The 55,906-nt window shown below is 62.3% G+C and carries 54 protein-coding genes (1 of these 54 cut by a window edge); 17 read left to right on the top strand and 37 right to left on the bottom strand.

Annotation, left to right across the window (positions count from 1 at the left end; genetic code table 11):
• The 3 genes from gatA to ACMGE0_RS08140 all read right to left on the bottom strand — a co-directional run.
• A protein-coding gene (gene gatA, locus ACMGE0_RS08150) for an Asp-tRNA(Asn)/Glu-tRNA(Gln) amidotransferase subunit GatA (RefSeq protein ID WP_436815360.1) crosses the window boundary here: on the bottom strand, window positions 1–1,003 show its 5' portion. It extends 479 nt beyond the left edge of the window; 1,003 of the gene's 1,482 nt are visible here — the first part of the coding sequence; it begins with the start codon at window positions 1,001–1,003; its stop codon lies off the left edge, out of view.
• A gap of 58 nt (window positions 1,004–1,061) precedes the next feature.
• Window positions 1,062–1,349 (bottom strand): Asp-tRNA(Asn)/Glu-tRNA(Gln) amidotransferase subunit GatC, encoded by a 288-nt coding sequence (gatC, locus tag ACMGE0_RS08145; RefSeq protein WP_436815359.1) that lies wholly within the window; start codon window positions 1,347–1,349, stop codon window positions 1,062–1,064.
• A 149-nt stretch (window positions 1,350–1,498) separates the two neighbouring features.
• Window positions 1,499–2,200, bottom strand: a complete 702-nt coding sequence (locus ACMGE0_RS08140; RefSeq protein WP_436815358.1) for a metal-dependent hydrolase — start codon at window positions 2,198–2,200, stop codon at window positions 1,499–1,501.
• Between the two features lie 379 nt (window positions 2,201–2,579).
• Here ACMGE0_RS08140 and ruvX point away from each other — a divergent pair, with 379 nt between their 5' ends.
• Window positions 2,580–3,074, top strand: coding sequence for a Holliday junction resolvase RuvX (gene ruvX, locus ACMGE0_RS08135; protein WP_436815357.1), 495 nt, complete (start codon window positions 2,580–2,582; stop codon window positions 3,072–3,074).
• Here ruvX and ACMGE0_RS08130 read toward each other — a convergent pair.
• From ACMGE0_RS08130 to ACMGE0_RS08120, 3 genes are all read right to left on the bottom strand, one after another.
• A complete protein-coding gene (locus ACMGE0_RS08130) occupies window positions 3,011–3,343 on the bottom strand; it encodes a DUF6105 family protein (RefSeq protein ID WP_436815356.1) in 333 nt (110 codons plus the stop codon). The two genes, ruvX and ACMGE0_RS08130, sit on opposite strands and share 64 nt — an antisense overlap.
• Window positions 3,340–3,510, bottom strand: a complete 171-nt coding sequence (locus ACMGE0_RS08125; protein WP_436815355.1) for a hypothetical protein — start codon at window positions 3,508–3,510, stop codon at window positions 3,340–3,342. Before ACMGE0_RS08125 ends, ACMGE0_RS08130 begins: the two co-directional genes overlap by 4 nt.
• 124 nt (window positions 3,511–3,634) lie before the next feature.
• The gene (locus tag ACMGE0_RS08120) at window positions 3,635–4,279 is read right to left on the bottom strand and encodes a TetR/AcrR family transcriptional regulator (protein WP_436815354.1); all 645 of its coding nucleotides are present in this window, start codon (window positions 4,277–4,279) and stop codon (window positions 3,635–3,637) included.
• A gap of 177 nt (window positions 4,280–4,456) precedes the next feature.
• Between ACMGE0_RS08120 and ACMGE0_RS08115 the strand changes: the two genes are divergently transcribed.
• Window positions 4,457–5,392 (top strand): AEC family transporter, encoded by a 936-nt coding sequence (locus tag ACMGE0_RS08115; protein WP_436815353.1) that lies wholly within the window; start codon window positions 4,457–4,459, stop codon window positions 5,390–5,392.
• Here ACMGE0_RS08115 and ACMGE0_RS08110 read toward each other — a convergent pair.
• Window positions 5,374–7,026 (bottom strand): acyl-CoA dehydrogenase family protein, encoded by a 1,653-nt coding sequence (locus tag ACMGE0_RS08110; RefSeq protein ID WP_436815352.1) that lies wholly within the window; start codon window positions 7,024–7,026, stop codon window positions 5,374–5,376. The genes ACMGE0_RS08115 and ACMGE0_RS08110 overlap by 19 nt on opposite strands.
• A gap of 203 nt (window positions 7,027–7,229) precedes the next feature.
• Here ACMGE0_RS08110 and ACMGE0_RS08105 point away from each other — a divergent pair, with 203 nt between their 5' ends.
• From ACMGE0_RS08105 to ACMGE0_RS08085, 5 genes are all read left to right on the top strand, one after another.
• A complete protein-coding gene (locus ACMGE0_RS08105) occupies window positions 7,230–8,171 on the top strand; it encodes an aspartate carbamoyltransferase catalytic subunit (protein ID WP_105386027.1) in 942 nt (313 codons plus the stop codon).
• Entirely contained in the window at window positions 8,168–9,454 is a 1,287-nt protein-coding gene (locus ACMGE0_RS08100) for a dihydroorotase (RefSeq protein WP_436815351.1), read from the top strand. The genes ACMGE0_RS08105 and ACMGE0_RS08100 overlap by 4 nt, the downstream gene beginning before the upstream one ends.
• Window positions 9,455–9,466: 12 nt before the next feature.
• Window positions 9,467–10,084 carry a glycerol-3-phosphate 1-O-acyltransferase PlsY gene (gene plsY / locus ACMGE0_RS08095; RefSeq protein WP_436815350.1) on the top strand — a complete coding sequence of 206 codons (618 nt, stop codon included), beginning with the start codon at window positions 9,467–9,469 and terminating at the stop codon, window positions 10,082–10,084.
• Between the two features lie 13 nt (window positions 10,085–10,097).
• On the top strand, window positions 10,098–11,237 hold the full coding sequence (gene dprA, locus ACMGE0_RS08090) for a DNA-processing protein DprA (protein WP_436815349.1): 1,140 nt from the start codon (window positions 10,098–10,100) through the stop codon (window positions 11,235–11,237).
• 69 nt (window positions 11,238–11,306) lie between these two features.
• Window positions 11,307–11,900 (top strand): SCO family protein, encoded by a 594-nt coding sequence (locus tag ACMGE0_RS08085; RefSeq protein WP_436815348.1) that lies wholly within the window; start codon window positions 11,307–11,309, stop codon window positions 11,898–11,900.
• A 5-nt stretch (window positions 11,901–11,905) separates the two neighbouring features.
• Here the strand turns inward: ACMGE0_RS08085 and ACMGE0_RS08080 are convergent, their stop codons facing one another.
• On the bottom strand, window positions 11,906–12,124 hold the full coding sequence (locus ACMGE0_RS08080) for a hypothetical protein (protein WP_436815347.1): 219 nt from the start codon (window positions 12,122–12,124) through the stop codon (window positions 11,906–11,908).
• Window positions 12,125–12,370: 246 nt separating this feature from the next.
• Between ACMGE0_RS08080 and topA the strand changes: the two genes are divergently transcribed.
• The 6 genes from topA to rpmG all read left to right on the top strand — a co-directional run bounded on the left by topA (window position 12,371) and on the right by rpmG (window position 19,999).
• Complete coding sequence (topA, locus tag ACMGE0_RS08075; RefSeq protein WP_436815346.1) at window positions 12,371–15,040, top strand: type I DNA topoisomerase; 2,670 nt, start codon at window positions 12,371–12,373, stop codon at window positions 15,038–15,040.
• Window positions 15,037–17,400: a ribonuclease R gene (gene rnr, locus ACMGE0_RS08070; protein ID WP_436815345.1), complete on the top strand. Its 2,364-nt coding sequence runs from the start codon at window positions 15,037–15,039 to the stop codon at window positions 17,398–17,400. The genes topA and rnr overlap by 4 nt, the downstream gene beginning before the upstream one ends.
• A 1-nt stretch (window position 17,401) precedes the next feature.
• Window positions 17,402–17,863: a DUF983 domain-containing protein gene (locus ACMGE0_RS08065; RefSeq protein WP_436815344.1), complete on the top strand. Its 462-nt coding sequence runs from the start codon at window positions 17,402–17,404 to the stop codon at window positions 17,861–17,863.
• On the top strand, window positions 17,860–18,546 hold the full coding sequence (locus tag ACMGE0_RS08060) for an NUDIX hydrolase (RefSeq protein WP_436815343.1): 687 nt from the start codon (window positions 17,860–17,862) through the stop codon (window positions 18,544–18,546). Before ACMGE0_RS08065 ends, ACMGE0_RS08060 begins: the two co-directional genes overlap by 4 nt.
• A 10-nt stretch (window positions 18,547–18,556) precedes the next feature.
• Window positions 18,557–19,741, top strand: a complete 1,185-nt coding sequence (locus ACMGE0_RS08055) for an MFS transporter (protein WP_436815342.1) — start codon at window positions 18,557–18,559, stop codon at window positions 19,739–19,741.
• Window positions 19,742–19,831: 90 nt separating this feature from the next.
• Window positions 19,832–19,999, top strand: a complete 168-nt coding sequence (gene rpmG / locus ACMGE0_RS08050; RefSeq protein WP_003587245.1) for a 50S ribosomal protein L33 — start codon at window positions 19,832–19,834, stop codon at window positions 19,997–19,999.
• 777 nt (window positions 20,000–20,776) lie between these two features.
• Here rpmG and ACMGE0_RS08045 read toward each other — a convergent pair.
• Together ACMGE0_RS08045 and ACMGE0_RS08040 are read right to left on the bottom strand one after the other, a co-directional pair.
• A complete protein-coding gene (locus ACMGE0_RS08045) occupies window positions 20,777–22,147 on the bottom strand; it encodes a PleD family two-component system response regulator (RefSeq protein WP_436815512.1) in 1,371 nt (456 codons plus the stop codon).
• A 16-nt stretch (window positions 22,148–22,163) separates the two neighbouring features.
• Complete coding sequence (locus tag ACMGE0_RS08040; protein ID WP_085423079.1) at window positions 22,164–22,535, bottom strand: response regulator; 372 nt, start codon at window positions 22,533–22,535, stop codon at window positions 22,164–22,166.
• A 121-nt stretch (window positions 22,536–22,656) separates the two neighbouring features.
• Between ACMGE0_RS08040 and ACMGE0_RS08035 the strand changes: the two genes are divergently transcribed.
• Together ACMGE0_RS08035 and ACMGE0_RS08030 are read left to right on the top strand one after the other, a co-directional pair.
• A complete protein-coding gene (locus tag ACMGE0_RS08035) occupies window positions 22,657–22,959 on the top strand; it encodes a DUF3572 domain-containing protein (RefSeq protein WP_436815341.1) in 303 nt (100 codons plus the stop codon).
• Between the two features lies 1 nt (window position 22,960).
• Entirely contained in the window at window positions 22,961–23,623 is a 663-nt protein-coding gene (locus ACMGE0_RS08030; RefSeq protein ID WP_436815340.1) for a hypothetical protein, read from the top strand.
• A gap of 2 nt (window positions 23,624–23,625) precedes the next feature.
• Here ACMGE0_RS08030 and ACMGE0_RS08025 read toward each other — a convergent pair whose 3' ends face one another.
• Window positions 23,626–24,204 carry a GNAT family N-acetyltransferase gene (locus ACMGE0_RS08025; protein WP_436815339.1) on the bottom strand — a complete coding sequence of 193 codons (579 nt, stop codon included), beginning with the start codon at window positions 24,202–24,204 and terminating at the stop codon, window positions 23,626–23,628.
• 72 nt (window positions 24,205–24,276) lie between these two features.
• Between ACMGE0_RS08025 and ACMGE0_RS08020 the strand changes: the two genes are divergently transcribed.
• Complete coding sequence (locus tag ACMGE0_RS08020; protein WP_436815338.1) at window positions 24,277–25,569, top strand: DNA polymerase IV; 1,293 nt, start codon at window positions 24,277–24,279, stop codon at window positions 25,567–25,569.
• Window positions 25,570–25,676: 107 nt separating this feature from the next.
• Window positions 25,677–27,032 (top strand): L,D-transpeptidase family protein, encoded by a 1,356-nt coding sequence (locus ACMGE0_RS08015; protein ID WP_436815337.1) that lies wholly within the window; start codon window positions 25,677–25,679, stop codon window positions 27,030–27,032.
• 13 nt (window positions 27,033–27,045) lie between these two features.
• Here ACMGE0_RS08015 and dnaE read toward each other — a convergent pair whose 3' ends face one another.
• From dnaE to ACMGE0_RS07885, 26 genes are all read right to left on the bottom strand, one after another.
• Complete coding sequence (dnaE, locus tag ACMGE0_RS08010) at window positions 27,046–30,543, bottom strand: DNA polymerase III subunit alpha (protein ID WP_436815336.1); 3,498 nt, start codon at window positions 30,541–30,543, stop codon at window positions 27,046–27,048.
• A gap of 328 nt (window positions 30,544–30,871) precedes the next feature.
• Window positions 30,872–31,585, bottom strand: coding sequence for a phosphatase PAP2 family protein (locus tag ACMGE0_RS08005; RefSeq protein ID WP_436815335.1), 714 nt, complete (start codon window positions 31,583–31,585; stop codon window positions 30,872–30,874).
• A 160-nt stretch (window positions 31,586–31,745) separates the two neighbouring features.
• The gene (locus ACMGE0_RS08000) at window positions 31,746–32,429 is read right to left on the bottom strand and encodes an ABC transporter ATP-binding protein (RefSeq protein ID WP_436815334.1); all 684 of its coding nucleotides are present in this window, start codon (window positions 32,427–32,429) and stop codon (window positions 31,746–31,748) included.
• Window positions 32,430–32,444: 15 nt separating this feature from the next.
• Window positions 32,445–33,755: a lipoprotein-releasing ABC transporter permease subunit gene (locus ACMGE0_RS07995; protein WP_436815333.1), complete on the bottom strand. Its 1,311-nt coding sequence runs from the start codon at window positions 33,753–33,755 to the stop codon at window positions 32,445–32,447.
• Between the two features lie 62 nt (window positions 33,756–33,817).
• Window positions 33,818–35,143 carry a proline--tRNA ligase gene (gene proS, locus ACMGE0_RS07990; RefSeq protein ID WP_436815332.1) on the bottom strand — a complete coding sequence of 442 codons (1,326 nt, stop codon included), beginning with the start codon at window positions 35,141–35,143 and terminating at the stop codon, window positions 33,818–33,820.
• 553 nt (window positions 35,144–35,696) lie between these two features.
• Complete coding sequence (locus tag ACMGE0_RS07985; protein ID WP_436815331.1) at window positions 35,697–35,966, bottom strand: DUF1467 family protein; 270 nt, start codon at window positions 35,964–35,966, stop codon at window positions 35,697–35,699.
• Between the two features lie 154 nt (window positions 35,967–36,120).
• Window positions 36,121–36,525, bottom strand: coding sequence for a methylmalonyl-CoA epimerase (mce, locus tag ACMGE0_RS07980; protein WP_436815330.1), 405 nt, complete (start codon window positions 36,523–36,525; stop codon window positions 36,121–36,123).
• A gap of 29 nt (window positions 36,526–36,554) precedes the next feature.
• Complete coding sequence (locus ACMGE0_RS07975; protein ID WP_436815329.1) at window positions 36,555–38,222, bottom strand: ribonuclease J; 1,668 nt, start codon at window positions 38,220–38,222, stop codon at window positions 36,555–36,557.
• A gap of 8 nt (window positions 38,223–38,230) precedes the next feature.
• Window positions 38,231–39,001: a biotin--[acetyl-CoA-carboxylase] ligase gene (locus ACMGE0_RS07970; RefSeq protein ID WP_436815328.1), complete on the bottom strand. Its 771-nt coding sequence runs from the start codon at window positions 38,999–39,001 to the stop codon at window positions 38,231–38,233.
• A gap of 2 nt (window positions 39,002–39,003) precedes the next feature.
• A complete protein-coding gene (nuoN, locus tag ACMGE0_RS07965) occupies window positions 39,004–40,446 on the bottom strand; it encodes an NADH-quinone oxidoreductase subunit NuoN (RefSeq protein WP_436815327.1) in 1,443 nt (480 codons plus the stop codon).
• Between the two features lie 18 nt (window positions 40,447–40,464).
• The gene (locus ACMGE0_RS07960) at window positions 40,465–41,976 is read right to left on the bottom strand and encodes an NADH-quinone oxidoreductase subunit M (RefSeq protein WP_436815326.1); all 1,512 of its coding nucleotides are present in this window, start codon (window positions 41,974–41,976) and stop codon (window positions 40,465–40,467) included.
• Window positions 41,976–43,976, bottom strand: coding sequence for an NADH-quinone oxidoreductase subunit L (gene nuoL / locus ACMGE0_RS07955; protein WP_436815325.1), 2,001 nt, complete (start codon window positions 43,974–43,976; stop codon window positions 41,976–41,978). The genes ACMGE0_RS07960 and nuoL overlap by 1 nt, the downstream gene beginning before the upstream one ends.
• A 7-nt stretch (window positions 43,977–43,983) precedes the next feature.
• Window positions 43,984–44,292, bottom strand: coding sequence for an NADH-quinone oxidoreductase subunit NuoK (nuoK, locus tag ACMGE0_RS07950; protein ID WP_085423062.1), 309 nt, complete (start codon window positions 44,290–44,292; stop codon window positions 43,984–43,986).
• A gap of 22 nt (window positions 44,293–44,314) precedes the next feature.
• Complete coding sequence (locus ACMGE0_RS07945) at window positions 44,315–44,929, bottom strand: NADH-quinone oxidoreductase subunit J (RefSeq protein WP_436815324.1); 615 nt, start codon at window positions 44,927–44,929, stop codon at window positions 44,315–44,317.
• 134 nt (window positions 44,930–45,063) lie between these two features.
• On the bottom strand, window positions 45,064–45,555 hold the full coding sequence (gene nuoI / locus ACMGE0_RS07940) for an NADH-quinone oxidoreductase subunit NuoI (RefSeq protein WP_085423060.1): 492 nt from the start codon (window positions 45,553–45,555) through the stop codon (window positions 45,064–45,066).
• A gap of 52 nt (window positions 45,556–45,607) precedes the next feature.
• On the bottom strand, window positions 45,608–46,651 hold the full coding sequence (gene nuoH, locus ACMGE0_RS07935) for an NADH-quinone oxidoreductase subunit NuoH (protein WP_436815323.1): 1,044 nt from the start codon (window positions 46,649–46,651) through the stop codon (window positions 45,608–45,610).
• 8 nt (window positions 46,652–46,659) lie between these two features.
• Window positions 46,660–48,753: an NADH-quinone oxidoreductase subunit NuoG gene (nuoG, locus tag ACMGE0_RS07930; RefSeq protein ID WP_436815322.1), complete on the bottom strand. Its 2,094-nt coding sequence runs from the start codon at window positions 48,751–48,753 to the stop codon at window positions 46,660–46,662.
• A gap of 58 nt (window positions 48,754–48,811) precedes the next feature.
• Window positions 48,812–49,513 carry a helix-hairpin-helix domain-containing protein gene (locus ACMGE0_RS07925; protein ID WP_436815321.1) on the bottom strand — a complete coding sequence of 234 codons (702 nt, stop codon included), beginning with the start codon at window positions 49,511–49,513 and terminating at the stop codon, window positions 48,812–48,814.
• 4 nt (window positions 49,514–49,517) lie between these two features.
• Window positions 49,518–50,822, bottom strand: coding sequence for an NADH-quinone oxidoreductase subunit NuoF (nuoF, locus tag ACMGE0_RS07920; RefSeq protein WP_436815320.1), 1,305 nt, complete (start codon window positions 50,820–50,822; stop codon window positions 49,518–49,520).
• A 10-nt stretch (window positions 50,823–50,832) separates the two neighbouring features.
• Window positions 50,833–52,032 carry an NADH-quinone oxidoreductase subunit NuoE gene (gene nuoE / locus ACMGE0_RS07915; RefSeq protein WP_436815319.1) on the bottom strand — a complete coding sequence of 400 codons (1,200 nt, stop codon included), beginning with the start codon at window positions 52,030–52,032 and terminating at the stop codon, window positions 50,833–50,835.
• A 16-nt stretch (window positions 52,033–52,048) separates the two neighbouring features.
• Window positions 52,049–52,312 carry a hypothetical protein gene (locus ACMGE0_RS07910; RefSeq protein ID WP_436815318.1) on the bottom strand — a complete coding sequence of 88 codons (264 nt, stop codon included), beginning with the start codon at window positions 52,310–52,312 and terminating at the stop codon, window positions 52,049–52,051.
• A complete protein-coding gene (locus ACMGE0_RS07905) occupies window positions 52,312–53,502 on the bottom strand; it encodes an NADH-quinone oxidoreductase subunit D (protein WP_436815317.1) in 1,191 nt (396 codons plus the stop codon). The genes ACMGE0_RS07910 and ACMGE0_RS07905 overlap by 1 nt, the downstream gene beginning before the upstream one ends.
• A 63-nt stretch (window positions 53,503–53,565) precedes the next feature.
• Window positions 53,566–53,907, bottom strand: a complete 342-nt coding sequence (locus ACMGE0_RS07900) for a four helix bundle protein (RefSeq protein ID WP_436815511.1) — start codon at window positions 53,905–53,907, stop codon at window positions 53,566–53,568.
• A gap of 89 nt (window positions 53,908–53,996) precedes the next feature.
• Window positions 53,997–54,599, bottom strand: a complete 603-nt coding sequence (locus tag ACMGE0_RS07895; RefSeq protein ID WP_436815316.1) for an NADH-quinone oxidoreductase subunit C — start codon at window positions 54,597–54,599, stop codon at window positions 53,997–53,999.
• Between the two features lie 32 nt (window positions 54,600–54,631).
• Window positions 54,632–55,213 (bottom strand): NuoB/complex I 20 kDa subunit family protein, encoded by a 582-nt coding sequence (locus tag ACMGE0_RS07890; RefSeq protein WP_436815315.1) that lies wholly within the window; start codon window positions 55,211–55,213, stop codon window positions 54,632–54,634.
• Window positions 55,204–55,569, bottom strand: coding sequence for an NADH-quinone oxidoreductase subunit A (locus ACMGE0_RS07885; protein WP_436815314.1), 366 nt, complete (start codon window positions 55,567–55,569; stop codon window positions 55,204–55,206). Before ACMGE0_RS07885 ends, ACMGE0_RS07890 begins: the two co-directional genes overlap by 10 nt.
• Between the last annotated feature and the right edge of the window lie 337 nt (window positions 55,570–55,906).

Genomic DNA, 55,906 nt, shown 5'->3' with positions numbered 1-55,906 from the left:
CGTAGCGCACGCCGTCGTAACGGGCGAGGTTCGAGGAGGCTTCCGCAGGCGCCACGATGTAATAGGCCGGCAGAGCGTATTTGGTATGCGGCAGGGTGATGTCGACGATCTCGGCGCCGGCATCCTTCAGCCACGCGATGCCTTGGCTCCAGAGCGCCTCGATCTCCTGCGGCATGCCATCGACGCGATATTCCTTCGGAATGCCGATCTTCATGCCCTTGACCGACTGGCCGAGCGAAGCCTCGTAATCCGGCACCGGCAGATCGACGGAGGTGGTGTCCTTCAGGTCGACGCTCGCCATGGACTTCAGCATGATCGCGGCATCGCGCACGTCGCGGGCGATCGGGCCGGCCTGGTCGAGCGACGAGGCGAAAGCAACCGTGCCCCAGCGCGAGCAGCGGCCATAGGTCGGCTTGATGCCGACGGTGCCGGTGAAGGCGGCCGGCTGACGGATCGAGCCGCCGGTATCGGTTGCCGTCGCGCCGGCGCAGAGATGCGCTGCAACGGCCGCGGCAGAACCGCCCGAGGAGCCGCCCGGCACGAGCTGCTGGTTCGCGCCCTTCGCCTTCCAGGGGTTGATCACCGCACCGTAATGGGAGGTCTCGTTGGAGGAGCCCATGGCGAACTCGTCCATGTTGAGCTTGCCGAGCATGACGGCGCCGTCGTCCCAGAGGTTCTGGGAAACGGTCGATTCGTATTTCGGCTTGAAACCGTCGAGAATATGCGAGCAGGCCTGGGTATGGACGTCGCGAGTAGCGAACAGGTCCTTGATGCCGAGCGGAATGCCTTCCAGCGCGCCCACCTTGCCGGCCGCACGGCGCCCGTCGGAAGCTTTCGCCATGTCGAGCGCCTTTTCCGGCGTCACGGTGACATAGGCGTTCAGCACCCCATTGGCGGCTTCGATCGCATCGAGATAGGCCTTGGTCAGCTCGACGGAGGTGAATTCCTTGGCCTTCAGCTTTTCGCGGGCTTCGGCAATGGTGAGGCTGGTGAGTTCGGTCATGGTCTCTTCAAAACGTTCGAATGCGGTAAAAAGGGCGGAGGCAACGCTACTCAGGCGCTCACTCGACGACCTTCGGCACCAGGAAGAAATTATAGTCGGTGGCCGGCGCATTGGCGACGATATCGGCGGCCTTGTCGCCATCCGTCACATCGTCCTGCCGCTTGCGCATATCCATCGGGGTCACAGAGGTCATCGGTTCGACACCCGTGACATCTACCTCGGAAAGCTGCTCGACGAAGCCGAGGATGCCGTTCAATTCGCCGACCATGCGATTGGCATCTTCCTCGGAAACCGCAATGCGGGCAAGGCGCGCGACGCGCTTGACGGTGGCGAGATCGACGGACATGGCATAACTCCGATAGGAAATTTCCCATCCGCTATAATGAGCATGCCCGCCCTTCGCAACAGGAGCGCACCTCAATTTGTGAAGGCGCGCCACCGAGATCGGTTGCGGATCGGCAAGCTGACCGCCTGCGGATTGGCAAAGCCGACCGCTTAATAGCTGAGGCCGCCGCCCGGAGCCGGCGTCTCGACGCGGGTGCGCGAACCTTCCATGCCTTTCACGAATTTTTCCGCCGTCTGATCGACGCCCGGCAGGCCGTAGTGGCAGGGAATGGCGTGCTTGAAATCGAAGAAGCGCTGGCAGGCGAGTGCCGCCACCGCACCGCCCATGGTGAAGCGGTCGCCAATCGGCACGATGCCGATATCCGGCTGGTGCAGTTCGTTGATCAGGCCCATGTCGGTAAAGATGTCCGTGTCGCCCATATGAAGGATGGAGGGTTCGTCGTCGAAATGCAGCATCAGGCCGTTGGCATTGCCGAGGCAATGGGAAACGCCGTCTTCCGTGATCTGCGCCGACGAATGCAGCGCCTGGGTGAACGTGGCGGTGAAACCGCCGAGATCGATCGTGCCGCCGGTATTGCCCATCTCCAGCTTCTCGACGCCCTTCTTCGCCAGCCAGACGCCGAGATCGTAATTGGCAAGGACGGTGGCGCCGGTTTCCTTGGCGATCTGAACCGCGTCGCCGACATGGTCGCCATGGCCGTGGGTGAGCAGGATATGGGTGAGGCCTTCCGCAGCGGCCTTGGCATCCTGACCTGCAAAAGCGGGATTGTACGTCAGGAACGGGTCGATCAGGATCTTCGCCTTGGCGGTTTCGATGCGGAAGGCGGAGTGGGCGAGCCAGGTGATCTTCATGGAAAAATTTCCTCCAATACGATGTAAGGACGGTAACGACACCAAGTGGAATTTTGATAGAAGGAAACCGTCGAGGCAAATGCTTCGACAAAGGAAAGGAGGTGAGACGATTGAAAATCCGGCTTACGCTGACGATCAGGTTCAGGACTTGGCGGTTCACCCTGATAATCAGCTAAGAAAACGGGGGTCGGGCGAAAGCCCGGCTCCCACCGGAAGGAAAGTCGTCTCACCTCCTGACCCAGACGTATAGCATGAGGCCGTACGATTTAAAAGCTTGGTGCGGTCCACCGGCTTCGGCCAGATAGCCTATGTGGCGAGAAAGGAAAGTGGGACAGGAGATGGACAAGCCGTCCTTTCCACGCAGGGAAATGAAGAATGCATGGCGGTGATGACGATCGAGGAACTGGCTGAAACGCTTCTGCCCGGGCAACCGATTGCCGGGCTTGACCTCGGCACGAAGACGATCGGGCTTGCCATGTCGGATATCGGCCGGCGGTTCGCCTCGCCGCGGCCCGTCATCAAGCGCGTCAAGTTCACCAAGGATGCGGAAGTCCTGCTCGCCTTCGCGGAAAAGGAGAGGGTCGCTGCCTTCGTCATCGGCCTGCCGATAAACATGGACGGCTCGACGGGTCCCCGCGTCCAGGCAACGCGCGCCTTTGTGCGCTCCATGGGCGAAAAGACGGACCTTCCCTTCGTCTTCTGGGACGAGCGGCTTTCGACGGTCGCCGCCGAACGGGCTCTGCTGGAAATGGACGTGTCACGGGCGAAACGGGCCGAGCGGATCGATTCCGCTGCGGCGAGCTTCATTCTTCAGGGCGCGCTCGACAGGCTTTCCTCGCTCGGCAGGGCAAGCTTGCCGGATTTCGACGCCTGACGTCTGCGCCACCAGGCGGCTATCGCCTTTCTCTTGCGGAAGGCGATGATGGCGAACACGATCAGGCTGTCGAAGGCGATCGCACGGGCGACCAGCGGCGGTATGGTTTCCGGCGGAATGCCCAGGATGCGGCCATAGACCTGGAAGACCAGGTCATGCGCATGGCGCGTCAGCATGAAGAAGCCGAAGCTCATGTCGTAATAGGAAAGTCCGTACCAGCTTGTCAGCAGAAGCACAGGGCCTGCCCATAAAATCAGGAACCACTTCATGCGGTCTTCCCCCTCGGTTCCACCGGATAGATCTCCGGCGACACGAGCCATCTCGATAGCGCCATGGCGCTCAGGACCACTGCGGGAACGGTAATGTCGAGCGCCAGCGCTGCAAAGATCGTCGTCATGACGACCAGCAATGCCCCATCCCTGACAGCAGTTCCCATCCCGAGCATGTCCGGCCAATTCGTGGTTAACAATGCGTTAAGACCGACCTTAAACGGCAGAGGATTTCCCGCAACGGAAACCGGCGGGCATGGTTAATGCTGGAGGTGGGGCTGTGGAAAAAGGTCAGCCGTAGATGGCGCGGACAAGGCGGCGGATCGAACCGGCGACCTTCTCCCAGTCCTTTTCGGTGCGAAGCGCCACGCCGGCGAACTGGCCGCTGACGGCGGCGGAGATCACCAGATGCTGGATCGCGGCAAAGAGCAGTGCATTGGTGGTTGCGGCGTCGACGCCCTTCGGCGGCGTCAACGAGCCGCGCATGCGCTCCAGCCATTTGCCGAGCGCCTTGGTGCGCGCCTCGGACAAACGGCGGACCTGCGGCGTATCCTGGGAAACCTCCCAGGCGACGATCTTGCAGACGAGCGGATCGTCGCGCAGCGCTTCCATGAAATAGATCGCGAGCTTCTCCATCAGGTCGCCATAGGTCAGCAGGAACATGCCGCCGGTATCTTCCGGAATGCGGTCCTTGACCCAGGTGCCGAGATCGGCGCCGATCGCCTCGATCAATCCGTCGAGACCACCGTAATAGCGGTAGATGAGCTGTTTGTCGCAACCGGCGCGGCGCGCCACCGCGTTGATGCCGAAACCTTGAAAACCCCGCTCGGCGAGAAGGTCGCGCGCGGCGATGAAGATCGCCCGTTCTGTGCTGGCGCGGTTGCGCACCTTCGCGACCGAACCCTCCTGCGCCGTCAGTTCAGGGATTTGCAGCATCTTTCGCCCGTATCCATTGCGTCCTGCAATCGCGATAGTCCGCAGTTCCCGATGCCGCAAGCGGCTGCCGGAAACGATGCACAGGATAACGCGGCGCCGGGAAGCGGCACTCCTGCATTGCGCAACCGGCCTCAAACGACTAGGAGGAAGCACTTCTCCTCCGTCCGTACCCCCAATATGCTCGCCATTTTCGAAAGCATCCTGCCGATCTTCCTGCTTGTCCTCCTGGGCGTCGCGCTCCGGCGAAGCCCGCTGATCGACGGGACGTTCTGGAACGGGCTGGAGCAATGCGGCTATTACGTGCTCTTCCCGGCGCTTCTCTTTCACACGCTGGCGCGAGCGGATTTTACCAGCATCGACCTGCATGTGGTCGGCATGACCGCTATCGGTGTCGTGCTCCTGATGTGCCTTTTCGTCCTGCTGCTCTGGCCGGTTCTTCGCAGGATCGGGGTCAGGGCGCCCGCCTTCAGCTCGCTTTTCCAGGCCGCCACGCGATGGAATTCCTTCATCGCGCTGGCGATCGCCGACAAGCTCTACGGTGCCACCGGGCTGACCGTCGTCGCTGTCGTCATGGCGGCGATCATCATTCCGCTGAACTTAATCAATGTCTCGGTGCTCTTGTGGTTCTCCGGCGCCCATCGCGGCTATTGGCAGTTCACGCTTCGCATCATCAGCAATCCGCAGATCGTCAGCAGCGCGCTCGGCGTTACGGTAAACCTTCTCGGCATCCCGATCTACGAGCCGCTGATGGTGGCGGTCGGACTCGTCGCCCAGGCGTCGCTCAGCCTTGGCCTCATCGCGGTCGGGGCCGGTCTGAAGGTGAAAGATGCCCTGAAACCGCAGCCGATGGTGCTGATCGGCACCGCCATCAAGCTCATCGTCTTTCCGCTGGTGATGATCGGTATCGCCATGCTCGTCGGCATCGGCGGCCAGCCGCTCGTGCTTCTGGCGCTGAGCGCCGCCGTGCCGACCGCGATGAACGGCTACATCCTCGCAAAGAAGATGGGAGGCGATGCGGAGCTTTATGCCGCGACCGCCACGGTGCAGACAGTCGCCTCCTTCCTCACCATCCCCGCGGTGCTGCTGTTCGCCGGTCAGTTCGCCGCCGGATAGAGAAGATCGATGATGTAGCGGGCATCGAAGCGGGCATCGAGCATGCCATAGGTCGAGCGCCAGCCGCCCGCCAGCCGCGTTTCCAGGAATGCATCGGCGATCTTGCCGGCGCCGAGCCGCACCAGTTCGGAGGCGCCCGCCGCAAGCGCAAGCTGCTCGACCAGAAGCCTTGCCGCCCCTTCGTCCGTTTCGCAAAGCGCCATGGCGGCGCGCAGCACTTCGACCGTCTTCCTGCCGGATGCGCCAAGATCCCGTTCGAAACCTGCCAGCACCGTGTTGAACAAGTCCCTGCCGCGCGACAGCACGCGCAGCACGTCGAGCGCCATCACGTTGCCGGAGCCTTCCCAGATCGCGTTGACGGGCGCTTCGCGATAATGTCGGGCGATCGGCCGTTCCTCGATATAACCGTTGCCGCCGAGGCACTCCATCGCCTCGTAGATCAGCGAGGGAGCGATCTTGCAGTTCCAGTATTTGACCACGGGCGTCATGACCCGCGCGAAGGCGGCATCGGCCGGGTTCGACGCGGCTTTGTCGAAAGCATCGGCCAGGCGGAAGCTGAGCGCGGTCGCCGCCGCCACGTCGAGCGCCATATCGGCCAGCACCCGCGTCATCAGCGGCTGATCGATCAGTTTCTTGCCGAAGACGTTGCGGCCCCGCGTGTGATGAACGGCCTCGGAAAGCGAGGCACGCATGATGCCGGCCGATGCCAGCGCGCAGTCGAGCCGGGTCAGCGTCACCATGTCGAGGATCGTGCGGACGCCGGCGCCGGGATCGCCAAGAAGATAGCCGAAGGCATCGGTGAACTCGACTTCCGACGAAGCGTTCGAGCGGTTGCCGAGCTTGTCCTTGAGGCGCTGGAACTGCAGGCCGTTCGCCGAACCATCCTCCAGGAGCCGCGGCACGAGGAAACAGCCTATCCCCTCATTGGTCTTGGCGAGCATGATGAAACCGTCGCTCATCGGCGCCGACATGAACCACTTGTGGCCGGAAAGGCGATAGATGCCCTCGCCCACCCGCTCGGCCGTGGAACGATTGGCGCGCACATCCGTGCCGCCCTGCTTCTCGGTCATGCCCATGCCGAGCGTCACGGCCGTCTTTTGGAGCGCCGGGCGATTCGTCGAATCGTATTTGCGCGAGAGGATTTTCGGCGCCCATTCCTTCTGGACGCGCGGCGCGGCCATCAGCGCGGCGATAGAGGCGCTGGTCATTGTAAGCGGGCACAGATGTCCGCATTCGAGCTGCGCCGTCATGTAAAAGCGGGTCGCACGCGCCTTGTGCTCGTGGCCCTTGGCTTCCGGAATGCTCTCCCAGACGGAGGAATGCAGGCCCGTCTGCATGGACCGGCGCATCAGCGCATGCCAGGCCGGGTGGAATTCGACCACATCCAGACGCTCGCCGCGGGGACCATGGGTCTTGAGCTTCGGCGGATTCTCGTTCGCCATGCGCGCCAGTTCCTGCGCCTCCGGCGAGGTGACGTAACGGCCGAGCTGGTCGTATTCCTCCCGGATGGTGCGGTTCAGGGTGCTTGTCAGATCGACGACAAGAGGATCGGATCTGTAGGCATTGATGCCGGACCAGGGCTTGGGCTGGTTCAATTCGGCAAATTTTTCTTCGGCGCGCGACATCTGGTTCATGGGAGCGGTTCTAGCGGAAGTTACCGGGCCTGGGAACGGCAGCGAAAGAGGAATTCCGGCATTCTCAACAAAAGGCCGTGCCTGCATCAAAAACCATCGCAGCCGAAGTCCGGCAAAACAAGCGGTGAGATAAAGCCCGCGCCCGCTTGCGGGTCTCTCCGCCAGACCTTATAGACCGCCGAACGCAAGCGGAGACACGACTTATGGTCTTCTTCCCTCATCGCCATCTCCTCGGCATCAAGGGCCTCACGGAACAGGACATCACCTTTCTTCTCGATAAGGCCGACGAGGCCGTGAAGATTTCCCGGCAGCGGGAGAAAAAGACCTCGACCCTCAGAGGTCTCACGCAGATCAACCTGTTCTTCGAAGCTTCCACCCGCACGCAATCCTCCTTCGAGCTCGCCGGCAAGCGTCTGGGCGCCGACGTGATGAACATGTCGGTCGGCAACTCCTCGGTGAAGAAGGGCGAAACGCTGATCGATACGGCAATGACGCTGAACGCGATGCGGCCGGACGTGCTGGTACTCAGGCATTCCTCCGCCGGGGCGGCCGCCTTGCTCGCACAGAAGGTCGCCTGCTCGGTCGTCAATGCCGGCGACGGCCAGCACGAACATCCGACCCAGGCGCTGCTCGACGCGCTGACCATCCGCCGCGCCAAGGGCAAGCTCTCGCGCATCATCGTGGCGATCTGCGGCGACGTGCTGCATTCGCGCGTCGCCCGCTCCAACATCCTGCTGCTTAACGCCATGGGCGCCCGGGTCAGGGTGGTTGCGCCTTCGACGCTGCTTCCTTCCGGCATCCGCGAGATGGGCGTCGAAGTCTTCCACTCCATGGAGGAAGGCCTGAAGGACGCCGACGTGGTGATGATGCTGCGCCTGCAGCGCGAGCGCATGGCCGGCGCCTTCGTGCCGTCGGTGCGCGAATATTTCCGCTTCTACGGCCTCGATGCCGAAAAGCTGAAGGCGGCGAAAGAAGACGCGCTGGTCATGCATCCCGGCCCGATGAACCGCGGCGTCGAGATCGCATCGGAGGTGGCCGACGGACCGCAGAGCGTCATCGAGCAACAGGTGGAAATGGGGGTCGCCGTGCGCATGGCCGTGATGGAGGCGCTGCTCGTCTCGCATAACCAGGGAGAGCGCGCATGACTGCGACCGTCCTGAAAAACCTCCGCATCATCGATCCGTCGCGCAATCTCGACGAGACCGGTACCATCGTCATCGGCGACGACGGCCGTATTCTCGCTGCCGGCAAGGACGCGCAGAACCAGGGAACTCCGGAAGGCGCTAAGGTCAGGGATTGCAAGGGCCTCGTCGCGACGCCGGGCCTCGTCGACGCCCGCGTTTATGTCGGGGAGCCGGGGGCGGAGCACCGCGAGACGATCGAATCGGCCAGTCGCGCGGCAGCAGCCGGCGGCATCACCTCCTTCATCATGATGCCGGACACCGATCCGGTGCTGGACGACATCGCGCTCGTCGAATTCGTGCAGAAGACCGCCCGCGACAAGGCTGTGGTCAACGTCCATCCGGCAGCCGCGCTGACCAAGGGGCTTGCCGGCGAGGAGATGACCGAGATCGGCCTGCTGCAGCAATCCGGCGCGGTCGCCTTCACCAACGGGCGGCGAGGCCTTTCCGACAGCTTGCTCCTGCGCCGCGCCATGACCTATGCCCGCGAATTCGATGCGGTCATTTCGCTGGAACTGCGCGAAAAATATCTCGGCAGCGGCGTGATGAACGAAGGCCTCTTCGCAAGCTGGCTCGGCCTTTCCGGCGTGCCGAAGGAAGCCGAGATCATCCCGCTCGAACGGGATCTCCGGATCGCCGGGCTGACGCGGGCGAAATACCATGCGGCCAAGATTTCCGTGGCGGAATCGGCGGAAGCGATGCGCGTTGCCCGCTCGCGCGGCGCCAACGTCACCTGCGGCGTGTCGATCAACCATCTCTCGCTCAACGAGAACGACATCGGCGAGTACCGCACCTTCTTCAAGCTCTCGCCGCCGCTGCGCTCCGAGGACGACCGCGTGGCAATGGCCGATGCAGTCGCCGACGGCACGATCGACATCATCGTCTCCTCGCATGATCCGCAGGACGTCGACACCAAGCGCCTGCCCTTTGCGGATGCCGCCGACGGTGCGATCGGGCTCGAGACCATGCTTGCCGCGGCACTCCGCCTGCAGCACGACGGCCGCGTGCCGCTGATGCGCCTGATCGACGCCATGTCGACCCGGCCGGCGCAGATATTCGGCCTCGACGCCGGCACGCTGAAGCCAGGCGCGAGGGCGGATATCACGCTCATCGATCTCGACGAGCCTTGGATCGTTTCGAAGGATATGCTTTTGTCCCGCTCAAAGAACACGCCCTTCGAGGATGCGCGTTTTTCGGGCCGAGCCGTCGCCACCTATGTGGCGGGCAAGTGCGTTCATTCGCTTTGATGGGGAAGAAGCGTGAGTGAGCTTTTCAACTGGCAGATCACCCTGCCCATCGCGCTTGCGGCGCTCGTCTTCGGTTACCTGCTCGGCTCTATCCCCTTCGGACTGATCCTCACCCGTGCCGCGGGCCTCGGCGACATCCGCTCGATCGGTTCGGGCAATATCGGCGCGACCAACGTGCTGCGCACCGGCAACAAGAAGCTCGCCGCCGCCACCCTGCTCCTCGATGCGCTGAAAGCCACCGCCGCGGCACTGATCGGCTGGTACTTCCTTGGCGAAGAGGCCGGCCTGATCGCCGGCTTCGCAGCCTTCCTGGGGCACCTGTTCCCAGTGTGGCTCGGCTTCAAGGGCGGCAAGGGCGTCGCCACCTATATCGGCATGCTGCTCGGCGTCGCGCCCTGGATGGTGCTTGTCTTCGCGCTCGTCTGGCTGTCTGTCGCCAAGCTCAGCAAATATTCCTCGCTGTCCGCACTGGTTGCAACGCTTGTCATTCCGGTTGTGCTGTGGTTCATAGGTGAACCGAAGATCGCACTTGTCATGGCAATCATGACCGCGATTTCCTGGTGGAAGCACAAGACCAATATCGAGCGGCTGATCGCCGGAACCGAGAGCAGGATCGGCCAAAAGGGATAAAGGACCAGTCGGCATGCCGGACGGCAGCGCAAGGCGGACGGGAATTGCGCTGACGGAAAGGCAGAGGATCGCCTGGCTGAGGCTGATCCGTTCCGACAATGTCGGTCCCGCCACATTCAGAGACCTCATCAACCATTGCGGCTCGGCCGAAAACGCGCTTGCTATGCTGCCGGAACTTTCCGCCCGCGGCGGCGCCACGCGGGCCATTCGCATCGCAACGGTAGCAGAGGCGGAACGGGAGCTCGAAGCCGCCCATCGCCACGGCGCCCGCTTCGTCGGCATCGGCGAGCCGGACTATCCGCCGGCCCTGCGCCAGATCGAAGGCGCGCCGCCGCTGCTGGCCGTCAAGGGCGATCTCTCCGCCGCCACGCGTCCCTCGGTCGGAATCGTCGGCTCCCGCAACGCGTCGATCGCCGGCGCCAAATTCGCGGCGATGATCGCGCGGGATTGCGGCCGCGCCGGCTATACGGTCACATCCGGCCTTGCCCGCGGCATCGACACCGCCGCCCACCGGGCCAGCCTGGAAACAGGCACGATCGCCGTTCTCGCGGGAGGCCTCGATCAGCCCTACCCTCCGGAAAATGTTCCTCTGCTTGACGAGATCACCGATGGCGCCGGCCTTGCGGTCAGCGAAATGCCCTTCGGATGGGAACCGAGAGCGCGGGATTTCCCCCGCCGCAACCGACTGATATCGGGCATTTCGCTGGGCGTCGTGGTGGTGGAAGCGGCGGAGCGCTCCGGCTCGCTGATCACGGCGCGCATGGCCGCCGATTTCGGCCGGCTGGTCTTCGCTGTTCCCGGCTCGCCGCTCGATCCGCGCTGCCACGGCACCAACGGCCTTCTCAAACAGGGCGCGATCGTCACCACCGGCTCGGCCGACGTCATCGAAGCGCTCGCGCCGCTTTCACAACTCGATCTGTTCGCAGGCCCGGTCGTGGAAGAGCCGGAAAAGACCGGCGACCTGCTGCCGCCCAATGACGACGACCGGGCGAAGATCGTCTCGGCGCTCGGCCCGACACCCGCCGATATCGACGACATCATCCGCCATACCGGGCTTTCCGCCTCTTCCGTCTATCTCATCCTGCTGGAACTCGATCTCGCCGGGCGGCTGCACCGGCATCCGGGCGGCATGGTGTCGCTGGCGATGGGTTGAATTGCCACATTGAGCGGATCGTAGACCATCGCTTAATTGCCTGACACGCAATCAAGCGAGGAAAACCCGATGTTCCGCAATCGTCTCGCCATCATCGCCACCGGCCTTGCCGCGGCCACCCTGCTCTCGCTTTCCGGCCTGATGGGCTGGATCTATGCCAGCGAGCCCCGGACCGGCCCGTTCAGCGCCGAATTCTCGCTCGTCGATCACCTCGGACGCCCGGCGGACCGGAGCGTCTTCCACGGCCAGCCGTCGCTCGTTTATTTCGGCTATACCCACTGCCCGGTCGCCTGCCCGACCACGCTTTATGAAATGGCGGGTTTCTTCGACCAGCTGGGAGAAGAAGGCAAGGCCCTGAAAGGTTATTTCTTCACGATCGATCCGGAGCGGGACAGCCAGGATGCCGTGAACGGTTATGTGACGGCCTTCACCGACCGCATCACCGGCTTCACCGGCGATCCGGCCGAAATGCGCAAGGTCGTCGACGGCTGGCGGGTGCATGCGGAAAAGGTGCCGGACGGCAGCGGCGGATACAGCATGGATCACACGCTGACGCTCTTCCTCGTCGGCGCCGACGGCCGGCTGAAGGGCCTTATTCCCTATGGAACGCAGCAGGAAGAGGCGCTGGAGAAAATCCGCACGGTTCTCCTCAAGCAATCCTGACCGTCTCAGGAATTGATCGGGCCGCGAGGAGAGAGCGAGCGCGGGCGCCTACCCGCCTGCACGTCCCCCGCCTCCACATAAGCCATCTCGATCAGGTAGCAGAGCATGTCCGCCCCCTCGCCCAATGCAACCTGCCGCAGCTCGCCGAGCATTTGCCTTATATAGGCGATGTTTTCCCTGGTATTGTCCTCGCGCCGGCCGTTCATCTCATCCTGAGGGACCATATTCCATTCCTGCCGAAAATTGCGACCGCGAGTCGGATATATGCTTATTGGGGGTATGCGATGAACCATATCGCATTTATTTATGATTGCAACCAATTGCAAATCTTCTTTAGGTTGTATTGCGTTGTGCGCTAGAATTTGGTGGATGCCCCTTGACCGCGGCGCAAACGCCCTCCATGTCGGGAGGTCAGATTTCCGCCTGGACTGCAAAGGTACCGGGCCAAGCCTCTATTTCAGAGAAGCAAGATGAATGTTGTCGTAGTAGAATCTCCAGCCAAGGCCAAGACAATCAACAAATATCTCGGCGCCGGCTACAAGGTTCTCGCCTCGTTCGGCCATGTGCGCGATCTTCCGGCCAAGGATGGGTCGGTACTTCCCGACCAGGATTTTGAAATGTCCTGGGAGGTCGACAGCGCGTCCCAGAAGCGCATCAAGGACATTGCCGATGCCGTGAAGGGCTCGGACGGGCTCTTCCTCGCCACCGACCCGGATCGCGAAGGCGAAGCGATCTCCTGGCACGTGCTCGATCTTTTGAAGAAGCGGCGGGTTCTCGGCGACAAGCCGGTCAAGCGCGTCGTCTTCAACGCCATCACCAAGAAGGCCGTGCTCGACGCCATGGCCAGTCCGCGCGATATCGACGTGCCGCTGGTGGATGCCTATCTTGCCCGCCGCGCGCTCGATTATCTCGTCGGCTTCAACCTGTCGCCGGTGCTCTGGCGCAAGCTGCCGGGCGCCCGCTCCGCCGGCCGCGTGCAGTCGGTTGCGCTCAGGCTCGTCTGCGACCGCGAGTCGGAGATCGAGCGCTTCGTCTCGGAAGAATACTGGAACCTCTCGGCGCTGCTCCGCACGCCGCGCGGCGACGACTTCGAGGCGCGCCTCGTTTCGGCCGACGGCAAGCGCTTGCCGCCCCGAGGCATCAAAACCGGCGACGACGCCAACCGGTTGAAGGCGCTGCTCGACGGCGCGGCCTATGTGGTGGAGTCGGTCGAGGCGAAACCCGTCAAGCGCAATCCCGGCCCGCCCTTCACCACGTCCACCCTGCAGCAGGCCGCGTCCTCCAATCTCGGCTTCAACGCGTCGCGCACCATGCAGGTGGCGCAGAAGCTCTACGAAGGCGTCGATATCGGCGGCGAGACGGTCGGCCTCATCACCTATATGCGTACGGACGGCGTGCAGATGGCCCCGGAAGCGATCGAGGCCGCCCGCCACGCCATTGCCGACCAGTTCGGCGAACGCTACCTGCCGGAAAAGGCGCGCTTCTACTCCACCAAGGCGAAGAATGCCCAGGAGGCCCACGAAGCGATCCGGCCGACCGACTTCAATCGGTCGCCTGACAAGGTGCGCCGCTATCTCGACGCCGATCAGGCTCGCCTCTACGAGATCATCTGGAAGCGCGGCATCGCGAGCCAGATGGCGTCGGCCGAGATCGAACGCACCACGGTCGACATCCTCGCCGACAATAACGGCCAGAAGGCGGGCCTCCGCGCCGTCGGTTCCGTCATCCGCTTCGACGGCTTCCTCGGCGCTTATGTCGACAGCCGCGAGGATGCCGACAAAACCGAGGATGACGAGGAGGATGGCCGCCTTCCCGAGATCAACGCGCGCGAAAAGCTCGACAAGCGCAAGGTGGATGCGAGCCAGCATTTCACCGAACCGCCGCCGCGTTATTCGGAAGCCTCGCTGATCAAGAAGATGGAAGAACTCGGCATCGGCCGCCCCTCCACCTATGCCGCGACGCTCACGACGCTGCGCGACCGCGAATACGTGACGATCGACAAGCGCAAGCTCGTGCCGGAAGCCAAGGGCCGGCTGGTGACCGCCTTCCTCGAAAGCTTCTTCACGAAATACGTGGAATACGATTTCACCGCCGATCTCGAAGAAAAGCTCGACAAAATCTCCGCCGGCGAGCTCGACTGGAAGCAGGTGCTTCGAGAGTTCTGGCAGGATTTCTTCAGCCAGATCGAGGATACCAAGGAGCTGCGCGTCACCAATGTGCTCGATGCGCTGAACGAGGCGCTGGCCCCGCTCGTCTTCCCGAAACGGGACGACGGCAGCGATCCGCGCATCTGCCAGGTCTGCGGCACCGGCCAGCTTTCGCTGAAGCTCGGCAAATACGGCGCCTTCGTCGGCTGCTCGAACTATCCGGAGTGCAACTACACCCGCCAGCTTTCCTCCGAAGGCGGCACGGAGGCGGAAGCGAATGGCCTCAACGAACCGAAGGCGCTCGGCAACGATCCGCATACCGGCGAGCCGCTGACCCTGCGCTCGGGGCGTTTCGGGCCCTATATCCAGCGCGGCGACGGCAAGGATGCCAAGCGCGCCTCGCTGCCGAAGGGCTGGAAGCCCGAAGATATCGACTACGAGAAGGCGCTGGCGCTGATCAGCCTGCCGCGCGACGTGGGCAAGCATCCGGAAACCGGCAAGATGATCTCGACCGGCATCGGCCGCTACGGCCCGTTCGTGCTGCATGACGGGACCTATGCGAACCTGGAATCGGTCGAGGACGTATTCACGATCGGCCTCAACCGCGCCGTCACCGTGCTTGCCGAAAAGCAGAGCAAGAACGGCGCGAACGGCCGGACCCGCGGCACGCCCGCGGCGCTGAAGGAACTGGGCGATCATCCGGACGGCGGCACCGTCACCGTGCGCGACGGCCGTTACGGGCCTTACGTCAACTGGGGGAAGGTCAATGCGACGCTGCCGAAAGGCATGGATCCACAATCGGTGACGATGGAACAGGCGATCGCGCTCATCGTCGAGAAGGGCGGCAAGGCCTCCTCCGGCAAGGCGAAGCCAAAGAAAGCAGCGGCCAAAGCCAGCGGCGACACAAAAAAGGCCGCTCCCAAGGCCAAGACGGCAGTCAAGGCTACGGCAAAGAAGACAGCCGCACCAAGGGCGAAGAAGACGGGCACGTGAGAGAACCGCGCGACAGATCGAGGCCTTCGGGCAGACGCCCGGACAGAACCGTCCGCGGGAAAGCCTCTTCGACGGGCGAGACACCGGTCATCATCCACGGTGCCGTGCCGCCGCGCGAGGTCCTGCTCGAATTCATTGCCGACAATCCCGACCGCGCCTCGAAGCGGGAGATCGCCAAGGCCTTCGGGCTCAAAGGCGAGACCCGCGTCGAGCTCAAGGACCTGCTGAGGACGCTGGAGGAGGAAGGTCTCCTCACCAAGAGCCGCAAGTCGCTGACGCGCCCCGGCGCCCTGCCGCCGGTCACCGTGCTCGACATCACCACCCGCGACAAGGACGGCGACCTCATCGGCCGCCCGGCGGAATGGCCGGACGAACAGGGCGTTGCACCGGCCGTGCTCATCCGCCAGCCGTCGGAAAACCGCGGTAAGGGCAAGACGCCGGCTGCGGGTTTGAACGACCGGGTGCTTGCAAAAATCTTCCCGAACAAGGACCGGGCCGGCCCCGCCTATACGGCTCGGGTCATCAAGCTCCTCGACCGCCGCAGCAATGCCTCGCTCGGCGTCGTCAAAAAGCTTGCGGACGGCGAAATCCGCCTGCTGCCGGTTGATCGGCGCGGCGAGGAAATGGTCATCGAGCGCGAGGATCTCGGCGAGGCGAAGGACGGCGACCTGGTCGAGACGGAAGTCGCCCGCCCCAGCCGTTTCGGCCTGTCGCGTGCCCGCGTTCTCTCGGTCATCGGATCGGTCGCCTCGGAAAAGGCGATCTCGATGATCGCCATCTATGCCCATGGCATTCCGCACATTTTTCCGAAACCCGTGCTCGACGAGGCAGAAGCGGCCAAGCCCGCCACCATGTCGAAACGCGAAGACTGGCGCGACCTGCCGCTCATCACCATCGACCCGGCCGACGCCAAGGATCACGACGACGCCGTCTATGCCGAGCCCGACCCCTCGCCAGACAATCCGGACGGCGTGATCGTCACCGTGGCGATCGCCGACGTCTCCTGGTACGTACGGGCCGGCTCGCCTCTCGACCGCGAGGCGTTGAAACGCGGCAACTCCGTCTATTTTCCCGACCGCGTCGTGCCGATGCTGCCGGAGCGCATCTCCAACGACCTCTGCTCGCTGCGCGAAGGCGAGGACCGGCCGGCGATCGCCGTGCGCATGGTGTTCTCGAAGGAAGGCCGCAAAGCGGGCCACACCTTCCATCGCATCATGATGAAGAGCGCCGCCAAGCTCTCCTATCAACAAGCCCAGGCCGCGATCGACGGCAAGTCGGACGACAAGACCGGCCCGCTCCTCGAACCGATCCTGAAACCGCTCTGGCATGCCTATTCCGTGCTGAAGCGCGGTCGCGACCGCCGCCAGCCGCTCGAACTCGACATGCCGGAGCGCAAGATCGTCTTGAAACCAGACGGCACGGTCGATCGCGTCTTCGTGCCGGAACGGCTCGACGCCCACAAGCTCATCGAAGAGATGATGATCCAGGCGAATGTCGCCGCCGCCGAAACACTGGAGAAGAAGCGCCAGCCGCTCGTCTACCGCATCCACGACGCCCCCTCGCTCGCCAAGCAGGAGAGCCTGCGCGAATTCCTGGCGACGCTCGGCATCTCCATGGCCAAGGGCGGCCAGGTGCGCGCCAATTCCTTCAACGGCATCCTCGCCAGGGCCGAGGACACGCCGCATCAGACGATGGTCAACGAAATGGTGCTGCGCTCGCAGAGCCAGGCGATCTACAGTCCCGAGAATATCGGTCATTTCGGCCTCAACCTGATGAAATACGCGCATTTCACCTCGCCGATCCGCCGCTATGCGGACCTGATCGTGCATCGCGCGCTCGTCGGCTCGCTGGGGCTCGGCGAAGGCGGCATCAGCGCGGAAGAAGAGGCGCAGCTCGATGATATCGCCGCGGAAATCTCCACCTTCGAGCGGCGCGCCATGGCGGCCGAGCGCGATACGATAAACCGCCTCATCGCTCACCATCTTTCGGCGCGAATCGGCGAAGAATTCGAGGGCCGCGTCTCCGGCGTCACCAAGGCAGGACTATTTGTTTCGCTTCCGACCTATGGCGCGGACGGTTTCGTCCCTATATCCACGCTCGGCAACGACTACTTCATCTACGACGAGGCGCATCAGGCGCTCTCCGGAGAGAAGACCGGCCTCGGCTATCAGCTCGGCGATACGGTCGACGTGCGGCTTGCGGAAGCGATCCCGCTTGCAGGCGCGCTGCGATTCGAGATGCTGAGCGAAGGCAAGAAGCTGCCGACGGCGATCCGCTCCTTCCATAAGTCCGGGAGGCGCGACCGATCCACCGGCCGGGCAAAGCCCGGCACACGGCCGCCGCGCGGGCGAAGGAGATAGGATGCAGAAGAGCGAACAGGCGGTCCGGTATGGCGGTGCCCAGGAGGCCGAACGGCCGCTCGGGCGCTCCATTCAGCGGGGGATGCTCGGCCGCTGCCCCAATTGCGGCACGGGCCATCTGTTCCGGGCCTTCCTGAAGCCGGTCGACGCCTGCTCCGTTTGCGGCGAGGACATGTTTCACCATCGAGCCGACGACCTGCCGGCCTATCTCGTCATCGTCGTCGTCGGCCACGTGCTTATGACCGGCTATATGCTGACCGACATGGTCTTGCGCGTTTCCCCCTGGGTGCACCTTGCCATCTGGGTGCCGCTTGCGATTCTCGCCGCGCTTCTGACCATCCAGCCGATCAAGGGCGGCGTCATCGGCCTGCAATGGGCGCTGAAGATGCACGGCTTCGGCGGTCACGACGACGAGACGGTCGATCCCGGCACTGATTCCCGCAGGGGCGGGCCGTCCGCATGATTTCCTCCACCGAGGAACATGTGCCGTCCGCCATGGACGCGCCAAAACACGCGCGGATTGCGGGCGTGAAGCCCAAGGATGCGGCATCGCTGATCCTGATCGACCGCTCTACGAAAAGCCCCCGCGTGCTGATGGGCCGGCGCGGCAGCGGCCATGTCTTCATGCCTGACGTCTACGTCTTTCCTGGCGGGCGGCGCGATGCCCGCGACCACGCTCTCCCCTTCGGGGCCGATCTCGATCCGCTGGTCCTTGAAAAGCTGCTTTCCGGTGCCTCGTCCCGCATGACGCCAAGCCGCGCACGTGCGCTTGCGCTCGCGGCACTCAGGGAACTCCGCGAAGAGACCGGGCTTGCCGGCGCTACCTCCGCCGATCTTTCCCGGCTGCGCTATGTCGCCCGCGCGATCACGCCGCCGGGCAACGTGCGGCGCTACGATACCCGCTTCTTCCTCGCCTTTTCGGATGAAACACCTTTCGACATGACGCATTTGGGCGATTCCAGCGAGCTTCAGGACGTGCGCTGGCTTGACATTGCCGAGCTTTCCGGTCTGAAACTCCCGCGCATCACGCAGGCGGTATTGGAGGACGTGCAAAACCTGATGTCAGCCGATCCGTCTTTACCGTTCGGAACTCCGGTATCCTTCTACTTCATGCGTCACGGACGCTTCGTCCGCAGCCGACTGTAAGGAACACTGAATGCCACAGCCGACGACCGACGCCAACGGCCATGTCGAGGAGATCCACTGGCCATCGCTGATCGCCGCCATCTCCGCCATCAGCGCGGTCGGCATCGCTATCGGCCTCGGCCTGCCTCTCCTTAGCATTATCCTGGAAAAGCGCGGCATCCCCTCCACCCTGATCGGCCTGAACGCGGCCATGGCCGGCATCGCCTCCATGCTCGCGGCGCCCGTCACCACCAAGCTTGCGCATGACTACGGCGTGGCGAAAACCATGATGTTCGCCGTGCTGGTCGCGGCCCTGAGCGCCATCGGCTTTTACTATGCGGACGCCTTCTGGATGTGGTTTCCGCTGCGCTTCACCTTCCATGGCGCGACGACGACGCTCTTCATCCTATCGGAGTTCTGGATCAACGAAGCAGCGCCGCCACGGCGCCGCGGCCTCGTACTCGGCATCTATGCCACCGTTCTGGCGATCGGCTTCGCCATCGGGCCCCTGCTTTTTTCAGCCCTCGGCAGCGAGGGCATCCTGCCCTTCCTGGTCGGGGCCGGCATCATCCTGCTCGCGGTTATCCCGATCTTCATCGCGCGGCACGAAAGCCCCGTGCTCGACACCAAGCCGGAACGGCATTTCTTCCATTACATCTTCCTGGTGCCGACCGCGACGGCGGCGGTCTTCGCCTTCGGCGCGGTGTCGGCGGGCGGCCTTTCCCTCTTCCCGATCTATGCGCTTCGCGAGCAGCTCAGCGAAGCTCAGGCAGCCGTGCTGCTCACGGTGATGGGCATCGGCAACATGGCTTTCCAGATCCCGCTCGGCCTCTACTCTGACCGGCTGCGCGACCGGCGGCCGCTCCTGACCGCCATGGCGGTCCTCGGCGTCCTGGGCTCGCTGGCGCTGCCCCTTCTCATCCAGAACTGGATGATGATGGCGGTGGTCCTGTTCTTCTGGGGCGGATGCGTCTCCGGCCTCTACACGGTGGGCCTGGCCCATCTCGGATCGCGCCTCAGCGGTCCGGATCTGGTTGCCGCCAATGCCGCCTTCATCTTCTGTTATGCCGTCGGCACGGTGGCCGGCCCGCAGGGCATCGGTGCCGCGATCGACATCGCCGGCAATGACGGTTTTGCCTGGGCGCTAGCCGCATTCTTCGGCTTTTACGTGCTGGTTTCCGTCTGCCGTTTGCTTTTCCAGTCAAAACGGAGTTGACTTTTCGGGCGCGATTTGTAATTTCGCGCCAGATTTCGCCGTGGACCTACCCGCGTCCACGGCTTCATTTTTCTCAGAGGCAGAACGACCATGGCGAAAGCTACGACCATCAAGATCAAGCTGCTGTCGACGGCTGACACCGGTTTCTTCTACGTCACGACGAAGAACAGCCGCACGATGACGGACAAGATGACGAAGACCAAGTACGACCCGATTGCCAAGAAGCACGTCGAGTTCAAGGAAACCAAGATCAAGTAAGCCTTGATCCCGAGGTTATCGAAGGGCGCCTATCGACCAGGTCGGGCGCCTTTTCTTTTTGCCTTTTTCCCGGAATCGTGTGATCTAAAATAACGCTGGCCGCCCGGAACGAAAAAAGCGCCGCTCCTTCTCAGGATGCGGCGCCTTTGAAACGGGGGTCGACCAGCCTGCAATCACGGCACGAGGAACCGCTTTGGCATGCCTGCCGGTCGACCGACCCCACGACCCAGGAGATGCGGCGGACCTGAGCATCATGGGGTATGGCTGCCCTTTTCAGGACCTACACCTTCGTTGGCCTCAAAATTGCGCAAAACAAAAAGAAAATCAACAGATTCTTAATCCGGCTGCGATCTATTTTGGTTGTTGGTTAAAATTCGCAACGGGAAATCGCGCCCCTCCCGCTTTCTCCATACAGGCCGAAAGTTACCCCAAGAATATCATATTTTTACATTTGCTTAAATTCTTGGAACATTTCGCTGTATTCAAGAATAACTTGCGAGACGACTGCCTTTCGCCTTCCGCCATGCGAAAAGTTGAATGCTGATCGGCTCAGCTATTCTCCAGCAGATGATCTAAAGCGCCGCAGGATACATTTGAAATTTCTTGAATGCACTGCAGCAGCAGAATTTTCCGACCACTGTTCATAAAAGTTCTTTCACTAATTCGCACCTGCAAAAAATGAGCGCCGGCAGCCAGTAATCAAGGATCGGAAACTTTTTTCCACAGCGCTTCTCCGCCTCGAGTGACCGGACGCTATCCCGCGGCTGCGAGCGCCTCTCAGGCCGCGGCTGCGACGACCCTGTTGCGCCCGCCGTTCTTGGCTTCGTAGAGCGCGCGATCGGCCTGCTTCAGCAGTTGCTCCGGGGTTTCGGCACCGTAAGTATTGCAAGCGATGCCGAGCGAGGCTGTGATGTTGAGCATGAGACCCGCCGCCTTCAGCGCGAAGGGCTGGCTCTCGATGATGCCGCGCAGGCGTTCGGCGATCGCGGCGGCCGCAGCGGCATCCGTATCGGGCATGACGACGACGAATTCCTCGCCGCCATAGCGGCAGGCGAGGTCCGCCCCCCTTACCGTCGAGCGGATGCGGGCCGCGAACTCCTTCAGCACTTCGTCGCCCGCATCATGCCCGTAGGTATCGTTGACCGACTTGAAGCGATCGATATCGGTGATACAGACCGACAAAGGCCGGGAGCGTGCGGCGGCGCGGTTGAACAGCACCTTGAGGTGATTGTCGAGATAACGCCGGTTGTTGAGGCCGGTCAAGCCGTCGGTCACGGCAAGCTCGATCGTCTGTTGGACGCTTGTCCTCAGACGGTCGTTATAGCGCTTGCGCTTGATCTGGGTGAGCACGCGGGCGACAAGCTCGTTCGGATCAATCGGCCGGATGATGTAGTCGTTGACGCCGAGTTCGAGCGCCCGGACGATGACGTCGTCGGCCCCGAGATCGGTCACCAGAAGCAACGGCAGGAAGCGCGTGCGTTCCAGCGAGCGAAGCTGCGAGCAGAGGCGCAAGGGATCGTATTCGTCGAAATTGGCATTGACGATCACCAGGTCGACCGGATTTTCGGCCGCCTCGAAAAGTGCGGCCTGCGGGTCCGACATGGCGATCACCTCGGCGATCGGCTTCAGCGCCTTGATGATGCGCTCCTGCGAACTCGCGCGCCCGTCGACGAGCAGGACCTGGGCCGCCTCGTCGCGCCCATCCGTCCCTTTCAGCATGTCTTCGAGCGCGATATTGTTCGCGGTATCGGCGCGGATGCGCAGTTCGTCGCTCAGCGCCTTCAGCCGCACAAGGCTCTTCACCCGCGAGATGAGTTGCAGGTCGTTGACCGGCTTGGTGAGGAAATCGTCGGCACCGGCTTTCAGACCGCGCACGCGATCGGAAGGCTGATCGAGCGCGGTGACGATGACGACCGGGATGTGGGCGGTGCGGGGATTGGCCTTCAGCCTTTCGCAGACCTCGAACCCGTCGAGTCCCGGCATCATGATGTCGAGCAGGATCAGGTCCACATGGGTGCTGTCGCAGATCGCAAGTGCCTTGTAACCGTCATCGGCCGTCAGCACGTCGAAATATTCCGCGAGAAGCCGGGCTTCGAGCAGCTTCACATTCGCCGGAATATCGTCGACCACCAATATGCGCGCCGTCATGACGTCCGCCCCGATCTCATGCGTCACCCAGATAGGTCTTGATCGTCTCGATGAACTTCGGCACCGAGATGGGCTTGGAGACATAGGCTTCGCAACCGCCCTGGCGGATGCGCTCCTCGTCTCCCTTCATGGCGAAGGCGGTTACTGCGATCACCGGAATGATGTGCAGCTCGTCGTCTTCCTTGAGCCATTTGGTGACTTCGAGGCCGGAAACTTCCGGAAGCTGGATATCCATGAGGATGAGGTCGGGGCGATGCTTGCGGGCAAGATCGAGCGCTTCCATCCCGTTGCGGGTCTGGATCGTGTCGTAACCGGATGCTTCGATCAGGTCGCGGAAGAGCTTCATGTTCAGCTCATTGTCCTCGACAATCATCACCCGTTTGGGCATGGCTATCCGTTCCTTGCAAGTGTGCCTTAGGTATATAAGCTCTCGGAACGGTCGTTTCCACAGAGCCCCCGTTTAGCCACGGTAAGGCCATTTAGTTGAAAAATAGGTAACTTGACAGACAATGCCGCGAGAACCTGAATACAATCGACGCAATTCGGCCGATGCAGAAGAAACGGCAGCCGCCATTCTCGGCTGGCTTGCCAACGAACCGGATATGCTTGGCCGTTTCCTGGCGCTGTCCGGCCTGCAGGCAAACCAGTTGCGCGGCGCGGTGAACGATCCGGGTTTTCTCGCCGGAATGATCGACTTCCTGATGGGGCACGAGCCGACGCTGCTTGCCTTCTGCGAGGCGACCGGCACCAAGCCGGAAGCCTTGGCCGCCGCCTGGCTCCACTACTCCGGCCCCGTTTCCGGCGAGTTTTGACATGACCGACATCCTCGCGCTCTCCACCGATCTCTCCCATATCCGCCTCGGCGACCGGCCGCTCGTCGTCTGCGACGTCGACGACGTGGTGCTGCATTTCGTAGCGCCCTTCCAGGACTTCCTGCGCGGAGAAGGCCACGAGCTCCTGCCCCGCTCCTTCCGCCTCACCGGCAATATCGTTTCCATCGAGACTCAGGTTGCGCTTGAACCGATGGACGTCCGGCGGTTGATCGAGACCTTTTTCGAATTGCAGGAGAACTGGCAGCTTCCGTTCGATCTCGTCGTCCAGACCCTCGAGCGTCTTTCCGGCGAAGCTGATGTCGTCTTCCTCACCGCGATGCCGCCGCGTTATCGGGAGCAGCGCCGCCGTCTGCTGGACCGGCTGGGGCTGCCCTTCCCGCTGATTGCCAGCGAAGAACCGAAAGGACCGATCATGCACCGTCTGCATGCGGGCCGCCCTCTGCCTTCGGTCTTCATCGACGATATGGCGCATAATCTCCATTCGGTAAGGGATCATGTTTCTCGCTCCCTGCTCCTGCATATGATGCCCGACTCGCCCTTGCACCTGCTTGCGCCGAAACCCGCCGACGACATCGCGCGGGCGACCGACTGGCCGCATGCCGCCGAACTGATCCGCGCGCATATCCGGCAACAAGCCGCCTGAGGTCAGAGCGTCAGCCGCATCAGAGGCCGGCCCTCTTTCCGCCGCGCGACTTCGGCAAAACCGGCTGCCTCGAACACTCTCATCGAGCCGACATAAAGGCCGAGCGATTTCGACGTCTTCGCCTGCTCCATGGGACAGCTTTCGAGGATGCGCGCGCCGCTCTCCCGGGCAAAACGGACTGCAGCGTCCAGGATCCGATGACTGTTGCCCTTCCCGCGATAATGGCTGCCGATGAAGAAGCAGCTCACGGCCCAGACCGACGGGTCCTCCGCATCGGCCGGGTCCAGCGGTCGCGACACGGTGCGCGGCGAATTCCACCGCGGAACGTCGGCGCGCGGCCCCACCTGCACCCAGGCGGCCGGCTGCTCACCGATATAGCCCAGCACGCCGGGCGGCGGCCCATGCTCGATCCGCGTGTGAATGAATTCCTTCTTCGCCGCTCCATCGAGAACCTTCCGCTCCGGGGCCGGCATCCGGAAATAGGTGCACCAACAGCCGTAACAGGCGCCGTTCGGCCCGAAGAGCGTCACGAAATCGTCCCATCTGTCGGGCGTCAGTGGATAGGCTGAGAAGACGTCCATACCGGCTCGCTTATCTCTTGAGACTCGCAAGCTTACGGCCTATTGTTGCGATGTTCAACCTTTGTTCCCACCATGACACCCGTGCCTGACAAGACACCCGGCTTCTGTCGCGACTGCCTTGCGGAGCAGAAGGCGGAAACACGCCGGTGCCGCGCCTGCGGCAGCCCCCGCCTCGTCTATCACAGGGAACTTTACGATCTCACGCTGGCGCATATCGACTGCGACGCCTTCTACGCCATGATCGAAAAGCGCGACAATCCGGACCTCGCCGACAGGCCGGTGATCATCGGCGGCGGAAAACGCGGCGTCGTCTCGACCGCCTGCTACATCGCCCGAATCAACGGCGTGCGCTCGGCCATGCCCATGTTCAAGGCGCTGGAGCTCTGCCCCGAGGCCGTCGTCATTCCGCCGAACATGGAAAAATACGTGACTGTCGGCCGCCAGGTGCGGCAGATGATGATGGATCTCACGCCGCTCGTGCAGCCGCTTTCCATCGACGAAGCCTTCCTCGAACTCGCCGGCACGGAAAGACTGCATCACGACCCGCCGGCGCGCATCCTCGCCAGGCTTGCCACGCGCGTTCAAAATGAACTCGGCATCACCATCTCCATCGGTCTCTCGTACTGCAAGTTCCTCGCCAAGGTCGCTTCCGACCTCCAGAAGCCGCGCGGCTTTTCGGTGGTCGGCCGGCAGGAGGCGCTGGAATTTCTGGCGGCCCGCCCCGTCACCACCATCTGGGGCGTCGGCAAGGCCTTCAACGCGGCGCTGGAGGCCGATGGCATCCGCACCATCGGTCAGTTCCAGGCCATGGACGAAGCCGATCTGATGCGCCGCTACGGCACGATGGGTCAGCGGCTCTACCGGCTCGCGCGGGGCATCGACGACCGGGAGGTGCATCCGAACGAGGCGGCGAAAAGCGTCTCGGCGGAAACCACGTTCTTCGACGACATTTCCCGTCACGACGAACTCGTGCCGATCCTGCGCCGGCTTTCAGAGAAGGTCTCGACGCGGTTGAAGAAGCACGGCATCGCCGGCCAGACCGTCGTGCTCAAGATGAAGACGGCCGATTTCAAGAGCCGCACCCGCAACAGGCGGCTGGAGGACCCGACGCAGCTTGCCGACCGCATTTTCCGGACCGGGCTCTCGCTGATGGAACGCGAGACCGACGGCACCAAATTCCGCCTCATCGGCATCGGCGTCACCGATCTCGTCGATCCGGCGCTCGCTGATCCGCCGGACCTCGTCGACAGGCAGGCGGGGCGCCGCGCTGCCGCGGAAGCGGCCATGGACAAGCTGCGCGACAAGTTCGGCAAGGCGGCGGTGGAGACCGGATACACGTTCGGAAACCGCCGGCGGGATGCGTGAAAGGTGACCCGTTTTTAACCATGAACCTAAGATTATCGGCGCTGTCGAAAATCTTCCTTAACCTGATGCGCTAATATGCGGCTCGTGTATTGCGTATGGGGTCTTGTATGTTGCGTCACCTGGTTTTCGGGTTTGGTCTCCTGTCTGCGACGATGCTGTCGCATGCGGCTTTCGCGGGAACGGCCGGCACGCTGCAGATCATCATTTCCAAGGACAAACAATCGCTTACCGTCTATGACGGCGATACCGTCGTGACTACCTCGAAGGTTTCCACCGGCAAGGCCGGCCACACGACGCCGAGCGGCATCTTCTCGATCCTCGAAAAGCGCAAATATCACGAATCGAACATCTATTCGAACGCGCCCATGCCGTGGATGCAGCGGCTGACATGGTCCGGCATCGCGCTTCATGAGGGCGTGGTACCGAACTATCCCGCATCGCACGGCTGCATCCGCATGCCGGGCGCATTCGCCAAGTCGCTCTACCAGATGACCGAGCGCGGCGCGCATGTTCTCGTCACCGACGCCCCGGTCGCGCCGGAGCGCGTCCAGAGCGCCAATCTCTTCCTGCCGCGCAAGCCGCTGCCGAGCGGACCGCTCTTCCCGGATGTCGAGCTCAGAACCTCCTCGATCCAGGGAGCTTCCAAGCCGGTCGAAGTGGCGATGAACGTCGTTCCGAACAATCCCGCCCATCCGGGCGTCGTGACGGATGCGGCGACGGCGACCGGCGCGGCCGAGGAACAAAAGGCAGCACCGTTGCGCATCCTCATCACCCGGCGCGGCGAGCGCGAAACTCTGATGGATGCCCAGGTGCTGCTGCAGGACCTGGGTTTCGAGACCGGCGGCGCCGACGGTTTCGCCGGTCCCCTGACCCGCAGCGCGATCGCAGGCTTCAAGCGCTGGAAGAACCTCTCCCTCAAAGGGCCGCTCGTGACGCCGGAATTCCTTGCCGCGCTCTACGAGTCGGCCGGCAAGCCGCAACCGCCGGCCGGCCAGATCATGGTGCGGCAGAATTTCGAGCCGCTGTTCGAGGCGCCGGTCGGCATCAAGGATCCGGAAATCGCGCTCGGCACGCATTTCTTCACCGTCGACGAGCTGGACCGCCGGGCCGAAACCGCCGAATGGCACGGCGTGACACTGCCGAACGAGCTCAGCGCCGCGACGATGCGGCGGCTCGGGATCACCGTCACCGACGGTCCCGATACCCTTGGTGCCGCCCGGGCGATTGATCGAATCGAAATTCCGGCCGACCTTCGGGACCGGATCGAAACGCTGATGACGGATGGCACTTCGATCACGATCAATGATGAAGGCCTCGGACCCGAAACTGGAAAAGGCACCGACTTCGTGACCGTCACGCGATCCCAGCCCAAGGCCACCGAGGTCGAGGCATCCATTGTCAAACGTCGCCCGGTGCGCCAACCGCAAGCCGCGCAGAGCCGCCGCATGATCGGCCTTTATTGAGAAATACCGGCGATCAAACCAGCTCGACATCGAGGACGCCGGGTGCTGCGCGCAGCGCCGCGGCGATCTCCGGAGAGATGCGATATTTTTCCGTCAGCTCCACCTCGATCTCGCGCTTGCCGTCATCCTTGATGACGACGAAGGAGACGAGGCCGTCGCCCCTGGCGTTCAAATGCCGCGCAACCGTCTTCAGCGGGCCGGAATCGCGGACATAGACACGCAGCGCCTTCTGCATCTGCACGGATTTCTCTTCCAGCGACTGCGCCGTCTGGATGCGAAGCCCGATGCCTTCCGGCCGCTCTTCCGCCTGTACCGTGATGAGCAGCGACTTGCCGGGTTCCAAGAGGTCGCGATATTGCGCCAGGCCTTCCGAGAACAGCACCGCCTCGAACTGGCCGGACGAATCCGAAAAGGCGACGATGCCCATCTTGTTGCCGGTGCGGGTCTTGCGCTCCTGGCGGCTCGTCACCGTGCCCGCGAGCTTCCCGAAGCTTGCTCCTCCCTTCACCGAGACGGAGAATTCGGCAAAGGTCTGCACCCGCATCTTGGACAGGATGGCCGCATAGGAATCCAGCGGATGGGCCGAGAGATAGAAGCCGAGCACCTGGTATTCGCGCATCAGCTTCTCGGACGGCGTCCAGGGATTGAAAGGCGGCAGGATCAGTTTTTCCGGCCCGGCGCCGGCGGACGAACCGAAGAAATCCGACTGGCCGCTGACCTTCTCCTCCTGGGCGCGCTGCGCATAACCGATGATCCGGTCGAGGCCGCCGATGAGTTCGGCGCGGTCCATGCCGAAGCAGTCGAAGGCGCCGGCCGAGATCAGGCTTTCCATGACCCGGCGGTTGATCTGCTTCGGATCGATCCTGAGGCAGAAATCCTCGATGCTCTTGAACGGCCGGTCGCCGCGCACCTCGGTGATATGGTCGACGGCCGATTCACCGACGCCCTTGATGGCTGCGAGCGCGTAATAGATCCTGTTCTCACCCGTCTCGAAATGCCGGTAGGACGTCTGAACCGACGGAGGAATGACGGCGATGCCGAGACGCCCCGCATCCTGCCGGAAGTCGTTCAGCTTCTCGCTGTTCGACATATCGTAGGTCATCGACGCAGCCAGGAATTCGACGGGATAATGCGCCTTCATATAGGCGGTCTGGTAGGAAACGATGGCGTAGGCGGCGGCGTGCGACTTGTTGAAGCCGTAGTTCGCGAACTTGGCGAGCAGGTCGAAGATCAGGTCGGCCTGCGGCTTGGAGACGCCGTTCTTCACTGCGCCCTCGACGAAACGGGCGCGCTGCTTGTCCATCTCCTCCTTGATCTTCTTGCCCATCGCGCGGCGGAGCAGGTCGGCCTCGCCGAGCGAATAGCCCGAGAGAACCTGCGCGATCTGCATGACCTGTTCCTGATAGACGATAACCCCTTGAGTCTCCTTCAAGAGATGATCGATCATCGGATGGATCGACTCGATCTCCTCCTCGCCGTGCTTGCGGGCATTGTAGACCGGAATGTTCTCCATCGGGCCCGGACGGTAGAGCGCGACCAGCGCGATGATGTCCTCGATGCAGTCCGGCCGCATGCCGATCAGCGCCTTGCGCATGCCGGCACTTTCCACCTGGAACACGCCGACCGTCTCACCGCGCGAGAGCATTTCATAGGTCTTCGGATCGTCCAGCGGGATCGTCGGGAGATCGATCTCGATGCCGCGCTTCTTGCAGAAGTCAACGGCGGTCTTCAGCACTGTCAGCGTCTTCAAACCGAGGAAGTCGAACTTCACAAGGCCGGCCTGTTCCACCCATTTCATGTTGAACTGGGTGACCGGCATGTCAGAACGCGGGTCCCGGTACATCGGCACGAGCTTCGACAGCGGCCGGTCGCCGATGACGATGCCGGCGGCGTGGGTCGAGGCGTGGCGGTAAAGGCCCTCGATCTTCTGGGCGATGTCGAGGAGGCGCGCGACGACCGGCTCCTTCTCGGCCTCTTCCTGCAGCTTCGGCTCCTCTTCGATCGCCTTCGAAAGCGGCGTCGGATTGGCCGGGTTGTTCGGCACCAGCTTGCAGATCTTGTCGACCTGGCCATAGGGCATTTCGAGCACGCGGCCGACGTCGCGCAATGCGGCGCGCGCCTGCAGCGAACCGAAGGTGATGATCTGCGCCACCTGTTCGCGGCCGTATTTCTGCTGAACGTAGCGGATCACCTCTTCGCGGCGGTCCTGGCAGAAGTCGATGTCGAAATCCGGCATCGAGACGCGTTCCGGGTTGAGGAAACGTTCGAAGAGCAGCGAGAAACGCAGCGGATCGACGTCGGTAATGGTCAGCGCGTAAGCCACCAGAGAGCCCGCACCCGATCCGCGGCCCGGTCCGACCGGAATGTTATGGACCTTCGCCCATTTGATGAAGTCCGAGACGATCAGGAAGTAACCCGGAAACTTCATGCGCTCGATGATGCCGAGCTCGTAATCCAGCCTCTCGCGATAATCCTGTTCCGTATAACCCGGCGTCATGCCCAGAGTGGCGATGCGGCTCTCCAGCCCCTCGACCGCCTGGCGACGCAGCTCGTCCGCCTCCGCCCGCTCGGCTTCCTCCGGGTCGCCGGTCGCGCCGGTGAAACGGGGCAGGATCGGATTGCGCGTCTTCAATACGAAGGAGCAGCGCCGGGCGATCTCGACCGTGTTCTCCAGCGCTTCCGGCAGGTCGGAAAACAGCGCCGCCATTTCCTTCCGGCTTTTCAGATAGTGGTCCGGCGTCAGGCGGAAGCGGTTGTCGTCCGAGACGATCGCGTTGTGGGCGACCGCCATCAGCGCGTCATGGGCATCATAATCCGCCTTGGACGGAAAGAAGGCCTCGTTCGTCGCGACCAGCGGCAGGTCGTGGTCGTAGGCCAACGCCACCATCTTCTGCTCGTGCCGCCGGTCATAGGCCCCGTGGCGCTGCAGCTCCACATACAGCCTGTCGCCAAAGACCTCTCTCAGCTTCAACAGGCGCGCTTCGGCGAGCGCGGCATTGCCGTCCTTCAAAGCCATGTCGACTGGCCCGCTCGAAGCGCCGGTCAGCGCGATCAGCCCTTCCGTGCCGCCCTCCTCCAGCCAGGAGCGGCAGATATGCACGGTGCCGTGTCCTTCGCCGCCCAGATAGGCTCGGCTGATGAGATCGACGAGCCTTTCGTAGCCCGCAGCGGTCGCCGCGAGCACGACGATCGCCGGCAGCTTGGCAAGCTGCTGCTGGCCGCTTCGCCGCTCGTCCGCCTGATCTTCCATGTCGATCGAAAGCTGGCAGCCGATGATCGGCTGCAGCCCGTCACCGATCGCCTTCTGGGCGAATTCCAGCGCGACGAAGAGATTGTTGGTATCGGTAATCGCGACCGCGGGCTGATGGTCCGCGACCGCCTTCGACAGGATTTTCTTGAGCGGCAGCGCGCCTTCAAGAAGCGAATAGGCGGAATGAACGCGCAGGTGGACGAATTGCGGGGTTGCTCCGAGCTCTTCCGGTCCCGATTTTACGTCCGCCGTGTCTGCCATGCCCGCATCCTACCATTCTCATGAATCAGGCCATTCTCAGGTGCGGCTGGCGGAGAGTCCAGTTCGGATTTCCTCGCTCAACCTCTTTCGAACGACGAGCCCGAGCGAAGAACCCGCTCACATGGCCATGGCGATCATGGACAGGCTTGCCACGAAGGTGGCGATGGAAGCGAATGCGGCAATGTCACGAAGAATGTCAGTCATCGTCGTCTCCCGTGTTCCTTTATGTTTTTACTTTGTTCTCATTTTGTTTGAGAGTCAACAAGAGAACAAAACAAGAAACACGGAATCGCGATTATGGTTAAAATCGAGGGCGCGCCGGCATCCCTCACGCATTGGAGGGTTTTGCAGAGATGAAGCGTCTTGCGATCATCCAGCAGCCAAGCGCCCAGGTCGCTCCGGCGCACCAGCCTCCGAGCACGTCGGTCGGATAGTGAACGCCGAGATAGACGCGGCTAAGTCCGATGAGCAGCGTCAGGAAGATCGCCGCGAAGATCAGGAAAATTCGTGTCGACCGGTAGGGCTGCGCCCGCGAGAGCAGCGCCCCAAGGGTGAGGTAGGTGACGGCGGAAAGCATCGCATGGCCGCTCGGAAAACTGAGGTCATAGACTTCCACCAGATGCGGAACGATGTCCGGCCGCGGCCGCGCCACGCCGAGCTTCAAGGCGTTGCTCACAAGCCAGCCGCCCAGGATCGACAGGAACATGAAGGCGGCAATGGCTTTCTGCCGCGCCAGCAGAAGATAGGTGGTCCCCATGACCGTCATCAACGACAGCACCGTCGTTCCGCCGAGCGCGGTGATGTCGCCCATGGCATGGTTCAGCCAATAGGGGCCGACCGGTGCGGACAGGTCGCTGGCGCTGCGCAAGGCAAGCAGGATGCGCTCGTCGAAGGCATGCGTCTCGCCCTCCAGAACCTCGCCGGTCAGGCTAAAGAACAGGAACAGGCCGCCGGCCAGCAATGCGAACATCATCAGGCCGATCGGCTCGAACGTCATGAATCTCTCGACGATCTTTTGTCTGACGCGGGAGTGGAAGGCCATATTCCCCTTTCCTGCCATGTCTGCCGAATGTGCTGTCGGGCCGGACCCGCGCCGATCACGGCAAGGCCCATCATTTCCAACAGATAGGGACCGAAGGGCCGCCGCATCAACCGCACCGCCGGACTTTTTGCCCGCCGGACTATGCCGACGCGAGCAGGCTCTACATCTCCACGACCTTGCCGCCTTCGATCGTGACGCGGCGGTCCATGCGCCCGGCGAGCTCGTGGTTGTGGGTGGCGATCAGCGCCGCAAGGCCGGACTGGCGCACCAGCGCCTCCAGCGCGTCGAAGACATAGGATGCCGTCTTCGGGTCGAGATTGCCGGTCGGCTCGTCGGCCAGGAGCACGCGCGGCGCATTGGCGACCGCACGCGCGATCGCCACACGCTGCTGCTCGCCGCCGGAAAGCTCGGCCGGACGATGATCGGCGCGGTGGCCGATGCGCATGTAGTCGAGAAGCTGGGCCGCCCGCTCCTTCGCCTCTGTCTTCGAAAGACCGGCGATCAGCTGCGGCATCATGATGTTCTCGAGCGCCGAGAATTCCGGCAGGAGATGATGGAACTGGTAGACGAAGCCGATCTCCGAACGGCGGATCGCGGTGCGCTCGCTGTCCGGCAGACCATTGCAGGGCTGGCCGCCGATGAAGACCTCGCCGCCGTCGGGATGTTCGAGCAGTCCGGCGAGATGTAGCAGCGTCGATTTGCCCGTGCCGGAGGGCGCCACCAGCGCGACGATCTCGCCGCTCTTGAGCTCGAAGTCGGCGCCCTTCAGGATCGAAAGCGTGGTCTCGCCCTGGCCGTAGTGACGTTCGACGCCCGAGAGCTGCAAGACGGGTTTGCGTGCCATGAAAAACTGCGGATCCTATTCGTAGCGGAGGGCCTGGACGGGATCGAGCTTCGAGGCCCGCCATGCCGGGAAGATGGTGGCCATGAAGGAGAGCGCCAGCGCCATGATGACCACCGACAGCGTCTCGCGGAAACTCATCTCGGCCGGCAACTGGCTCAGGAAGTAGAGTTCCGGATCGAAGAGAACCGTGCCCGAGAGCCAGGAAAAGAACTGGCGGATGGATTCGATGTTGAGGCAGACGACCACGCCCAGAAGCACGCCGGCGATCGTGCCGACGATGCCGATCGCCGCCCCGGTCATGAAGAAGATGCGCATGATCGCGCCGGAACCGGCGCCCATGGTGCGCAGGATCGCGATATCGCTGCCCTTGTCCTTCACCAGCATGATGAGGCCTGAGATGATGTTGAGCGCGGCCACGAGCACGATCAGCGTCAGGATCATGAACATGACGTTGCGCTCCACCTGCAGGGCGGAGAAGAAGGTCTGGTTGCGCTGGCGCCAGTCGGTGATGAAGATCTGCCGGCCGGCAGCGGCTTCGACGAGCGGGCGGATGCCGTCGACATTGTCGGGATTGTCGATGAAGAGTTCGATCGACTGCACGATGCCGTCGGCATTGAAGTAGAGCTGCGATTCCTCGAGCGGCATGTAGATGATCGTCGCGTCGTATTCCGACATGCCGATCTCGAATATCCCGGAGACCGTATAGGACTTGACGCGCGGATTGACGCCCATCGGCGTCACGTCGCCTTCCGGCGAGATCAGCGTGATCTGGTCGCCGGCGTTCAGCCCGAGCTGGGCCGCGAGCCGCGAGCCGACCAGCACGCCCTCTCCCGAGGCGAAGCCGACCAGATCGCCCGACTTGACGTTGCCGGCGACCTCGGTGAGCTTTTCGATATCCTCCGGGCGGACACCACGCACCAGCGCGCCGGAGCCCGCACCGCCGCGGCCGGAAGCGAGCGTCTGGCCCTCCACCAGCGGCAGCGCCATCTTGACGCCCGGCACCGCGGCGAATTTCTGCGTGAGCTCGGCGTAATCGGTGAGCGGTCCGTCGATCGGCTGGACGATCATATGGCCGTTGATGCCGAGGATACGGGAGATCAGTTCGGTGCGGAACCCGTTCATCACCGCCATGACGATGATGAGCGTGGCGACCCCGAGCATGATACCGATGAAGGAAAAACCGGCAATGACGGAGATGAAGGCCTCGCGACGGCGCGAACGCAGGTAGCGCCAGGCGACCATGCGCTCGAAGGCCGAGAAGGGGCCGGCCGAAGGCGAATGCTGCCCTGCCTTTTCCGCTTCACCATTCGTTGCGACGCTCGCCATGCCGTTTCCTCAACCTGCCGGCGGGGAATTCCGCCCTGTCTTTTTGAAACCGGCCTCGCCGGTTATCGGCCGGCGAGCCTGTTCATGGCCGCCTCGACGGTCAGCGTCTCGCGCTCTCCGGTCTTGCGGTCCTTGACCTCCACCTCGCCGGAAGCGGCGGAACGGGGTCCGACGATCACCTGGACCGGCACGCCGATCAGGTCGGCGGTCGCGAACTTGGTACCGGCGCGCTCGTCCGTGTCGTCGTAGAGTACATCCTTGCCGACCGTCGAAAGGCCGCCATAGAGGGTCTCGCAGAGGCGGTCGCAGGCATCGTCGCCGGGTTTCATGTTGATGACCACGACGTCGAAGGGCGCGACGGAAGCCGGCCAGATGATTCCGTTCTCGTCATGCGATGCTTCGATGATGGCGGGAACAAGGCGTGTCGGACCGATGCCGTAGGAACCCATGTGGACAAGGTGCTCCTTGCCGTCCGGACCCTGCACCTTGGCGCCCATCGGCTCGGAATACTTGGTGCCGAAATAGAAGATATGGCCAACCTCGATGCCGCGGGCGGAGAGCCGCTCCGCTTCGGGAATGGCGTCAAAGGCCGCCTCGTCGTGCATTTCCGAGGTCGCCGCATAAACCGAAGTCCATTTGTCGAAGATCGCCTTCATCGCGTCGACATCGTCGAAATTTGTGTCGACGCCGGGGATGTCGAAATTGACGAAGTCCTTGTGGCTGAAGACTTCCGACTCGCCGGTGTCGGCGAGGATGATGAATTCGTGCGACAGGTTGCCGCCGATCGGGCCGGTATCGGCGCGCATCGGGATCGCCCTGAGCCCGAGCCGGGAGAAGGTGCGCAGATAGGCGGTGAACATCTTCCGATAGGAATGCTCGGCCCCCTCCTTCGTCAGGTCGAAGGAATAGGCATCCTTCATCAGGAATTCGCGCGAGCGCATGGTGCCGAAACGGGGGCGGATCTCGTCGCGGAACTTCAGCTGGATATGGTAGAGGTTGAGCGGCAGGTTCTTATAGGATTTGACGTATGACCGGAAAATGTCCGTGATCATCTCCTCATTGGTGGGGCCGTAGAGCATCGGCCGGTCCTGCCGGTCCTTGATGCGCAGCATCTCCTTGCCATAGGCGTCGTAGCGGCCGCTCTCCTGCCAGAGCTCGGCGGACTGCAGCGTCGGCATGAGGAGTTCGATGGCGCCGGAGCGGTTCTGCTCCTCGCGGATGATAGCGTTGACTTTGTCGAGTACCCGCTTGCCGAGCGGCAGCCAGGAATAAATGCCCTGGCTCTGCTGGCGAATCATGCCGGTACGCAGCATCAGCCGGTGGGACACGATTTCCGCTTCCTTGGGGTTTTCCTTCAGGATGGGCATAAAATAGCGGGATAGGCGCATCGAGATTTCCGAGGGTTGCCGGGCCTATCCTCGCGACGTCGGGAATCGGCCATTCCTTGAGTAATATTGCGAGCGGTACATAGCCGTTCCAGCCCCTCAAGGGAACCCGCTCCCGGAGGAATCACGCGATGTTCACGATCTTGGCGCCACCCTGGCGCAATTTTGGGCGAATAACGGCAGACCGGCAAAAAGTGGAGATTTCGTGGCAAGCATGCGACATTTTTGTCAACTGAAAAATTTTATCCGAGTGTAGCAAAAATACAAAAAAATCGAGTGACAAAGCCCAACCTTTGAGCTAGGTTCAGCTCACAAAAGAGGCAAGGAGTTCAAATTCTTGCCATTTCGCGGTCAAGTCTTGGGAGGATCAGATCTTAGGCGCGTTTATTCGCTGCCCCGGCAACGGTGAAGGATCACGCGAAACTAGAAAACAAGGCTTCACCGCCTTGTTTTTTTTTGCTTTCTCGACAACCGCCCATCCGAGCGGATTATGTCGCCATTGCCTCCTATGCCTGCAATTGATGACAAGCAGATGACAGCTCTTCCCCAGACCGGTCTATTCGAAATCCGGCACGATGACCGGGATGTCGGCGATGCCGAATCCGAAATAGGTCGAGGCGACGTGATAGGCGGCGTAAAGCACGGCCGAGATCACCGTCGTCAGAAGCACCACGCGGCCGCCGCGGAATTTCGCGGGCGCGCTTTCGACGGTGCCGGCAGTCACCTCGCCATCCTCCTGCTGGCTGCGATAGCCGAGCGGCAGGACGATGAAGAGCACGGTCCACCAGAGGATGAAGTAGATGGCGGCGACCGTCAGCAGCGACATGGATGGGTTCCGGTTTCTGTTCAGAGAGCGGCGTTATAGGCCGAAAGCCGAAGAAGCTCAAACGGAGCCGAGGGGACGCGATGCCGCAGGTGATGGGACGCCGGAGCAGCCCAGCATCTCAGGATAGGGCTTGGAGGTAACAGCCCGGCAGGCCTCACACCTCTTCGAGTTCGACCAGCGTACCGCAAAAATCCTTGGGATGCAGGAAGAGCACCGGCTTGCCATGGGCGCCGATCTTCGGCTCGCCGTCACCGAGCACGCGGGCCCCCGCCGCCTTCAGGCGGTCGCGGACGGCGATGATATCGTCCACCTCGTAGCAGATATGGTGCATGCCACCCGCCGGTTTTTTTTCCAGAAAGGCGGCGATCGGGGAGCCGGCGCCAAGGGGTTCCAGAAGTTCCACCTTGGTATTGGAAAGCTCCACGAAAACCACCGTTACGCCGTGTTCCGGCAAGGCCTGAGCCTGCGACACGCGCGCACCAAGCGTATCGCGATAGGTCGCGGTGGCGGCTGCCAGATCCGGCACGGCAATGGCGATATGGTTGACGCGTCCGAGCATGGTCCCTCTCTTTCGCTCGATGCCGATCACTATAATCGGGTTACGAACACCGTCACGACAGGCTTCTTGCCCCAGGCCTCGTTGGCGGCGGCGCGAACCGCCCGGCGAACGGCCTCGCGCAACGTGTCGAGATCCTTGCGGCGGGCGCGCGGGATGCTTTCGATCGCGCCGAGCACCGCATCATAGAGCGTGTCCTCCATGTCCTCGCCTTCGTCGTCGAATTCCGGCAGGCCGAAGGCGAGGACGTCTGGATCGATCAGGAAGTCATAGCGGTTGTCGAGCAGGACGTTTACCGAAACGTGTCCGACGAAGGAGAGCTTGCGGCGGTCGCCGATGCCCATCTCGTCGAAATCGCCGATCAGCTTGCCGTCCTTGAAGATGCGGCCGTGCGGCGCCTCGTCGATCACCTCAGCGGGGCCGGGTGCAAGCCGCAGAATATCGCCATTGCGAACGCGCGGAATGGTCTTGATGCCGGCGGACGCGCCAAGCTCCGCCTGCGCCGTCAGATGCGCCGCCTCGCCATGCACCGGCACGAGGATCTGCGGCCGGGTCCATTCGTACATCTTCAGGAGCTCGTTGCGGCGCGGATGGCCGGAGACATGCACCAGGGCATCCGAGTCCGTCACCACCTTGACGCCCTGCTCGATCAAGCCGTTCTTGATCTCGATAATCGCCTTCTCGTTGCCCGGAATGGTGCGCGACGAGAACACGACCGTATCGCCCGCCGCCAGCGCCACGTTGCGCATTTCGTCACGGGCGATCTTGGCAAGGGCGGCACGCGGCTCGCCCTGGCTGCCGGTCAGGATGACGACGACCTTGTCGCGCGGGATATAACCGTATTCGTCCTCGGCAATGAAAGGCTTCAGCCCCTCCATGATGCCGATGTCGCGGGCGACATCGACGACGCGTTTCAGCGAACTGCCGAGCAGCAGCACTTCGCGGCCTGCGGCTTCGGCAGCCTGGGCCACCGAGCGGATGCGGCCGACATTGGAGGAAAAGGTGGTGATCGCCACCCTGCCCTCGGCTTCCTCGATGATCTTGCGCAGACCCTCGGACACCTCCTCCTCCGAGGGCGAGATGCCTTCGCGCAGCGCATTGGTGCTGTCGCACATCAGCGCAAGAACGCCCTCGTCGCCCAGTGCCCGGAAGCGGGCCTCGTCCGTGATCGGCCCGAGCGAAGGGGCATGATCGATCTTCCAGTCGCCGGTATGGACGACGTTGCCGAGCGGCGTGCGGATGACCAGCGACATGGGCTCGGGGATCGAGTGGTTGACGCCGACCGCTTCGATCTCGAACGGCCCGACCGTGATGCGGTCGCCGGCCTTGAAGATCGTCACCGGGATATCGGCGCGCGAACCTTCGTAGTCGCGTTTCGCCTCCAGCATGCCGGCGGTGAAGGGCGAGGCATAAACCGGCACGTTGAGGCCCGGCCAGAGGTCGTTCATCGCGCCGTAATGATCCTCGTGCGCATGGGTGATGATCATCGCCTTGAGGTTCTGGCGCTGGCTCGCGAGATAACGGATATCCGGCAGAACCAGATCGACGCCCGGCAGTTCCGGTCCGGGAAAGGTGACGCCGCAATCCACCATGATCCACTGGCGATTTCCCGGCGTACCATAGCCGTAGAGGGCGAGGTTCATGCCGATCTCGCCCACGCCGCCAAGCGGCAGAAACACCAATTCTTCTTGGTTTGCCATTTCTTCTCTTAATCCGTTCTTTCAAAAAATACATCACCGGCGGCGATCGGCACTGGAGGCCCCTCGTCGGTGTCGAGCATCAGAAATCCCTTATCATCGATACCCGCGAATGTTCCAACAAGCGAGCGGTCCGTCAGGTTCACGGTGATTTTTTCACCGATGCCGCAGGCGACCTTGCGCCAGCGTCGGCTGATCTCCGCCGTCCCCCGCCCTTTATCCCATGCTTCCAGAACATCCGCCATCTCTCTGAAAAGATGCGCGAAAAGCTCCTCCGGCGAAGCGCCAACGCCGTGATCGGCAAGCCGCGTGACGCCATAGGGGGCGTTATCCGGCATGTGGCGTATATTGATGCCGATGCCGATCACCAGCGCGCGGCGGCCATCCGGCAGCATCTCGCCTTCCAGAAGGATACCGCAGGTCTTCTTGCGGCCGATCAGGATATCGTTCGGCCATTTCACCTCGACCGGCTCACCCCCAGGCGGCATGACGGCCCGCACCGCCGCATGGACCGCAACGGCCACCGCAAGCGGAAGAGAACCCAAACGCTCGGGAGGCGCCGGATCGATCAGCAGCAGGGAGGCATAGAGATTGCCGGGTTCCGAGGTCCAGGCCCTGCCGCGCCGGCCGCGGCCTGAAAGCTGCCGGCCCGCGGTGATCCATAACAAACCGGAATCGCCCGCGCGGGCGCGGGCGAGGCATTCGCTGTTGGTGGAGCCAATCTCGCTCAGCGCTTCGTGGCGAAAGGCATCGAGCGAGAAGCTTCCCCTTGGATCCGTCATTCTCAGAAGAAGGACTTGGCGGCTGCGCTCGCGGCCGTGCCGATCGGGCCGCCGAACAGCACATAGGCCGTGACGAAGAGACCCGAGAGACCGAAGACCAGGCGCAGCTCGCCGGAGATGCGGGCGAACTCGCCCTTGGCCTCATCGAACCACATCAGCTTGACGATGCGCAGGTAATAATAGGCGCCGATAACCGAAGCGATCACACCGATGATTGCCAGGGCATAAAGCTTCGCCTCGATCGCCGCCACGAAGACGAAATACTTGGCGAAAAAGCCCGCAAGCGGCGGAATGCCAGCCATGGAGAACATCAGCGCCGTCAGCACGACCGCCATGAAAGGCTTGGTCGAGGAAAGGCCGGCGAGATCGTCGACATTCTCGACATTGCCGCCTTCCTTGCGGCGCATCGCCATGATGCAGGCAAACGTGCCTAATGTCATGACCATGTAGATGGCCATGTAAAGCGCCACGCCGGAAACGCCGGTCTCGGTGCCCGCCGCAAGGCCGACCAGGGCATAGCCCATATGGCCGATCGAGGAATAGGCCATCAGGCGCTTGATGTTGCGCTGGCCGATCGCGGCGAACGAGCCGAGCAGCATGGAGGCGATCGACACGAAGACGATGATCTGGCGCCAGTCGGCGACGATCGGCAGGAAAGCCTCCGATACGATGCGGACGAGGATCGCCATGGCCGCGACCTTCGGACCGGCAGCGAAAAAGGCGGTAACAGGGGTCGGGGCGCCCTCGTAGACGTCCGGCGTCCACATGTGGAACGGCACGGCCGAAATCTTGAAGCAGGCGCCGGCGAGCACGAAGACCATGCCGAAGACGAGGCCCATATGGCGGGTCTCGGAGGAGAGGACGCCGGCGATCTCGTCGAAGCCGGTATTGCCGGTAAATCCATAGACCAGCGACATGCCGTAGAGCATCATGCCCGAGGAGAGCGCGCCGAGGACGAAATATTTCAGGCCCGCTTCCGTCGAGCGCACACTGTCGCGGTTGAAGGCAGCGACGACATAGAGCGCCAGCGACATCAATTCGAGCGCGAGATAGAACGCGATCAGATCGTTCGCCGAAATCAGCAGCAGCATGCCGAGGGTCGAGAGAACCAGGAGAACCGGAAACTCGAAACGGTCGAGCTGGTCGGACCGGCCGCTGCCGACCGACATCACCATGGCGACGATCGAGCCGATCAGCGCCAGGACCTTCATGAAGCGGGCGAAGGGATCGAGCAGGAAGGCCCCGGCATAGGCCTCGCCCTCGCCCGGCATGAAGATCAGCCAGAGACCGGCGACGGCCAGCAGCGCCACCGCAAGCCCCGTCACCAGCGGCCCGGACTTCTCGCCGGAGAAGACGCCGATCATCAAGAGAGCGAGCGCGCCCACGGCCAGGATAATCTCCGGCATGGAGAGCTGCAGGCTGAGGGAAAGTAGTTCAGCGGTCATGTCCAGTCGTGTCCCGTCTCAGTGCACGTTGAGTGCAAGGTCTTTTGCCGCCTGCAGGGCTGCGGAATAATTGTTCACCATCAGGTCCACCGAGGCTGCCGTCGCGTCGAAGATCGGCGCCGGATAGAAGCCGTAGAAGATGGTGATCGCGACCAGCGGATAGAGGATGAGCTTTTCGCGAGTGGAAAGATCGAGCAGCGCCTTGAGGCTTTCCTTCTCCAGCGCGCCGAAGATCACCCGGCGGTAGAGCCAGAGCGCATAGGAGGCCGAAAGGATGACGCCGGTCGCCGCGAAGAGCGCCACCCAGGTGTTGACCCTGAAGACGCCGATGATCGTCAGGAATTCGCCGATGAAGCCGGACGTGCCCGGCAGGCCGACATTCGCCATCGTGAAGATCATGAAGGCGACGGCATATTTCGGCATGTTGTTGACGAGGCCGCCATAGGCCGCAATCTCGCGGGTATGCAGCCGGTCATAGACAACGCCGACACAGAGGAAGAGCGCACCGGAGACGATACCGTGCGACAGCATCTGGAAGAGCGCGCCCTGCAGGCCTTGAACGTTCGCCGCGAAAATGCCCATGGTGACGTAGCCCATATGCGCCACCGACGAATAGGCGATCAGCTTCTTGATGTCGTCCTGCATCATCGCCACCAGCGAGGTGTAGATGATGGCGAGCACCGACAGCGTGAAGACGAAGGGTGCGAAGTAATCCGAAGCCAGCGGGAACATGGCGAGCGAAAAGCGCACGAAACCATAACCGCCGAGCTTCAGCATGACACCGGCCAGAATGACCGAACCGGCGGTCGGAGCCTGCACGTGCGCGTCCGGAAGCCAGGTATGGACCGGCCACATCGGCATCTTGACCGAGAAGGCCGCGAAGCAGGCAAGCCATAACCAAGTCTGCATGCCGGCCGGAAAACCGTATTTCAGGAGCTCGGTAATGTCGGTCGTGCCGGCCTGCCAGTACATGGCCATGATGGCGAGCATCATCAGTACCGAGCCGAGCAGCGTATAGAGGAAGAACTTGTAGGAAGCGTAGACGCGATCCTTGCCGCCCCAGACACCGATGATGACGAACATCGGGATCAGCGTCGCTTCGAAGAAGACGTAGAAGAGGACAACGTCGAGCGAGACGAAGACGCCGACCATGACCACTTCCAGAAGCAGGAAGGCGATCATGTATTCCTTCAGGCGCTTCTCGACCGACTCCCAGCTCGCCAGCACGCAGAAGGGCATCAGGAAGGTCGTCAGGATGACGAACAGCATGGAGATGCCGTCGACGCCGAGATGATATGAAATGCCGGTGCCGAGCCAGGCATGCTTCTCAACCATCTGGAAGCCCGGGTTCGAATTGTCGAAGCCGATCCAGATGAACAGCGAAACGATGAAGGTGAAGACCGTCGTGAACAGCGAGACGTTCAGGATGTTGCGGCGGCCAAAGGGACTGTCCTCCCGCGTCAGAAGCAGGAGTACGACGCCGACCAGCGGCAGGAAGGTGACCGTCGAGAGAATTGGCCAGTCGGTCATTAGATTGAGCTCCCGAGCATCATCCAGGTGACGAGGGCGGCGATGCCGATCAGCATCGCGAACGCATAGTGATAAAGGTAACCGGACTGCAGCTTGACCACCCGGCTGGTGACGTCGACCACACGGGCGGCAATGCCGTTCGGGCCGTAGGTATCAATGACGCCGATATCACCCTTCTGCCAGAGGAACCGGCCAAGCGCCTTGGCGGAACGGACGAAGAGGAAATCGTAGATCTCGTCGAAATACCACTTGTTGAGCAGGAATTCGTAGAGAACCTTCTGCGAGGCGGCGAGACGGCGGGGCGTTTCCGGCGACTTGATGTAGAAATACCATGCGGTGGCGAAGCCGATCGCCATGGCGATGAACGGGCTCCACTTCACCAGCAGCGGCACGTGGTGGAACTCTTCGAGGATATGGTTGTCCGGCAGCGTGAAGAGCGCACCCTTCCAGAACTCGGCATACTCATGACCGAAGAAATAGCCTTCGAAGATCACGCCGGCGAGAACCGCACCTATGCCAAGAATGTAGAGCGGCACCAGCATGACCGCCGGCGATTCATGCACGTGGTGCATGACGTCGGCGGAAGCGCGCGGCTTGCCGAAGAAAGTCAGGAAGGCGAGACGCCAGGAATAAAAGCTCGTGAAAAGAGCCGCGACGACCAGCAATGTGAAGGCGAAGCCCGAAGCCACGGAGTGTGAGGCAAACGCGCTCTCGATGATCACGTCCTTGGAGAAGAAGCCGGCGAAGCCGATCATCGTGCCGGGAATGCCGACGCCGGTCAGCGCCAGCGTGCCGATCGTCATCATCCAGAAGGTGATCGGGATGTGCTTTCTGAGCCCGCCCATGTAGCGCATGTCCTGCTCGCCATCGACGGCGTGGATGACCGAGCCTGCGCCAAGGAACAGCAGCGCCTTGAAGAAGGCGTGCGTGAAGAGGTGGAAGATCGCCGCGCCGTAGGCTCCCACTCCGAGCGCGACGAACATATAGCCGAGCTGCGAGCAGGTGGAATAGGCGATGACGCGCTTGATGTCGTTCTGGACGAGGCCGACGGTCGCCGCGAAGAAGGCGGTGATCGCGCCGATGATCGTCACCACGAGCAGCGCATCATGCGACAGTTCGAAGAGCGGCGACATGCGGGCGACCAGGAACACGCCGGCAGTGACCATCGTCGCGGCATGGATGAGGGCCGAGACCGGCGTAGGGCCTTCCATGGCGTCCGGCAGCCAGGTGTGCAGCAGGAACTGCGCCGATTTGCCCATCGCACCCATGAAGAGCAGCAGGCAGACGACGGTCATCGCGCCCGCCTTGTCGAGCTGCAGGCCGAAGATGTTGACGATGACCTGAGAGGCTTCCGGCGAACCCTCGGCCGGCAGGTAGGTGGCCGCGGCGGCGAAGATCGTCTCGAAGCTGATCGAGCCGAAGAGCACGAAGACGCAGGCAATGCCGAGCACGAAACCGAAATCGCCGACACGGTTGACGATGAAGGCCTTCATCGCGGCGGCGGAGGCCGACGGCTTCTTGTACCAGAAGCCGATGAGCAGGTAGGACGCCAGGCCGACGCCTTCCCAGCCGAAGAACATCTGGGCAAGGTTGTCGGAGGTCACCAGCATCAGCATGGCGAAGGTGAAGAGCGACAGATAGGCGAAGAAGCGCGGTCGGTGCGGGTCGTGGTGCATGTAGCCGATCGAATAGATATGCACCAGCGACGAGACCGTGTTGACGACCACGAACATGACCGCCGTCAGCGTATCGACGCGGAAAGCCCATTCGACGTCGATGCCGCCGGACTGGATCCAGCGCATCACCGGAACCTTGATGACCTCGCCGGCTTCGCCATGAGCGAGCGCGACGTTGAAGAAGACGATCCAGGACAGAACGGCTGCGACGACCATCAGGCCGGAGGTCACGTATTCGGAGGCCTTGGCGCCGATCGAGCGGCCGAACAGCCCGGCGATGAGGAAGCCGATCAGGGGAAGGAAGACGATTGCCTGATAGATCATGACCCGATCAACCCTTCATCATATTGACGTCTTCCACGGCGATCGAGCCGCGGTTGCGGTAGAAGACGACGAGAATTGCAAGACCGATGGCGGCTTCCGCGGCCGCGACGGTCAGAATGAACAATGCGAAGACCTGGCCGACGATGTCGTTCAGGAAGGAGGAGAAAGCCACCATGTTGAGGTTGACCGAAAGCAGGATGAGCTCCACCGACATCAGGATGATGATGACGTTCTTGCGGTTCAGGAAAATGCCGAAAACGCCGAGGATGAAGAGGATGGCGCTGACCGTGAGATAATGGGAAAGTCCGATTTCCATTTTTCTGTTCCTGTTCCCTGTCTCAGACGCCCTGGCCCGGCTTGACCTTGACCACCTCGACGGCGGTCGCGGGCGTACGGGCCACCTGCCTGGAAATATCCTGCCGCTTGATGTTGGTGCGGTGACGCAGCGTCAATACGATCGCGCCGATCATCGCCACCAGGAGCACCAGGCCGGCGATCTGGAAGAAGTAGACGTAATTCGTATAGAGCACGTCGCCGAGCGCGGCCGTATTGGTGCGTTCCGCCGGGTTGGGGATCGGCATGGTGATCGCCTGCGCCGCGTCCGTGGTGAGAACGCTGCCGCCGATGACGACGATGAGCTCGGCTGCGACGATGAGGCCGATCAGGATACCGATCGGCGCATATTGCAGCACGCCGGAGCGCAATTCCGCAAAGTCGATGTCGAGCATCATCACGACGAAGAGGAAGAGGACCGCGACCGCGCCGATATAGACGACCAGCAGGATCATCGCCAGGAATTCGGCGCCCGTCAGCAGGAAGAGACCCGCCGCATTGAAGAAGACCAGGATGAGAAAGAGCACCGAGTGGACCGGGTTCTTGGCCGAGATGACCATGAACGCCGACGCCACCGCGACGAACGCAAAGAGATAGAAGAAGATAGCCTGCAGACCCATCGTGGTGCCTTTTCGTCCTCACCGGGATCAGGGCGGACGCCCCTTCCCGTCGAAACCCGGCGCCGTCATTTCCGCACCGGGCATTTCATCCAATGTGACCAGCGCCGGGGTGGCACCGGAAGACGCATCCCGCCTCAGCGGTAGGGCGCATCCAAAGCGATATTGCGGGCGATCTCCCGCTCCCAGCGATCGCCGTTCTCAAGCAGCCGCGCCTTGTCGAAGTAAAGCTCCTCGCGCGTTTCCGTCGAGAACTCGAAGTTCGGACCCTCGACGATCGCGTCGACCGGGCAGGCCTCCTGGCAGAAGCCGCAATAGATGCACTTCACCATGTCGATGTCGTAACGAACCGTGCGGCGGGTGCCGTCGTTGCGGCGCGGGCCCGCTTCGATGGTGATCGCCTGGGCAGGACAGATCGCCTCGCAGAGCTTGCAGGCGATGCAGCGCTCCTCGCCGTTCGGATAGCGGCGCAGCGCATGCTCGCCGCGGAAGCGCGGGGAAACCGGCCCCTTCTCGAACGGGTAGTTGATCGTCGCCTTCTGCTTGAAGAAGTAGCGCATCGACAGGAAGAAGGCGCCGACGAACTCCTTCAGGAACAGCGAATTCACGGCCTGGCCGAGACTTGCCATCTTTATTCTCCAATGATGCCAGAAGCTTGGGTGAATATCTTAACAGGCATCTTTAAGCCCATCCCATCAGCTTCAGCACGAATGCGGTAATGACGACCATGGCGAGCGACAGCGGCAGGAAGACCTTCCAGCCGAGGCGCATGAGCTGGTCGTAGCGGTAGCGCGGCACGAAGGCCTTCACCATGGCGAACATGAAGAAGACGAAGCCCGCCTTCAGCAGGAACCAGATGATGCCCGGCACCCAGTTGAGGATCGCGATGTCGACCGGCGGCAGCCAGCCGCCCAGGAACAGGATGGTCGTCAGCGAGCACATCAGCACGACGGCCGCATATTCGCCGAGCATGAACATCATGTATGGGGTCGAGCCGTATTCGACCATGAAGCCGGCGACGAGTTCCGATTCCGCTTCCGGCAGGTCGAAGGGCGGGCGATTGGTTTCCGCGAGCGCCGAGATGAAGAAGACGACGAACATCGGGAAGAGCGCCAGCCAGTGCCAGTCGAGGAAGGAGGCCGGCAGGCCGAGCATCGTTCCGAGGCCGTCATGCTGCGCGTTGACGATGTCGGTCAGGTTCAGGGAGCCGACGCAGAGCAGCACGGTGACGATGACGAAGCCGATCGAGACTTCGTAGGACACCATTTGCGCCGCCGAACGGAGCGCGCCGAGGAACGGATATTTCGAGTTCGAAGCCCAGCCGCCCATGATGATGCCATAGACTTCGAGCGAGGAGATGGCGAAGACGTAGAGGATGCCGACATTGATGTTGGCGATCACCCAACCTTCGTTCAACGGGATGACTGCCCAGGTAGCGAGCGCCAGCGTCACGGCAACGAGCGGCGCGAGCAGGAAGACGCTCTTGTTTGCACCGGCCGGAATGACCGGCTCCTTGAAGACGAACTTCAGCAAGTCCGCGAAGGACTGAAAGAGGCCGAAGGGGCCGACGACGTTCGGGCCGCGGCGAAGCTGCACGGCCGCCCAGATCTTGCGGTCGGCGAGGAGGATATAGGCGATGAAGACAAGCAGGCAGACCAGCAGCAGGAGCGACTGTGCGACCATGACGATGCCTGGCCAGACGTAGATGGAAAAGAACGAATCCATGTTCAAAATTACTCCGCCGCAGCCTGGAAATTGTTGCGGGCCAATGCCGAGCATTCGGCCATGACGGCAGAAGCGCGGGCGATCGGGTTCGTCAAATAGAAGTCTTTGATCGGCGACGCAAACCCGGACTTCGTCATTTCACTCTTTTGGCCACCGGCTTTTTGGCCAAGTGCGGCAATTTCGTTGACAGAGCCGGCCGCGATCTCGTCGGCGGCGGCGAAATGCGGATAGGCTTCATAGAGCTTCAAACGCAATTGAGCGAGAGAATCGAAGGGCAGCTTGCTTCCGAGCACATCCGACAGCGCACGCAGGATCGCCCAGTCCTCGCGGGCCTCGCCCGGTGCGAAACCGGCGCGGTTGCCCACCTGGACGCGGCCTTCGGTATTGACCCAGGTGCCGGACTTTTCCGTATAGGTAGCGCCCGGCAGGATGACGTCGGCATTATGCGCACCGGCATCGCCGTGGCTGCCGATATAGACGGTGAATCTGGCGCCCTTTTTCGAGAAGTCGAGCTCATCGGCGCCGAGCAGGAAAAGGACGTCCATGCCGGCCAGCATCCGAGCGGTGTTGGCGCCCTTGGCGCCCGGCACGAAGCCGAGGTCGAGGCCGCCGACGCGGGAAGCGGCGGTGTGCAGCACGGCAAAACCGTTCCAGTCTTCCGTCAGCGCGCCGACGGAGCCCGCGAGCTGAGCGGCGGCGGCGAGAACCGCAGCACCATCCGGGCGGGCAAGAGCCCCCTGCCCCACGATGATCATCGGATTCTTGGCATTGCGCAGCTTGTCGACGAAGCTGCTTGCCCCGGAGGAAAGATCCGAAAGCGTTTCCGGGCCGGCGCCGAGATAGTCGTAGACGTAACGCAGCTCGCTGACTTCGCCGATCACGCCGATCGGGAAGTTGCCGCGGCGGAAACGCTTGCGGATGCGAGCGTTGAGGACGGCAGCTTCGAGGCGCGGATTGGCACCGACGAGGAGCAAGGCACCCGCCTGTTCGATGCCTTCGATGGTCGGGTTGAAGAGATAGCTCGCGCGGCCGAGCGACGGATCAAGCGCCGTCCCGTCCTGGCGACAGTCGAGGTTCTCCGATCCGAGCGAGCGGATCAGTTCCTTGAGCGCGTACATCTCCTCGACCGAGGCAAGGTCACCGGCGATCGCACCGATCTTCTCGGCGGAGGTTGCCGAAACCGCGGCCCTGATGGCGCCGAAGGCCTCTCCCCAGGACGCGGCCTGCAGACGGCCGTTCCTGCGGACGTAAGGCCGGTCGAGGCGCTGGGTCTTCAGGCCGTCCCAGATGAAGCGGGTCTTGTCGGAGATCCACTCCTCGTTCACCTGTTCGTTGACGCGCGGCATGATGCGCATGACTTCGCGGCCGCGGGTATCGACGCGGATCGCCGAACCGACCGCATCCATCACGTCGATCGATTCGGTCTTGTTGAGCTCCCACGGGCGGGCGGTGAAGGCGAAGGGCCGCGAGGTCAGTGCGCCGACCGGGCAAAGGTCGATGACATTGCCTTGCAGCTCGGAGGTCATGGCATGTTCGAGATAGGTGGTGATCTCGGCGTCCTCACCGCGGCCGATGAGGCCGAGCTCGGAAATGCCGCCGACCTCCGTCGTGAAGCGGACGCAGCGCGTGCAGTGGATGCAGCGGTTCATCACGGTCTTGACCAGAGGGCCGATATACTTGTCTTCGACGGCGCGCTTGTTTTCCGTGTAGCGCGAGCTATCGATGCCGAAGGCCATGGCCTGGTCCTGCAGGTCGCACTCGCCGCCCTGGTCGCAGATCGGGCAATCGAGCGGATGGTTGATCAGCAGGAATTCCATCACGCCTTCGCGGGCCTTCTTGACCATGGGCGTGTTGGTGAAGACTTCCGGCAGCTCGCCGTTCGGGCCGCCGCGGATGTCGCGCACACCCATGGCGCAGGAAGCCGCCGGCTTCGGCGGCCCGCCCTTCACCTCGATCAGGCACATGCGGCAATTGCCCGCGACCGAAAGACGCTCGTGAAAACAAAAGCGCGGGACCTCGGCGCCGGCTTCCTCGCACGCCTGGAGCAGCGTGAAATGATCCGGAACCTCGATTTCCTTGCCGTCTACCTTCAGCTTAACCATCGTCTCACTAACGTCCTTAGTTCCATCCCTTGAGCGCGGACGCCCGGGACATGATCTCTTATTTCAACAGAGCTTTCGCCTGGCCGACCCAATCGTCCCGCCTGATGCGCCCCTCGAAACCCAATTCCTTGTCGAAGCGGGCGATATCGGCATCGCCCCAGGCGGCGATCTCCGCCAGGCCGGTGACGCCCATGCCCTTCAGAACCCCTTCCAGCTTCGGGCCGATGCCCGAAATCCGCTTCAGATCGCCTGCGCCGGCTGCGGCGGATGCCCTGGCAGCCCGTTTTGCCCTGACCGGTTTTTGGACCGAAGCTGCCGCGGCGGCCTCCGGCGCAGGCTTGATCCTGGCAGCAGCCTTCACGGAAACCACCTTCGAAGCCGGCTTCTTCGCTGCAGGCGCAGACGCGGCCGCCTTGCGGACGGGCTTTGCTTTCACGGCGACCGGAGCCGGCTCTGCCAGAACAGCGTCAACCGGCTTCACAGGCTTCTCGATCGGAGCCGAAGCCTCGGCTTCCTGGGTACCGGCATTCTGACGGTTGGCAACTTCCATTGCCCCCTGCAGCGCGCCGAAGAAAGCGCTCGCCATCTGGTTCGCAAACCCGAAACCGATCGCGGTCGCGGTCGCCATGGCGGCGGCCGGATGCGCCAGCAGCGGATTGAGCGACAGCGCTTCGGAAAAATAAGGCAAGCGCGCGGGATCGAACGCCGGATGCCGATCCGCCGCCTCCATATCCCGCCGATCCTCACCTTTCTTCGTCAAATCCTTACTCCGCAGCTTCCAGAACGGCGCCATGGTCCATGGCGTTGTAGGTATACTGGTCGATGCGAGCCTCGATCTCCGCACGGAAGTTGCGGATGAGGCCCTGAACCGGCCAGGCGGCCGCATCACCGAGCGCGCAGATCGTGTGGCCTTCGATCTGCTTGGAGACCTGGAAGAGCATGTCGATCTCGCGCTTCTGCGCGTTGCCCTTCACCATGCGCTCCATGACGCGCCACATCCAGCCCGTGCCTTCGCGGCAGGGCGTGCATTGCCCGCAGCTCTCATGCTTGAAGAAGGCCGAGAGGCGCGCGATCGCCTTGATGACGTCGGTCGACTTGTCCATGACGATGATGGCTGCCGTGCCGAACGACGACTTCTTGTCGCGCATGCCGTCGAAGTCCATGATGGCGTCGTCCATGTCCTCGCCGCGAATGATCGGGCAGGATGCGCCGCCCGGAATGACGCCGAGGAGATTGTCCCAACCACCGCGGATGCCGCCGGCATGCTTCTCGATCAGCTCGCGGAAGGGAATGCTCATGGCTTCCTCGACCGTGCAGGGCTTGTTCACGTGGCCCGAGATCATGAAGAGTTTGGTGCCGACATTGTTCGGGCGGCCGATAGACGAGAACCAGCCGGCGCCGCGGCGCAGGATGGTTGGCGCGACCGCGATCGATTCGACGTTGTTGACCGTCGTCGGGCAGCCGTAGAGACCCATATTCGCCGGGAACGGCGGCTTCAGGCGCGGCTGACCCTTCTTGCCTTCGAGGCTTTCGAGCAGCGCCGTCTCTTCGCCGCAGATGTAAGCGCCGGCGCCGTGATGGATGTAGATGTCGAAATCCCAGCCGAGCTTGCTGTTCTTGCCGAGCAGGCCGAAATCATAGCACTCGTCGATCGCCGCCTGCAGTGCCTCGCGCTCGCGCATGTATTCGCCGCGGACATAGATGTAAGCCGTATGGGCGCCCATGGCGAAACCGGCGATGACGCAGCCTTCGATCAGCGTGTGCGGATCGTGGCGCATGATTTCGCGGTCCTTGCAGGTGCCGGGCTCAGATTCGTCGGCATTGACCACGAGGTAATGCGGGCGACCATCCGATTCCTTCGGCATGAACGACCACTTGAGGCCGGTCGGGAAGCCTGCACCGCCGCGGCCGCGAAGGCCGGAGGCCTTCATCTCGTTGATGATCCAGTCACGGCCCTTTTCGAGGATCTGTTTGGTGCCGTCCCAGTGGCCGCGGCTCATCGCGCCTTTGAGCGACTTGTCCTTGAGGCCGTAGATATTGGTGAAGATGCGATCCTGATCCTTAAGCATGTCTCACCCCTTACCGCGGCTTCTTGCCGAAGACTTTAATGTATTCGGCCTCGCCGCCCTTGGCGAGCGCCTTCGCCTGCTTCACCCAGTCGTCGCGCTCGATGCGGCCCTTGAAATTCAGATATCCGTCGATCCATTCGCGCTCCGCCTTCTTCCATGCGGCGACTTGCGCGAAAGTGAAGATGCCGAGCTCGTGCAGAATGCCCTCGATCTTCGGACCGACGCCGGAGATCATCTTGAGATCGTCGGGCACAGCCGGACGCTCGATCCCTTTCGGACGGTTCTTGTCCTCCAGCGACGGCTTCTCTACCTTGGCAGCGGTCGGCTTGGCCGGCGCCGTTGCGGCACCGGGCTCTGCGGGCGCGCCTTCGGCGGTGCTGCCGACGGCTTTCGGGTCCGGTTCGCTCTTGGCAGTGCCCGAAAGCGGCTGGGCCTCGGCAGCTTTGGCGTTCTTCGCAGCGGCCTTCGGCGCGGTGGCGGGCGTCTTGAGCTTCGGATCGGTTTCCGGCGCCGTATCCTTCGGACGGGCGGCATCGGCCGGCGGAACCGGCGCCGCATCGGCAGCCGGCTGCGGTTCGAGATTGGTGCGGACGGGCTTCACGTCCTCGAGAAGGGTCAGCGGGCCCCCTTCCGGTGCGGCGAAATGCCTATCGATCTGCGGGCCGGGCTTGATCTCGTGGCCCCTGCCCGCTTCGAAAGCGTCGATGATCTCTTCCAGGCGCTCCGGCGTCAGGTCCTCATAGGCATCCTTGAAGATGATGACCATGGGGGCGTTGACGCAGGCGCCCTGACATTCGACCTCTTCCCAGGAGAGCGTGCCGTCGGCATTGAGCTCGAAGGGATCGTGATGGATCTTCTTCTGACAGACCTTCATCAGGTCTTCCGCGCCGCGCAGCATGCACGGCGTCGTGCCGCAGACCTGGATATGGGCGCGGGTGCCGACCGGCTTCAACTGGAACTGGGTGTAGAAGGTCGCGACCTCCAGCACCCGGATGAGCGGCATGTCCAGCTTGTTCGCGACATATTCGATCGCCGCACGGGTGACCCAGCCATCCTGCTCCTGCGCCCGCATCAGAAGCGGAATGACGGCGGACTGCTGCCGGCCTTCCGGATACTTCCTGATCGTTGCCTCGGCCCAGACGGCATTCTCGTCATTGAAGGCGAATACTGCCGGCTGCACCTTGTCTTCGGCTAATCGACGAACGGACATTCTTTTCCACGCCTTATCAGTTTATGGTTCCACACCGCGAGCGCGTCAGCGACACGAATTCGCAGGCATAGGCAGACTTCTCTTTCTGCATGAACACTATGAACTTTGTTCCGCTGGGTGCGGACGCTTTGATCTCATATCCTTCCGACAGGAGATCGCCCATGGATTTCGACCCGCCGCTTTCCGTCGATCCGCCGAACTGCCCAGCCGACTGACCCTGCTGCGCGAGCGCAGACGGAGCAGCCAGGAGCAGACTTGCGAAAACGACGGCGCGGATCATCAGCGGTCCACCTCACCGAACACGATGTCGAGCGAGCCGAGGACAGCCGAAACGTCCGCCAACTGATGCCCGCGACAGATGAAATCCATCGCCTGCAGATGGGCGTAACCCGGAGCGCGGATCTTGCAGCGATAGGGCTTGTTGGTGCCGTCGGCGACGAGGAAGACGCCGAACTCGCCCTTCGGGGCTTCGACCGCGGCATAAACCTCGCCGGCCGGCACGTGATAGCCTTCCGTATAGAGCTTGAAGTGATGGATCAGCGCTTCCATGGAACGCTTCATCTCGCCGCGCTTCGGCGGGACGACCTTGCCGTCCGTGGACGAGAACGGGCCGGTCTTGGCATCGCCCAGCAGGCGGTTGACGCACTGCTTCATGATCTTCACCGATTCGCGCATCTCGATCATGCGGATGAGGTAACGGTCGTAGCAATCGCCGTTCTTGCCGATCGGAATGTCGAAATCGAGCTCGGAATAGCATTCGTAGGGCTGCGCGCGACGCAGGTCCCAGGCCGCGCCCGAACCGCGCACCATGACGCCCGAGAACCCCCAGGCCCAGGCATCCTCCAGCTTCACGACACCGATATCGACGTTGCGCTGCTTGAAGATGCGGTTGCCGGTCAGGAGATCATCGATGTCGTCGAGCTTTGCCGGGAATTCGTCGCACCACTTGCCGATATCCTCGACCAGTTCATGCGGCAGGTCCTGATGCACGCCGCCCGGGCGGAAATAAGCAGCATGCATGCGGGCGCCCGAAGCACGCTCGTAGAAGACCATCAGCTTCTCACGCTCTTCGAAGCCCCAGAGCGGCGGCGTCAGCGCTCCGACGTCCATCGCCTGCGTCGTGACGTTCAGGAGATGGGACAGGATACGGCCGATTTCCGAATAGAGGACGCGGATCAACTGGCCGCGGATCGGGATATCGATGCCGACCAACCGTTCGACCGCGAGCGCGAAGGCATGTTCCTGGTTCATCGGCGCGACGTAGTCGAGGCGGTCGAAATAGGGAACGGCCTGCAGATAGGTCTTGGTCTCGATCAGCTTTTCGGTGCCGCGGTGCAGCAGGCCGATATGCGGATCGACGCGCTCGACAATTTCGCCGTCCAGTTCCAGGACGAGGCGAAGGACACCGTGCGCCGCCGGATGCTGCGGTCCGAAATTGATGTTGAAGTTGCGAACGTTGTGTTCAGTCATGTGCGCGCTCCGCGCTTGTAGGAATTAGCGAATAGCGAATAACGAATAGTTCATGCATTGCAGTCATGCCTTTTCCTGCAGACTTCTGATCAGCGCGCGGATCATTCGACCAATTTCATCGTATTGTTCCATCAGACTTTGAAACTGCGATGCCAGGAGAATTTCCACTTTGCGCGCTATGATCATGTGCGTCTCCAACTCCTTCAAAGAACCCTGGGCGATCCTGAGAAACTGAATGAAGCTTCCGGTGTTTTCCCGTCCATGACCTTCCGCGATATTTGCTGCCACCGAAGCTGCAGCCCTGCGAATCTGAGCCGTCAAACCGTATACTTCACTCTTCGGGAACCCATCAGTCGCACGATAGCAATGAACCGCAAGTTCTATTGCTTGCTGCCAAACTTTCAGATCCTTGTAGGAGTTGATCGTCTGCGTCTTCCTTTCTTTTGGCGATAACTATTCGCTATTCGCTACTCGCTATTCGCCTATCTACTAAATCAAGCTTTCGCTTTTTCGTCTCCGGGCAGGACATAATCAGTACCTTCCCAGGGACTCAAGAAATCAAAATTACGGAATTCCTGGCGCAGCTCGACGGGCTCGTAGACGACGCGCTTGGCGTTGTCGTCGTAGCGAACCTCGACGAAACCGGTGGTCGGGAAATCCTTGCGCAGCGGGTGGCCTTCGAAGCCGTAATCCGTCAGGATCCGGCGCAGGTCCGGGTGTCCGGTAAACAGAATGCCGTACATATCCCAGGCCTCGCGCTCGAACCAGTCGGCGCCCGGATAGACGGAAAAGGCTGACGGAACCGGCTCATCCTCGGCAACAGCCACCTTGACGCGGATGCGCTGGTTCTGGCGTGGCGAGAGCAGGTGATAGACCACATCGAAACGTTTTTCGCGCGCCGGATAGTCCACACCGCAGATGTCGACGAAACTGACGAAACCGCACTGCACATCGTCCCGCAGAAAAGTGAGCAGCGGAACCAGGTTGTCCGGCTTCGCCGTCAGCGTCAGCTCGCCATAGGCAATTTCCGCGCTCTCCACGAGGGAGGAGCGCGCTTCGCGGATATAGATCGAAAGCTCGTTCAGGGCTTCACTCATGTTCTTGTCCTATTACCCTAAGCCTTTGGCCCTCAGCGCTCGATCGTACCGGTGCGCCGAATCTTCTTCTGCAGCAGAAGCACGCCGTAAAGCAGCGCCTCCGCCGTGGGGGGACAGCCCGGAACGTAGATATCGATCGGCACGACGCGATCGCAGCCGCGCACCACAGAATAGGAATAATGGTAGTAACCGCCGCCGTTGGCACAGGAGCCCATGGAAATGACGTAGCGCGGCTCCGGCATCTGGTCATAGACCTTGCGCAGCGCGGGCGCCATCTTGTTGGTCAGCGTGCCGGCGACGATCATGACGTCCGACTGGCGCGGAGAAGCGCGCGGCGCGAAGCCGAAACGCTCGACGTCATAGCGCGGCATGGAGAGCTGCATCATCTCCACGGCGCAGCAGGCGAGGCCGAACGTCATCCACATCAGCGAGCCCGTGCGGGCCCAGTTGATCAGCTCGTCGGTCGAAGTGACGAGAAAACCCTTGTCGGCGAGCTCGTTGTTGATCTCGCCGAAGAACGCGTCGTCGCTGCCGATGGGCTTGCCGGTATTCGGATCGATAATGCCCTTTGGTTGCGGCGCGACGAGGGTGCTGCCGCTATCGACTACTCCCATTCCAGCGCTCCTTTCTTCCATTCATAGATAAAGCCGACCGTCAGGACGGCCAGGAAAACCATCATCGACCAGAAGCCGAACCAGCCGATATCTCCGAAGGAGACCGCCCAGGGGAACAGGAAGGCCACCTCGAGATCGAAGATGATGAACAGGATCGAAACCAGATAGAATCGGATGTCGAACTTCATGCGCGCATCGTCGAAGGCGTTAAAGCCGCATTCATAGGCCGAAAGCTTTTCCGAATCGGGCGCCTTGTAGGCCACGGCGAACGGCGCAATCAGAAGCGCGATGCCGATCACCATGGATATGCCGATGAAGATCGCGATCGGGATATAGGAAGTGAGAAGTTCACTCATGGTATTCGATCCCAGCTTGCCTCGAAGCGTCGGGCGACGCTTTAAAACCAATGCACAAGCCAAGCGAACGTGCATTGCAACAAGCCGTGACTAGCGCAGCCGAAGCCCCGGCGCAAGCTTTTTGAATGTCGCATCCTGCGCCAAAATGGAGCACTTCAAACGATTGTGGGCGGCGGTATCACGACGACGACCGCGGGCGTCAATGGCGAAGGACGGACTGCGTCCAAATCGTTTTAAAAGCGCGCGTCCAAAACGAGGATAGATGGCGCGAGTGACGGGGCTCGAACCCGCGACCTCCGGCGTGACAGGCCGGCACTCTAACCGACTGAGCTACACC

Origin of the sequence: Neorhizobium descurainiae (assembly GCF_051400715.1) — a bacterium.
In the GTDB taxonomy this organism is placed as follows: Bacteria; Pseudomonadota; Alphaproteobacteria; order Rhizobiales; family Rhizobiaceae; genus Neorhizobium.
Note: the sequence above shows the minus strand (reverse complement) of the source record. Positions and strands in the feature narration are given on the sequence as shown.

Excerpts from the sequence above, each read along its gene's own strand:
- nuoF (WP_436815320.1), bottom strand. The coding sequence starts at position 50,822 with ATGCTTAAGGATCAGGATCGCATCTTCACCAATATCTACGGCCTCAAG.
- dprA (WP_436815349.1), top strand. The coding sequence starts at position 10,098 with ATGCCGGACGGCAGCGCAAGGCGGACGGGAATTGCGCTGACGGAAAGG.
- ACMGE0_RS08080 (WP_436815347.1), bottom strand. The coding sequence starts at position 12,124 with ATGGTCCCTCAGGATGAGATGAACGGCCGGCGCGAGGACAATACCAGG.
- ACMGE0_RS08085 (WP_436815348.1), top strand. The coding sequence starts at position 11,307 with ATGTTCCGCAATCGTCTCGCCATCATCGCCACCGGCCTTGCCGCGGCC.
- nuoH (WP_436815323.1), bottom strand. The coding sequence starts at position 46,651 with ATGGATTCGTTCTTTTCCATCTACGTCTGGCCAGGCATCGTCATGGTC.
- ACMGE0_RS08015 (WP_436815337.1), top strand. The coding sequence starts at position 25,677 with ATGTTGCGTCACCTGGTTTTCGGGTTTGGTCTCCTGTCTGCGACGATG.
- proS (WP_436815332.1), bottom strand. The coding sequence starts at position 35,143 with ATGCGCCTATCCCGCTATTTTATGCCCATCCTGAAGGAAAACCCCAAG.
- dnaE (WP_436815336.1), bottom strand. The coding sequence starts at position 30,543 with ATGGCAGACACGGCGGACGTAAAATCGGGACCGGAAGAGCTCGGAGCA.
- ACMGE0_RS07970 (WP_436815328.1), bottom strand. The coding sequence starts at position 39,001 with ATGACGGATCCAAGGGGAAGCTTCTCGCTCGATGCCTTTCGCCACGAA.
- ACMGE0_RS08065 (WP_436815344.1), top strand. The coding sequence starts at position 17,402 with ATGCAGAAGAGCGAACAGGCGGTCCGGTATGGCGGTGCCCAGGAGGCC.
- ACMGE0_RS08130 (WP_436815356.1), bottom strand. The coding sequence starts at position 3,343 with ATGAAGTGGTTCCTGATTTTATGGGCAGGCCCTGTGCTTCTGCTGACA.
- ACMGE0_RS08045 (WP_436815512.1), bottom strand. The coding sequence starts at position 22,147 with ATGACGGCGCGCATATTGGTGGTCGACGATATTCCGGCGAATGTGAAG.
- nuoI (WP_085423060.1), bottom strand. The coding sequence starts at position 45,555 with ATGGCAAGTCTCGGCCAGGCCGTGAATTCGCTGTTCCTGAAGGAGTTC.
- nuoE (WP_436815319.1), bottom strand. The coding sequence starts at position 52,032 with ATGTCCGTTCGTCGATTAGCCGAAGACAAGGTGCAGCCGGCAGTATTC.
- nuoN (WP_436815327.1), bottom strand. The coding sequence starts at position 40,446 with ATGACCGCTGAACTACTTTCCCTCAGCCTGCAGCTCTCCATGCCGGAG.
- gatC (WP_436815359.1), bottom strand. The coding sequence starts at position 1,349 with ATGTCCGTCGATCTCGCCACCGTCAAGCGCGTCGCGCGCCTTGCCCGC.
- ACMGE0_RS08025 (WP_436815339.1), bottom strand. The coding sequence starts at position 24,204 with ATGGACGTCTTCTCAGCCTATCCACTGACGCCCGACAGATGGGACGAT.
- ACMGE0_RS08120 (WP_436815354.1), bottom strand. The coding sequence starts at position 4,279 with ATGCTGCAAATCCCTGAACTGACGGCGCAGGAGGGTTCGGTCGCGAAG.
- nuoG (WP_436815322.1), bottom strand. The coding sequence starts at position 48,753 with ATGGTTAAGCTGAAGGTAGACGGCAAGGAAATCGAGGTTCCGGATCAT.
- ACMGE0_RS08055 (WP_436815342.1), top strand. The coding sequence starts at position 18,557 with ATGCCACAGCCGACGACCGACGCCAACGGCCATGTCGAGGAGATCCAC.
- ACMGE0_RS08005 (WP_436815335.1), bottom strand. The coding sequence starts at position 31,585 with ATGGCCTTCCACTCCCGCGTCAGACAAAAGATCGTCGAGAGATTCATG.
- mce (WP_436815330.1), bottom strand. The coding sequence starts at position 36,525 with ATGCTCGGACGCGTCAACCATATCGCCATTGCCGTGCCGGATCTGGCA.
- ACMGE0_RS07890 (WP_436815315.1), bottom strand. The coding sequence starts at position 55,213 with ATGGGAGTAGTCGATAGCGGCAGCACCCTCGTCGCGCCGCAACCAAAG.
- ACMGE0_RS07985 (WP_436815331.1), bottom strand. The coding sequence starts at position 35,966 with ATGTCGCTGCTGACGGTCGCCGCCATCTACTTCATCCTCTGGTGGACC.
- ACMGE0_RS08100 (WP_436815351.1), top strand. The coding sequence starts at position 8,168 with ATGACTGCGACCGTCCTGAAAAACCTCCGCATCATCGATCCGTCGCGC.
- ACMGE0_RS07975 (WP_436815329.1), bottom strand. The coding sequence starts at position 38,222 with ATGGCAAACCAAGAAGAATTGGTGTTTCTGCCGCTTGGCGGCGTGGGC.
- ACMGE0_RS08000 (WP_436815334.1), bottom strand. The coding sequence starts at position 32,429 with ATGGCACGCAAACCCGTCTTGCAGCTCTCGGGCGTCGAACGTCACTAC.
- ACMGE0_RS08125 (WP_436815355.1), bottom strand. The coding sequence starts at position 3,510 with ATGGGAACTGCTGTCAGGGATGGGGCATTGCTGGTCGTCATGACGACG.
- ACMGE0_RS07995 (WP_436815333.1), bottom strand. The coding sequence starts at position 33,755 with ATGGCGAGCGTCGCAACGAATGGTGAAGCGGAAAAGGCAGGGCAGCAT.
- ACMGE0_RS08020 (WP_436815338.1), top strand. The coding sequence starts at position 24,277 with ATGACACCCGTGCCTGACAAGACACCCGGCTTCTGTCGCGACTGCCTT.
- ACMGE0_RS07945 (WP_436815324.1), bottom strand. The coding sequence starts at position 44,929 with ATGGGTCTGCAGGCTATCTTCTTCTATCTCTTTGCGTTCGTCGCGGTG.
- ACMGE0_RS07895 (WP_436815316.1), bottom strand. The coding sequence starts at position 54,599 with ATGAGTGAAGCCCTGAACGAGCTTTCGATCTATATCCGCGAAGCGCGC.
- rpmG (WP_003587245.1), top strand. The coding sequence starts at position 19,832 with ATGGCGAAAGCTACGACCATCAAGATCAAGCTGCTGTCGACGGCTGAC.
- ACMGE0_RS08140 (WP_436815358.1), bottom strand. The coding sequence starts at position 2,200 with ATGAAGATCACCTGGCTCGCCCACTCCGCCTTCCGCATCGAAACCGCC.
- ACMGE0_RS08110 (WP_436815352.1), bottom strand. The coding sequence starts at position 7,026 with ATGAACCAGATGTCGCGCGCCGAAGAAAAATTTGCCGAATTGAACCAG.
- ACMGE0_RS08035 (WP_436815341.1), top strand. The coding sequence starts at position 22,657 with ATGCCGCGAGAACCTGAATACAATCGACGCAATTCGGCCGATGCAGAA.
- topA (WP_436815346.1), top strand. The coding sequence starts at position 12,371 with ATGAATGTTGTCGTAGTAGAATCTCCAGCCAAGGCCAAGACAATCAAC.
- nuoK (WP_085423062.1), bottom strand. The coding sequence starts at position 44,292 with ATGGAAATCGGACTTTCCCATTATCTCACGGTCAGCGCCATCCTCTTC.
- ACMGE0_RS08030 (WP_436815340.1), top strand. The coding sequence starts at position 22,961 with ATGACCGACATCCTCGCGCTCTCCACCGATCTCTCCCATATCCGCCTC.
- ACMGE0_RS08105 (WP_105386027.1), top strand. The coding sequence starts at position 7,230 with ATGGTCTTCTTCCCTCATCGCCATCTCCTCGGCATCAAGGGCCTCACG.
- ACMGE0_RS07905 (WP_436815317.1), bottom strand. The coding sequence starts at position 53,502 with ATGACTGAACACAACGTTCGCAACTTCAACATCAATTTCGGACCGCAG.
- ACMGE0_RS07960 (WP_436815326.1), bottom strand. The coding sequence starts at position 41,976 with ATGACCGACTGGCCAATTCTCTCGACGGTCACCTTCCTGCCGCTGGTC.
- ACMGE0_RS08040 (WP_085423079.1), bottom strand. The coding sequence starts at position 22,535 with ATGCCCAAACGGGTGATGATTGTCGAGGACAATGAGCTGAACATGAAG.
- ACMGE0_RS08115 (WP_436815353.1), top strand. The coding sequence starts at position 4,457 with ATGCTCGCCATTTTCGAAAGCATCCTGCCGATCTTCCTGCTTGTCCTC.
- ACMGE0_RS07885 (WP_436815314.1), bottom strand. The coding sequence starts at position 55,569 with ATGAGTGAACTTCTCACTTCCTATATCCCGATCGCGATCTTCATCGGC.
- nuoL (WP_436815325.1), bottom strand. The coding sequence starts at position 43,976 with ATGATCTATCAGGCAATCGTCTTCCTTCCCCTGATCGGCTTCCTCATC.
- ACMGE0_RS07910 (WP_436815318.1), bottom strand. The coding sequence starts at position 52,312 with ATGATCCGCGCCGTCGTTTTCGCAAGTCTGCTCCTGGCTGCTCCGTCT.
- ruvX (WP_436815357.1), top strand. The coding sequence starts at position 2,580 with ATGGCGGTGATGACGATCGAGGAACTGGCTGAAACGCTTCTGCCCGGG.
- ACMGE0_RS08060 (WP_436815343.1), top strand. The coding sequence starts at position 17,860 with ATGATTTCCTCCACCGAGGAACATGTGCCGTCCGCCATGGACGCGCCA.